The following is a 57392-nucleotide window of genomic DNA, read 5'->3' on the forward strand; positions in this document are numbered from 1 at the left end:
GCCCCTGGTTGTGGGGAGGGGCGGGGCGGGGAGAGAACCCACGGCCGTCACCACAGGCTGAGCAGCGCCTCCACCGTGTCCGGGCCCGAGGACTGGCCGTCCGGGAGGGCCAGTTCGAACCAGACGGTCTTGCCGAGCGGGGTCCTGCGGCTGCCCCAGCCCGCGCTGAGCAGCCCGACCAGCTGGAGTCCGCGCCCGCCCTCGTCGGTGTCCCGGGCGCGCCGCCGCCGGGGCTGCACCAGACCGCCGTCCCAGACCTCGCAGACCAGCGTGCGGTCCAGCAGCAGCCGCAGCCTGATCTCGCCCTCGCCGTACCGCAGGGCGTTGGTCACCAGCTCGCTGACCAGCAGCTCGGTGGTGTCCACCAGATCGTCAAGGCCCCAGGACTCCAGCTGCTCCCGGGCCAGTTCGCGGGCCCGGCCCACGGACTGCGGGGCGCTCGGGAGGTGCCAGTCGCCGACCGACTCGGCCGACAGGCCCTGGACCCGGGCCATCAGCAGGGCGATGTCATCCTCGCCGTGGTGGGTGTCGAGGGTGCTCAGGACGTGGTCGCAGACGTCCTCGAGGGATCCGGCGTTTCCGCCGTCGGCGCCGTCCGGGGTGTTGAGCGCCGCGCGCAGGGCGTGCAGCCCCTCGTCGAGGGTGTGGTCGCGGGACTCGACCAGACCGTCGGTGTAGAGGGCCAGCAGCGCGCCGTCGGGGAGTTCGACCTCGATCTCCTCGAACGGCTCGCCGCCCACGCCGAGCGGCATTCCGGGCGGAACCTCCATCAGCAGGGCGTCCTCGCCCGGCTCCACCAGGACGGGGGGCGGATGCCCGGCGTTGGCGAAGGTGCAGCGCCGGGTGACCGGGTCGTAGACCGCGTAGACGCAGGTGGCGAGGTAGACCTCGGTGAGGTCGGAGGTGTCGTCTGCGGCCTTGCCGCCGCGCGCGAGGGCACGCGAGCCGGGCCGCACGCCGGCGTGCGAGCCGCCCGGTGTGCCGAGTCCGCTGGCGATCTCGTCCAGCGCGGAAAGCACCTCGGCGGGCTCCAGGTCGAGCAGGGCGAGGGTGCGTACGGCGGTGCGCAGCTCGCCCATGGCCACGGCGGCGCGCAGGCCGCGCCCCATGACGTCGCCGACCACCAGCGCGGTGCGGTGCCCCGGCAGCTCGATCACGTCGAACCAGTCGCCGCCCACCTCGGTCGCCGCGTTCCCCGGCAGATAGCGGCAGGCGATATCGAGCCCGGCGGCCTCCGGGTCGCCGGGCGGGAGCAGACTGCGCTGGAGTATCAGCGCGCGTTCGTGTTCTCTGCGGTACAGCCGGGCGTTGTCGATGCTGACGGCCGCCCGCGCGGCCAGTTCGACGGCGAGCGCGCGGTCCCGTTCGCCGAAGGGTTCGCTGCCCTTGGTGCGGGAGAACTGGGCCAGCCCGACGACGGTGTCCCGCGCGACCATCGGCACCACGAGGGTGGACTGCAGCATGGCCCCCAGCTCCAGGGCCTCGCTGCCGTCCCGCCCGGGGACCACCCGGACCTGGGCGGTGCGCAGGGCGTGGGCGCACAGCGAGTTGAAGGGGTAGCGGTGGACCTCGCCGACCTGGATGGGCTTGGGGTCCTCCGCGGTGTTGACGCGGCAGATGTCGCCGAAGGCGACCGGGCCGTCGGAAACCGCGCTGGCGAAGGCGACACGGCGCAGCTCGGCGCTGCCGTCGGCGAGCCCGGGCGGGGTCTCGTCGCCGGACAGCAGCCCCTGGTAGAGGTCGACGGAGGCCAGGTCGCAGAACTGCGGTACGGCCACGTCCAGCAGCTCGCGGGCGGTGGTCTCCAGGTCGAGCGAGGTGCCTATTCGGGCCCCGGCCTCGTTCAGCAGCGCCAGATTGCGCCGTACGCCCGCGGCCTCCTGTTCGGCGCGGCGGCGGCCGGTGACGTCCGTGGCCAGCCCGGCGACGCCGATGGGGCGGCCGGAGCCGCTGTGCAGCCGGTAGAGCGAGACGGACCAGCGGCGGCGGTCGGGGCTGCTCGGCGCCTGGCCCACGATGGGCATATCGGTCAGCGACTGCCCGGAGTCCAGGACCTGGCGCAGCGCGGCGGCCAGCCGGTCGGCCTCGCCGCGCGGCAGCAGATCGTGCGGGGTGGTGCCGCGGTACTCCTCGGTGGGGCGGCCGAAAACCTTGGCGAAGCGCTCATTGACGCGGAGGATCCGCAGATCGGTCCCGAAGAGGAAGAAACCTAGCGGAGATTGACCGAAAACGGCCTGTGAAGAAGCAAGATCGGTTTCCAGTCCGCGCAATGCGCTGACGTCCACCGCGATGCAGAGCGCGGACCGCTTCCCGTGCTCGTCCTGGGCGGGCATCACATAGACCTCGGCGATGCCATGCCCGCTCGGCGTCTGGGGGTTACGGTAGGGAACCAGCCCGGTCCACTCCCGGCCGTCGAGGATGTCGGCCACCGTGCGCTGGCCGGTCTCCTGGAACTCCGGCGGTACGAACGCCTCCACCGGATCCCTGCCGATGGCCTCACCCGCCGTCAGCCCCAGCAATTCGACGGCCCGTTCGCTCCACTGCGCGATCCGGCCGTCGGGCCCGAGCGCGAAGGAGGCGACCCGGATGTAGTCATAGATCGAGCCGGGAGGACTGCTCTGCCACACCGCCGACATCGAGGACACGGGCGACATGTCCGACATCGAGGACTCCTGTGACGTCGGCGACACCTGCGAACCCACCGTTCCCTCGGGCATATCAGCCCCCGCTGGCTTCTCGCTCATGCGCCCGTCCCCTCCGGCTCAGGTGCTCCGACCGGCTTCAGATAGCCGAGTATCCAGCACTTCGGCCATCCCGAGTACGGTCTTCACGATCACAGCACTATCTCAGCCCGCCATCGGCGTCCGTCCCGGCTTTTGGCGAAGCGCTCATGATCGGCGCTCCCCCTCACTCCTAACCGGACGGAGGCGGCTCGAACCCCATGGATTTTCCCCGCGCGGGCCGTTGGACGTGCCCCGCCGGGGGACGGACTCAGGGGGTGCCCGGACGGTTCTCCCCGGCGGCCCCGGCGGCCCCGGCCGCGCGCAGTCGGCGGACCGCCTCGGCCACCGCGGGGCGGTCCTCGTCCAGCCAGTCGACCTCGTCCACCCGGTCCGGGGGGAGCCAGCGCAGCTCGTCGTGGTCCTGGAGCGGGCGCGGCTCACCGGAGCGCAGGGCCGCGGTCCACACCCGCAGCACAAGGCCGGGCTTCAGGGGCCACTCCCCCGGCAGCGGTTCAAGCGGCTCGACCTCGACCCCGAGCTCTTCGCGCAGTTCGCGGACGAGCGCCGCCTGCGGGGTCTCCCCGGGCTCGGCCTTACCGCCGGGCAGCTCCCAGCGGCCAGCGAGCTCGGGCGGGGCGCTGCGCCGCGCGGCCAGCAACCGCCCCCGGTCGAACACCGCTCCGCCCACCACCACGCGCACGCTCATGATCCGCACCCTAGCCCGCGCGGAAGCACACCGGAGCCCCGGGACGGAAGCGCCCCGGGGCTCTGGAAACTCTGGAAACTCTGGAAACTCTGGAAACTCTGGAAAAGGTATGTATTCCCGCGGACCGGAGGTACACAATGCCGCGCGCTAACCGGAATCGGGCCAACCGGACTCGGGCCGACGGCTAACCGGACTGACGGGACGCGGCGGTCCGCTCGACCACGTACAGCTGTTCCTGGCCCTCACCCTCCAGACGGTCGGCCACCTCCTGGGCCTCCGTCCTGGTGGCATAGCGCCCGACGCGGTAGCGGTTGCCGTTGGTGTCCTGGCGGATCACGAGCCAGGGCAGCACAGCGTTCCCATCACTCATCTCCCCGCCCCTCCGCCGTGGTGCGCCCGGGCGTACGACCCCCGCGACACCGTTAAGGAAATCCCGATCCGCATATGCCCGAGCCTACGCCCTACCTTCACGCAGCGGATACGTGTTCTTACAAGGAGGCACTCATCCGGCCAACTCAGACGCCGACTTCGGCCTTCACCCGGTCGCCGTCGCCGCCCTCGCCCCCTTCGCCGCCCCGGCCCGCCTCGCCCGTCGCATCGGCCGGGGTGGCGACCAGCTCGCGCTCGGCCTCCAGCAGCGTCGGATTGCGCCATGCGCTGCGTACGCCCCAGAAGTAGAAGGCCAGCCCGATCAGCGCGACGATCACGATGTCCCAGCCGCCCGGCAGATAGCCACGGCCGCCGAAGTCTTGCCACCGGCCCACGACACCGCGAGGTTCCAGCGCCGCCGGTTCTCCTCGGTCTTCGCGGGCATGAACCGCAGATAGTCGGCCTGCTCACCGATCTGCGCGATCAGCGAGAGCGCGACCCCCGTGCCCAGGCCGTAGCCGATCCAGTCGAAACCGGAGCCCGCGCCCTCGGTCCCGCCGAAGGAGGCGAACGCGCCCCAGGAGTCCGGCGCCTCGAAGGCCAGCACCACGAACGGCAGGGCGAGCCCGATCAGCCAGCTCGGCTGGGTCCACGCCTGCACCTTGGCGAGCGCGCCCATACCGCGGAAGACGATCGGGATCACGATGAGGGTGGTCAGCAAATAGCCGATGGGCAGCGGGATATGAAGTGCCTGATGCATGGCCTGCGCCATGATCGAGCCTTCGAGCGCGAAGAAGATGAAGGTGAAGCTGGCGTAGATCAGCGAGGTCAGCGTCGAGCCGAAGTAGCCGAATCCGGCGCCGCGGGTGATCAGGTCCATGTCCAGGCCGTAGGTCGCGCAGGCGCGGGCGATGGGGATGCCGGTCAGGAAGATGATCGTCGCCGCGGTGAGGATCGAGGCGATACCGCTGGTGAAGCCGTAGCTGAAGACGATGGACGCGCCGATGGCGAAGTCCGCGAGATGGGCGATCCCGCCGAGCGCGGTCGAGGCGACCATGGTGGGCGACCAGCGGCGGTCGGAGTGGGGTGCGTAGCGCAGCGAGTAGTCCTCTCGGCTCTCGTCCGCCGCCAGCCGGGTATAGCTGCGGCGAGGGGTGACTGTCGCCCCTCCCCGCCCGTGTTGACGCTCCCGCTGTTGGCGCTCCCGCCTCAGGTGTGCCCGTGTCGACCGCGTCCGTCATACCGGCTTCCCCTGTCGCTCGGGCCGTTCCATTACGCCCGAGGACGCTAGAAGTCGCAGGTGACACGCGGCCGCGGCGAGCCATTGCCCGGCCGTTACGGTGGCGGGACGGCGGTTAACTGGCGGTAAGGCGCACCGAGACGGGCCGCCCGACTATCGGTGAACCCCGAACCCCGAACGCGAGCGCCCCGTGGGGCGAACCGTCACTTCACCGGCAGCCGATAGGCGATCCGGTAACGCTCCGCCAGCACCACCACATCGGCGGTCTCCACCGGGCGGCCGCCCGCGAAGTACGTACGTGAGACGACCATCACCCAGTGGCCCGGCACCCCGCCCAGCGCCAGCACCTCCTCGGCCCGGCCGGGGCGCGCGCCGACCTCCTCCGCCACGTTGTCCACCACCAGGTCGAGGGCGGCCATCCGGTCGACGACCCCGCGCCCGGCCAGCGGGCCCTCCTCGGGCAGCATCACGGGCGTACGGCCGGTGAGCTCAAGCGGCTCCCAGGAGGTGGAGACCATCACCACCTCCCCCTGCGAGCGGAACGCATAGCGGGTGCGCATCACCCGCTCCCCCGCCTCCACCCCCAGCCGCCCGGCGACCTCGCCCCCGGCCTCCTCCTGCTCGCTCACGGCCTCCCAGGTGCCGGTGGTCCGGTCGTCGGCCTGCTCCTGCCGGAACGGCGTGACCTCACCGGCGGCGTGGAACCCGCCCCGGACCACCCGCCGCGGCACCGGCTGAGCCCGCACATACGTCCCCGACCCGGACCGCCCCTCGACCAGCCCCTCGGCCATCAGCACCTTGCGCGCCTCGAGCGCCACGGTGTCCGAAACCCCGTACTCCTCCCGGATTCTGGCCTGGGAGGGGAGACGCGCATGCGGCGGCAGCTCACCCGCGGCGATCTTCTTCCGCAGATCGTCGGCGACGCGGAGGTATGCGGGCTGGTCACCAAAGGCCACGTGCACTCCCTGGGTTGACAGTCGGCAACAGCTTGACAACCCAGCGTTGTCGATTGCAACCGAAGGCCATAGCTTCACCAGAAGTGGTGAACTGCAGCTCAGAGACGTTTAAGTCGCCAGGGGCCGGTGAACTGCCCACCACCGGACCACCCACCGCCCTTTGCGACCGTGACGCGATGTCATGCCCGCGGCGGTATCGCACGTTTCGGCCCGTCAGGCGCATTACGCTCCTGAGGACCAGCCCCGGAGCGTAGGGACGCGAGATGGACGACGAATCGCTGGCGGATCGGGCCGTGCACCCGCGGCCGGGGCGGGACGGGGATGACCGGATCAGGCGCGGCGCCCGCAGCGGGGCGAGGATGACCGGGTCAGGCGCGGCTCCCGGGGCGGGGTGGCGTCGCCGCTGTTCGCGGGCGCTGCCCGGGGTGCTGCTCCTCGCGCTGTGCGCCGGGTGCACCGGGGGTGCCGGGGCGCGGGGCGCGGACGGGGGGTCCGGCGCCGGGGCGGGCGGTGCGGGGGTCGGGGACGCACTGTTCCCCCGGCTCGGCAACGGCGGCTACGACGTGCGGGGCTACCGGCTCGCCCTCGACTACGCCCCCGGCTCGCGCCACCTCAGGGGCACGGCCCGGATCACCGCCCGCGCGGACCGCCCGCTGCGCTCCTTCCACCTCGACCTCGCCGGGCTGCGGGTGCGCAAGGCCAGCGTGAACGGCCGCCCCGCCGAGGTCACCCGCAGCGGCACCGAGCTGGTGCTCACCCCCGCATCGGCCCTCCCCGGGGGCCGTACCTTCACTGCCACCGTCGGCTACGACGGCACGCCGAAGACCCTCACCGGCGGGGACACCGGGAAGGAGGGCTGGATCCGCACCCACGACGGCGCGGTGGCGCTCGGCGAGCCGACCGGTTCCATGACGTGGTTCCCCGGCAATCACCACCCCTCCGACAAGGCCGCCTACGACATCGCCGTCACCGTTCCCCAGGGCTACACCGCCGTCTCCAACGGGGAGCTGAAGGGCCAGGAGACCCGGGGGCGCCGCACCACCTTCCGGTGGCACAGCGGCGAGCCCATGGCGAGCTATCTGGCCACGGTCGCCATCGGCCGCTTCGCCGTCCGTACCACGACCACCGGCGAGGGCCTGCCCGCGTACCTGGCCGTCGACCCCACCGAGGCCGCCGCCGCCAAGGGCCTCGCCGAGCGGGTCGACGACGTCATCGCCTGGGAGAGCCGCACCTTCGGCCCGTACCCCTTCTCCTCCACCGGCGCCATCGTCGGCCACGTCCCCGGCCTCGGCTACGCCCTGGAGACCCAGACCAAGCCGTTCTTCGACGCGGCCCCGGACCAGACGCTCATCGTGCACGAGCTCGCCCACCAGTGGTTCGGCGACTCGGTCACGCCCCGGCTCTGGAAGGACATCTGGCTCAACGAGGGCTTCGCGACCTACGCCGAGTGGCTGTGGGAGGAGGACCACGGCGGTCGCACCGCCCAGCGGATCTTCGACGACTTCCACGACGGCACCGACGAGGAGAGCGAGGGCATCTGGGACTTCCCGCCCGCCGACCCCCCGAGCGCCGCCAGCGTCTCCGACCCGCCCGTCTACGGCCGCGGCGCGATGGTGCTCCACCAGGTCCGGCGGGCCGTCGGCGACACGGCCTTCTTCACCGTCCTCCGCACCTGGCTCAAGGACCACCGGCACGGCAACGCCGACACCAAGCAGTTCATCGAGCTGTGCGAGCGGATATCGGGCAGGGACCTGACCCGGCTCTTCGACGTCTGGCTGTACGGCGAGGGCAAGCCGAAGCGGCCCTGACGGCGGCCAACCGGAGCAGCCCTGGGCTCAGGCGACGCTCAGCAGGGCGCTGGTCTCGGCGGAGGACATCTCGGTGGCGTAGACGCGGCTGCCCGGCTGGTGCTTGCGGCCGCCCTCGCCCAGGTGCCCCGCGTCCACGGGGTCGAAGCCGATGTCGCGGATCAGCCCGGCCACGGCGGCCTTGGCCTCCTCGTCGTTGCCGGACAGCGGGATGGCCACCCGGTCGGTGGCGCTCTTGGGGCGGGCGTGGTCGCGCAGGTTCTCCCAGTAGATCGCGTTGAACGCCTTGACCAGGTTGGCGCCGGTGTGCGCCTCGATCTTCTCGCTCGAGGTGGTGGCGTCGGCGTCGAGCTCCGGGTCGTGTCCGTCCCGCTCCGGGTAGTAGTTGCAGGTGTCGATGACGACCTTGCCGCGCAGCGACTCGGTCGGCAGTTCCCGGTAGCGGCCGTAGGGGATGGACACGACCACCACCTCACCGCTCCGGGCCGCCTCCTCGGCGGTCACCGCGCGGATCGGGCCGCCGATGTCCGTCACCAGGTCGGCCAGGGTGTCCGGGCCGCGGGAGTTGGCGATGGCCACCTCGTAGCCGATCGAGGCGAAGTGGCGGGCCAGCGTCGAGCCGATACGGCCCGCTCCGATGATTCCGATGCGCACGGCGTTGCTCCCCTCCTCGTCTGTGGTGGGCCCCCGTCGGGTTACCGGCGGCCCGCGGATCATGCACGCGCGGTGGGACGGGACGGCCGCCGGGCCGCGGTCAGCGGCGGCGGCCCCTGGACGCCTGGCGCCGCGCTACCGGGACTGCCACGCCCGTACGAGGTCATCCGGCCCCCAGTGCGCGGCCAGCGGCAGACCGTCGGCCACCCCGCAGCGGGAGACCGCGACCAGGGGAGTGTCCGGGGCGGTGCCGGGGACGGCGAGCATGTCGCGCACCAAGGCGTCGTACTCATGACGGCCGAAGGGCTGGGTCTCCAGCCACTTGACCGACCCGACGAAGTGAACCCGCCGGGCCACCGGCTCGCGGTCCGCGCCGATGAGGTCGATCTCGGGGTTGTTCTGACGGTTCCACCAACCGCCGACGGCCTCGGTCTCGGGCCACTCGGCGCTGGGCAGCAGACGGAGCAGGGACTCGCGGACCAGCGGCTCGACCGCTCGGCCGCGCCACGTGGTCCACGACCGCTCGATGCGTTCCAGCGCCACGTCACCGCGGCCCCGCTCGATGAGCGGGATCGCGCGTACCAGGAACGCCAGCCAGAACCGCAGATACGGGTCGGCGATCCGGTAGCGCTTGTTCTTGCTGTCCGGCTTGGCGGACAGCGGGAGGTCAGCGGCCAGGACCCGCTTTGCCTGCAACACCGCCAGCAGCGGGGAGAGGGTGCCGGACGGCAGAGCGCTGGCGCCGCCGGCCTTGGCCGCGATCGCGCTGAAGGTGCGCTCACCGCTGCCGACCGCTTCCAGTACGGCCCGTGAGTGCGAAGCCTCCGGGAATTCGCCCAGCAGGGACAGCTCACCGGCCACCAGCAGGGGCGAGAGCGGATTGGCGACCGAGGCCCGCAAGAACTCCGTACGGCGCATTCCCGGCCGCCAGGACTGGACGATCTCGGGGAATCCACCAGTGATCAACTGGGCGTCGACGGCCCCTGCGGCGTCCAGCTCGGTCATGGCCTGCACATCGGCCGGATTCAGCGGGTGAACGGTCATCTTCGCCGCCCGCCCGAAGAACGGGCGTCCGTACGACTGCAGGGCCTCCATCACCGACGTATCGCTGCCGACCAGCACCAGGAGCACGGGCTTGGACGACAGATGACGGTCCCAGACGGTCTGGAGCGCGCCCTCGAACTCCTGATCCTGCTCGACCAGCCAGGGCACCTCGTCGATCACCGCGATACTGGGCGCGTCATCGGGCACGGCGAGCGCCAGCGAGCGCAGCGCCTGGTTCCAGTCCTGCGCCTGGAGACCGCCGATCAGCTCCGCCCCCGGCAGCGGTGACTGCGCGAGGGTCGAGGCGAAGTCGGCGCGCTCCGTCACGGGGTTGCGCCCGCGGGTGGCCTGGAACACCACGTACGGCGCTCCCGAGCGGTCACAGAACTCCTGGACCAGCCGCGACTTCCCCACCCGGCGTCGGCCCGTCATGATCACCGCCCGCCCTCGGGTGGCCCCAAGGCCCTCTGCCACCGCCCGGTACTGCTCAGCCAGCAGCTCAAGGTCTCCGGCCCGGCCTTGGAACTCCACGACACACTCCAGGCAGCTAACGTAGACGCATCCTTGCGTAGATACGTAGATTGAATCTTACGTAGACCAAACCTTACTTCACCAGAACCGACACGAGCACTACGAGACGTCGTCGCGGAGCACCGGCCGCAGCGCCTCGATCACCGCGGGATCGTCGATGGTGGAGGGCAGCTCGGCGTCCCTGCCGTCGGCGATGTCGCGCATGGTGCGGCGCAGGATCTTTCCCGAACGGGTCTTGGGCAGCGCCGCGACCACGTCCACCCTGCGCAGCGCCGCCACGGGGCCGATCGCGTCCCGGACGGCGGCGACGAGTTCCGCGGCGATGTCCCGCGGATCTCGGTCGAGGCCCGCCTTGAGCACGACGAGGCCGCGCGGCACCTGTCCCTTGAGCGGGTCGGCGACACCGACGACGGCGCACTCGGCGACATCCGGGTGAGCGGCGAGCACCTCCTCCATCGCGCCGGTGGACAGCCGGTGCCCGGCCACGTTGATCACGTCGTCGACGCGGCCCATGACGTAGACGTAGCCATCGTCGTCCTTACGGCCGCCGTCGCCGGTGAGGTAGTAGCCGCTGTAGGCGGACAGGTACGAGCGCACATACCGTGCGTCGTCCCGCCACACGGTGAGCAGCGTGCCGGGCGGCAGCGGCAGCCGGATCGCCACCGCGCCGTCGGCACCGGGCGGCGCGTCGCGGCCGGTCGCGTCGAGGACGCGCACGTCGTAGCCGGGCATGGGCACGGTGGGCGAACCGGCCTTGAGCGGGTGCGGCTCCAGGCCCATGGGGTTGGCGACGATCGGCCAGCCGGTCTCGGTCTGCCACCAGTTGTCGACCACCGGGACGCCGAGCAGGTCGGTGGCCCAGCGGTAGGTCTCCGGGTCCAGCCGCTCGCCCGCCAGGAACAGATGGCGCAGCGATCCGGTGTCATGGGCGTCCAGAAGTGCCCCGCGCGGGTCCTCCTTCTTCACCGCGCGGATCGCCGTCGGCGCGGTGAACAGGGCCGTCACACGGTGTTCGGCGATCACCCGCCACAGCGCACCGGCGTCCGGAGTGCCGACCGGTTTCCCTTCGTAGAGCACGGTGGTGCAGCCGGTGAGCAGCGGTGCGTAGACGATGTAGGAGTGGCCGACCACCCAGCCGACGTCCGAGGCGGCCCAGAAGACCTCACCGGGGCGGGTGTCGTACACGTTCTCCAGCGACCAGCGCAGCGCGACCGCGTGACCGCCGTTGTCGCGCACCACGCCCTTGGGGCGGCCGGTCGTGCCGGAGGTGTAGAGGATGTACAGCGGGTCGGTGGCGGCCACGGAGACACAGCCGACCGGCTCGGCGGTCGCCATGGCCTGGTCCCAGTCGAGGTCACGGCCGGTCATATCCGCCGCGCACTGCGGCCGCTGGCGGATGACACAGTGCTCCGGCTGGTGTTCGGCCAGCGCGAGGGCATCGTCGAGCAGCGGCTTGTACGGCACCACACGGGCCGGCTCGATGCCGCACGAGGCGGCGATGACGACCTTGGGGCGGGCGTCGTCGATGCGCACGGCGAGCTCACGCGCGGCGAATCCACCGAAGACGACCGAGTGGACGGCGCCGATACGGGCGCAGGCCAGCATGGCGACGACGGCCTCGGGAATCATCGGCATGTAGATCACGACCCGGTCGCCCTGCGCCACCCCGAGCCCGGCCAGCACCCCGGCGAACCGCGCGACCTCGTCCCGCAACTCCCGGTAGGTGAACGCCGCCTTGCGGCCGGTGACCGGGCTGTCGTACACCAGCGCGAGCCGATCACCGCGCCCGGCGTCGACGTGCCGGTCCAGAGCGTTGTGGCAGGTGTTCAACCGCCCGTCCGGGAACCACCGGTACAGCGGGGCGTTGGACGCGTCGAGGGCCCGGGTCGGGGCGACGGTCCAGTCGACGGCACGGGACGCGTCCAGCCAGAAGCCTTCCGGATCCTCCAGGCTGCGCCGGTACTCGGCCGCATAGCCGCCCTGCTTCGGCGCCTGCGTCATATCGATGCCCCTCTTCTCGCTTACGTCTTCTTCGTTCGTGCCCGCCCTACCCGCTTGTGCCCACCGGGCGCCAGGGCCATTTCATCAGCCATCCGGCGATGGCTACCGCGCCTGTCTGCCGCCCACGGCGTCCGCACGACACAGCGAAGATCAACTGCCCGTCCCCGGGCGGGCACCGACCGTGTTCCGGCCGGGCCAATACCTGTGGTGGCGAAATGAGAAATCGACGCAGCGCGCGAAGAGGATTTCTGACATGATAGACGGAGCGAAATGATTTAACATGTGCAGCCACGAGTGCCGTGCTACTGTTGCGTCCAGTTGCAGTTGTGGTTCCCAAAATCTTCAAGCGCCCTCACTGGCTTTCCATGCCAATGACAGTTCTTCTGAATTTCCGGTCACATTCCGGGCTGGGCAATCATCGCGCGACACGGAGTCCGTATAGCGCGGGCTCCGGGACTGCCCCAAAGGATATGTGACACATGGCTACTGGCACCGTGAAGTGGTTCAACGCGGAAAAGGGTTTCGGCTTCATCGAGCAGGACGGTGGCGGCGCTGACGTGTTCGCCCACTACTCGAACATCGCCGCCCAAGGTTTCCGCGAACTCCTGGAAGGCCAGAAGGTGAGCTTCGACCTCGCACAGAGCCAGAAGGGCCCGATGGCCGAGAACATCGTTCCCTCTCGAAGCTGACGCACACAGGGAGCCGAACCGCGCCGCCCCCTTTAAGGGCGACCCGGGCCGCGCCGCCCGCTTAAGGGTCTCAGCCGGTGAGCATTTCCCTCCGGCCGAACCCGTTTCGTATTTTTCTGGCCCGTTCTTGCGATTCCCCGCGCTGCTGAGCGCCGCGGAATTCCTTGATGCGTGCCGCTTCGAGGAAGGTTCAGCATGAACCGCACACGTACGAACACCCGTTCCAAGCGCTCCGGTGGTCCGAGCCGTTCGCGCGGTTACGGGGGCCGGCCCGCCGCACCGCGGGCGGAGTTCGCCCCGCCAGTGACGAGCAGCCCCGCACTCCCCGCCGCCGAGACGTTCGCCGATCTCGAGATGCCCCGGCAGCTGCTGGCCGCGCTGGTCGCCGAAGGCGTGACCGTACCGTTTCCGATCCAGGCGGCGACCCTGCCGAACTCCCTCGCGGGCCGTGACGTACTCGGCCGCGGGCGCACCGGATCCGGCAAGACCCTGGCCTTCGGCCTGGCGCTGCTGGCCCGTACGGCCGGCCGGCGAGCCGAGCCCCGGCAGCCGCTTGCGCTGGTGCTGGTGCCCACCCGGGAGCTGGCACAGCAGGTAACCGACGCGCTCACTCCGTACGCCCGCTCCGTGCGGCTGCGGATGGCCACGGTGGTCGGCGGGATGCCGATCAGCAAGCAGGTCGGTGCGCTGCGCGGTGGGGCGGAGGTCGTCGTCGCGACGCCGGGCCGGCTGAAGGACCTCGTCGAGCGGGGCGACTGCCGCCTGAACCAGGTCGACATCACCGTCCTGGACGAGGCTGACCAGATGACCGACATGGGCTTCATGCCGCAGGTCACGGCGCTGCTGGAGCAGGTGCGCCCGGAGGGGCAACGGATGCTGTTCTCAGCCACGTTGGACCGCAACGTCGACCTTCTGGTCCGCAGGTACCTGATCGACCCCGTGGTCCACTCCGTCGACCCGTCCGCGGCCGCGGTCTCCACGATGGAGCACCATGTGCTGCATGTGCACGGCGCGGACAAGCATCAGGTGACAACAGAGATCGCGGCGCGAGAGGGCCGAGTGATCATGTTCCTGGACACCAAGCACGCCGTCGACCAGCTCACGAGCCACCTGCTGCAGAGCGGCGTACGGGCCGCCGCACTGCACGGTGGAAAGTCGCAACCGCAGCGCAACCGGACCCTGGCCCAGTTCAAGACCGGGCATGTGACGGTCTTGGTGGCGACCAATGTCGCGGCCCGCGGGATCCATGTCGACAACCTCGACCTGGTGGTCAACGTGGACCCGCCCAACGACCACAAGGACTACCTCCACCGGGGAGGCCGCACGGCCCGGGCCGGCGAGTCCGGTCTCGTCGTCACCCTGGTGACGCCCCGGCAGCGCCGCGACACCGTCCGTCTCATGTCGGACGCCGGGATCCGCCCTCGAACCACCCAGGTCCGCTCAGGTGAGGCCGAACTGAGCCACATCACCGGCGCGCGCACTCCGTCGGGCATTCCGGTCGTCATCACCACAGCGGGGGTGGACCGCCCCAAGCGCGGTGCCCCCCACCCTCGCCATCGGCGCGGCCGTGCCGCTGGGGACCACCGGACCGGCGAGGCGACACACCGCAGGGCTCGGCGGCAGCCCGCCCTCGACGCGGCAGCCTAGAACCTGCCGCGGGCAGGACTCTTGCCCATTCCCCAAGGAGGCACCCTTTGACGCTGGTCCAGATGACGCCGCGCCCGGCGGATCCCGCCACCAGGACCGTGGTCGACGCCATGGACGCGCCCGGCCCGCAGGTCTGGGACGACATGACCGTGGAGGTGGCCCTGTCCGTCATGGTCAGTGACCGTTCCGGGCACCTGCTCGTCTATGACGAGGACGGCCGGTGCACGGGCCTGATCGCTCAGGACCAGCTCACCGTCGTCCGCGACAGCTCCGCGTACACGGATCAGGTCCGCCTGCGGGACATCCTCGGCGACAACGGACCCTTCACCTCGCCCATGACCACGATCGCCGAAGCGGAGCGTACGATGCGGCACGGTCGGCTCGGAGCCCTGCCCGTCATCGACGAGCACGGCTGTGCCGTGGGCGTCCTCGCCCTCTCACACTGATCCGCCTCCCCCGCTCAGACCTTCTCCAGCTACCTGTGAGGCACCCATGCGTTGCGTCATCGCCCGCTTCCCGTTCGACCTGACCAAGAGTGGGGTGCTGGCGTCGATGAAGGGCGTCACGCCCGAGCTCGTCACGGGTGAGTCCGTGATCATCGGCCGCCGCCAGTACCCCGTGAAGCAGGTGGGCGCGGTCATCACCGGGCAGGACCGTCGTGACTTCACCGCCGGCGAAGTCACCAGGGCCATGACCCGTCTCGGCTTCACGTGCCGTGCCCTCCCCGACGCCTCACCCGCGCGCGACCTCACTCCGCTTGAGGAAGCGTCGGCTCAGCTCGGCACCCCCGCGTCCGGGTAACCGACGGGACAGGCGAAAGCCGAGACCAAGACAGCGTTGAGGGCTCGACCGGTGCGTGCCGGTCGAGCCTTCAGCGCGTTCAGTGTCCGGTCGGCACGACAGCGCCTCCAGCGCCGACCACGGGTCCGTGACTCATGAGTCGGAGTAGCTGAAGTCGCCCACGGTCCAGCCGGTGACATCCTTGATCGCGACGCGGTACATCCCGCCCGTCTCCGGAATCCCCATGCTGCCTTGCAGGATCCGGGCGACGTGAAAGTGCAGATGGGTGGGCGGGCCGCCGCGATCGGGCCGGTCCTGCGTCCCCCCGACGGTGAAGACGTCGGCGAAGGGGCCGAGGCGGTCCGAGTCCCTCAGGATCTCCGACACGCGTTGCCTCCACACGGCCTCGGGAGCCAACCGTCCGGTGATGACAGCGCCGCCGGTGACCACGGTCAGGGACATCTGGTAGCTCTGCTCGGACTCCACTACGGCGGCCACGTCAACGAGCAGTTCGTCAGCGTTCGACATGAGAGCCGATCTTATTCATCACTCCGGCCGGTTGTACCCCGCCGAGTGACCAACCGCACGCCGACTGGTACCGGCCGCAGACTATCGAGGACCGGGGTGCGACAAAATCTATGCTCGCCGGAGTAGACATTGGGCTATCGCGTGGCTAAGGTTTTTCCCGTAGCCAGAGTCGAGTGAGACCCGGCAGAGACGAACTGGCGGGTAGAAGTACATGAAGTACCCAGGTCGCGGTGCGGCTGCGGAGTGACGAAGCCACGTTGTTCGAGGAAGGCGACGGAACTGGCAGCCGCACCGGGCGGCCCGAAGTGGACAACTCAGCGAAGAACGGAGGAAGCGGACGCCATCAGGATCGCCCGGGCACGGGGAACCGGCCCGGGTACCGCAAGACCCCGGAATGGAAGGTGGTTCCCGGTCAAGCACTCGCGATCCCCGCGATCCTGCCCTCCTCGGGCGGCGTAGCGGAAGACAGAAGGTCGGCACGGCAATACGGCCGACAGATGGTGTTGAATTTCCTTCGGGGCCCTGGTGCTTACGGCACCAGGGCCCCTCGACGCGTGCTCAACGAGGTGAGAATGACAGCAGACAATCCGCTCGGTGGCCGTCTGGACGACGACGACTACCCCGCCTACACCATGGGTCGGGCAGCCGAGATGCTCGGCACCACCCCGGGCTTTCTCCGCGCCATCGGCGAGGCCCGCCTCATCACCCCGCTCCGCTCGGAGGGCGGGCACCGCCGGTACTCCCGCTACCAGCTACGGATCGCTGCCCGCGCCCGCGAGCTCGTCGACGAGGGCATGCCGGTCGAGGCCGCCTGCCGCATCGTCATCCTCGAGGACCAGCTCGAGGAGGCCCAGCGCATCAACGCGGAGTTCCGCCGCGCCGCGGCCGAACAGCACGACGACGCTCCATGAGCCCTTCCCCGCACGGCCGGCACCGCAGCACGGAAAGGGCGCCGGGCCACAACGGCCCGGCATCCCCAGCCGCCCTTACCGCGGAAGTCTCCTCAGGTCAGCAACGGGGCGGAGGTCATACGTTGAAGCGGAACTCCACCACGTCCCCGTCCTGCATCACATAGTCCTTGCCCTCCATGCGCGCCTTACCGGCCGCGCGGGCCTCGGGGACGGAGCCCGTCTCGATGAGGTCGTCGTAGGAGATGACCTCGGCCTTGATGAAGCCCTTCTGGAAGTCGGTGTGGATGACACCGGCCGCCTCCGGGGCCGTGGCGCCCTTCTTGATGGTCCAGGCGCGGGACTCCTTGGGGCCGGCGGTGAGGTAGGTCTGGAGGCCCAGGGTGGTGAAGCCGACGTGGGCGAGGGTGGCGAGGCCGGGCTCGTTCTGCCCCACGGACTGCAGGAGCTCCAGGGCCTCGTCCTCGTCGAGCTCGGCGAGGTCGGCCTCCAGCTTGGCGTTGAGGAAGATCGCCTCGGCGGGGGCGACGAGGGCGCGCTGCTCGGCCTTGAAGGAGTCGTCGGTGAGCTCGTCCTCGTCGACGTTGAAGACGTAGAGGAAGGGCTTGGTGGTGAGCAGGTGCAGCTCGTGGAGGAGGGCGGCGCGCTCGCTGCCCTGGACGATGCCGGCGGAGAAGAGGGTGCGGCCCTCGTCGAGGATGGCCTTGGCCTCCTCGACGGCCTTGACCTGGGGCTGCTTGTCCTTCTTGATCCGGGCCTCCTTGACCAGGCGCGGCAGCACCTTCTCGATGGTCTGGAGGTCGGCGAGGATCAGCTCGGTGTTGATGGTCTCGATGTCGCTCTTCGGCGAGATCTTGCCGTCGACGTGGACGACGTTCTCGTCCTTGAAGGCGCGGATGACCTGGCAGATGGCGTCCGACTCACGGATGTTCGCCAGGAACTTGTTGCCCAGGCCCTCGCCCTCCGAGGCGCCCTTGACGATGCCCGCGATGTCGACGAAGTCGACGGTGGCGGGCAGCTTGCGGGCCGAACCGAAGATCTCGGCGAGCTTGTCCAGGCGGGGGTCGGGGACGCCGACCACGCCGACGTTGGGCTCGATGGTGGCGAACGGGTAGTTGGCCGCCAGCACGTCGTTCTTGGTGAGGGCGTTGAACAGGGTCGACTTGCCGACATTCGGCAGACCGACGATTCCGATCGTGAGCGACACGTTGACGACTTCCCGTAGCTTCCCGTGGCGGGGATGTGAGGACCGATGACGGGCCCCGGTGGTGCCGGGGCCGGTCCACCAGTCTACGGGGCGGTCCTCGATCACCCGGCCGGGCTGACAATCGGTCGAACACACTGCCAAGGTCCTGCGAAGGGCGTGTCCAAGACCGGATTCCCGCCCTCCGGCGACCTACGTTGGTCGGGTGGAGCCTTACAGCACGCGTACGCCCCGACGCACGGCGGCACCGCCGCCCCGCCCGGCCGCGGACGACACATACCCGGGACGGGGCAGAAGCACGGGCCAGGGCCGGGGGCAGCCCGGCGGCACGGCCCGGGCGGCACGGCCCGCCGCACGCCGTACGGGGCCGTCCGGAGCGGCCGCGGCGCTGCCCGCCGTCCTGCCCGCCCTGCTGCGGCGGGCCAGGGGGCTGTCCCTCCCCGATCCCCGGCTGACCGGGCTGGGCGCGGGGCTGCTGACCACCCTCACCATGCTCGGCATCGGCTGCCTGGACGCGCTGCTGCTCTCCGGCTCGCCCACCGTCTACAGCGTGCTCTTCCTGCCCGCCTGTGCGGCCTGCGGGCTGTGGGTGCGGCCCGCCGATCTGCTGGCGGCGCCGGTGGCGGCGCCACTGGCGTATACGGTCGGGCTGCTGCCGATCAACGAGGGTTCGGCGGGCCTCAGCGGACAGGCGGTGGGGGTGTTCACCGCGCTGTCGCTGCAGGCCGGATGGCTCTACGCGGGGACGCTGCTGACCGTGGTGATCGCGCTCGTACGGCGGGCCGCGCTGGTCACCCGGCGTCGCCGGCAGCAGCGGCCGCGGCCATCCCGGCACCCACGATCCCCGCGTTATTCTGAAGCCGCGCCGGTACGATCTCGGCCCTGACGCCCTCGATCAGCGGCAGGAACTTGTCCGCCTTACGGCTCACCCCGCCGCCCAGCACGAAGAGCTCCGGAGAGAAGAGCATCTCCAGGTGATGGAGGTACTTCTGCACCCGGCGCGCCCAGTGCGACCAGCTGAGGTCGTGGTCGTCCTTGACCTTGGTCGAGGCCCGCTTCTCCGCCTCGTGGCCGTCCAGCTCCAGATGGCCCAGCTCGGTGTTGGTGAGCAGATGGCCGTCGGTGAAGACCGCGCTGCCGATGCCGGTACCGAGGGTGAGCACGATCACGGTGCCCTTGGCGCCGCGGGCGGCGCCGAACGTCACCTCCGCGACCCCGGCCGCGTCGGCGTCGTTCAGCACCGTGACCGGGCAGCCCAGCCGCTCGGCGAGGTGTGACGCCAGATCGGTGCCGATCCAGCTCTTGTCGACATTCGCGGCCGTAAGGGTGACACCGTCCTTCACCACGCCCGGGAAGGTCACCCCGACCGGCCGCCCGGACCAGTCGAAGTGCCGGACGACCTCCACCACACCGTCCAGGACCGCCTCGGGCGTGGACGGACGCGGGGTGAGCACCTTATGGCGCTCTTCGGCGAGCTCGCCCCGGTCCAGGTCCACCGGGGCGCCCTTGATGCCAGAACCGCCGATGTCGATGCCGAACACCTTCGCCGCGGGTGCCCCCGTGGCCCCCTGGCCGTGCGTCACCGCTGGGACCCCTCCGGGCGAACAGATGCCGCCGGCGCCGCCTCGCTCGAGACCGCCTCGCCGGAGGCCGCGGCGGCCTCGGCCCGCAGGTCCCGCCGCAGCTCCTTGGGCAGCGAGAAGGTCAGCGACTCCTGCATGGGCTGGACGACCTCGACATCGCCGAAGCCGCGCTCGGCCAGCCACTCCAGGACGCCCTCGACGAGCACGTCAGGAACGGAGGCGCCCGAGGTCACACCGACCGTGGTGACGTCCTCCAGCCATGCCTCGTCGATCTCGCTCGCGTAGTCGACCAGATGGCCCGCCTTGGCGCCCGCGCCGAGGGCGACCTCCACCAGCCGCACCGAGTTGGAGGAGTTCTTGGAGCCGACCACGATCACCAGGTCGGACTCGGCGGCCACCTGCTTGATGGCGGTCTGGCGGTTCTGCGTGGCGTAGCAGATGTCGTCGCTGGGCGGGCTGATGAGCTGCGGGAAGCGATCCTTGAGCGCGTCCACGGTCTCCATGGTCTCGTCGACCGAGAGGGTGGTCTGGGAGAGCCAGACGACCTTGGACTCGTCGCGCACCTCGACGTTCTTCACATCGTCGGGGCCGTCCACCAGGGTGATGTGCTCGGGGGCCTCACCGCTGGTGCCGATGACCTCTTCATGGCCCTCATGGCCGATCAGGAGGATGTCGTAGTCCTCCTTGGCGAACCGGACTGCTTCCTTGTGGACCTTGGTGACCAGGGGACAGGTGGCGTCGATGGTGGCCAGCTTGCGGGTGGCGGCCTCCTCGTGGACCACCGGCGCGACACCGTGCGCCGAGAAGATCACGATGGAGCCCTCGGGCACTTCCTCCGTCTCGTCGACGAAGATGGCGCCCTTCTTCTCGAGGGTCCGGACGACGTACTTGTTGTGGACGATCTCCTTGCGCACATAGATGGGCGCGCCGTACTGCTCCAGGGCCTTCTCGACGGCGATCACGGCACGGTCGACACCGGCACAGTAGCCACGGGGGGCCGCGAGCAGGACCCGGCGGGCGGAGGTTGCAGTCATGTCCCCCATGGTAGGGGCGATGACGGCGGGGTCTGTCGGTGGTGGCCGATACCCTCGCGGTCATGGCTGTCAACACGTCCGCGGAGGCGCCGATCCCGGTCGGCGAGGTGTCCCGGCTGATCGGGGGCTGGATCGACCGGCTCGGCGCGGTCTGGGTCGAGGGGCAGATCACCCAGCTGTCCCGGCGCCCGGGCGCCGGTGTGGTGTTCCTGACCCTGCGCGACCCGAGTTACGACATCTCGCTGACCGTCACCTGCTTCCGCGCCGTCTTCGACCAGATCGCGGACACGGTCACCGAGGGCGCGCGGGTCGTGGTGCACGCCAAGCCGGAGTGGTACGCGCCGCGGGGGCAGCTGTCCCTGCGGGCCGCCGAGATCCGCCCGGTGGGCGTGGGCGAACTGCTCGCGCGGCTGGAGCAGTTGAAGAAGGCGCTGGCGGCGGAGGGGCTGTTCGCCGCCAACCGTAAGAAGGCGCTGCCGTTTCTGCCCCAGCTGATAGGGCTGGTCTGCGGGCGCGCCTCGGCCGCCGAGCGCGACGTGCTGGAGAACGCGCGGCTGCGCTGGCCCGCCGTCCGCTTCGAGGTGCGCAATGTGGCCGTGCAGGGGGTGCACGCGGTGCCGCAGGTGATCGAGGCCGTCAAGGAGCTCGACGCGCTGCCGGAGGTGGATGTGATCGTGGTGGCGCGCGGCGGCGGCAGCGTGGAGGACCTGCTGCCGTTCTCGGACGAGCAGCTGATGCGGGCGGTGGCCGCGTGCCGTACGCCGGTGGTCTCCGCGATCGGCCACGAGCCGGATTCGCCGCTGCTGGACCTGGTCGCCGATCTGCGCGCCTCCACGCCCACGGACGCGGCGAAGAAGATCGTGCCGGATGTGGGCGAGGAGCTGATGCGCGTCCAGCAGCTGCGGGAGCGGGCGCTGCGCAGTGTGCACGGGCTGCTGGACCGGGAGGAGCGGGGGCTGGCCGCCGCGCTGGCCCGGCCGTGCATGCGGGAGCCGCACCGGATGGTGGACGAGCGCGAGGAGCGGATCACCGCGGTGCTGGAGCGGGCCCGCCGCTGCCTGGGCCATCTGCTGGACCGGGCCGAATCCGAGCTGACCCACACCCAGGCGCGGGTGGTCGCGCTCTCCCCCGCCGCGACGCTGCGCCGCGGCTATGCGGTGCTCCAGCACCCCGACGGCTCGGTGGTGCGGGCGGCCGAGGAGGTCGCGGAGGGTGAGGAGCTGCGGGCGCGGGTCTCCGAGGGCGAGTTCCGGGTGCGGGTCGCTGTCGGACCCGCTGAATAGGGTGAGGGGTATGGCGAAGACGGACGAGCAGACCGGGCAGACGGACGAGCGGTCCGGGGAGACCACGCTCGGCTATGAGCAGGCGCGGGACGAGCTGGTCGAGGTGGTCCGCCGCCTGGAGGCGGGCGGCACCAGCCTGGAGGAGTCGCTTGCGCTCTGGGAGCGCGGCGAGCAGCTGGCAAAGGTCTGCCGCCACTGGCTGGAGGGCGCGAGGGCCCGGCTGGACGCGGCGCTGGCGGAAGGCGAGGACGGCGCCGAAGGCGCCGAAGGCGCCGAAGAACCGGAAAGCACCGAGGAGAGCTGACCGCCCCCGCCCGGCGTCCGGCGTCGGCCAACCGCCGGCGGCGGATTCGCTGTGTGATTCAGAGCACCTTCCCCACCCCGCGCCATCTTTTTAGTTGAACATTAATCTAAGCGTCGTACAGTGGAGCCCGTCAGCGATATCCCCGCTTATGCAGAGGTTTCTTCCATGGCACTCGTTCTCGACCCCGCCGCCCAGGACCTGCTCTTCCGCGAGGCACGCACCGCCAACACGTTCACCGATGAGCCGGTGACCGAGGAGCAGGTGCAGGCGATCTACGACCTGATCAAGTACGCGCCGACCGCGTTCAACCAGTCGCCGCTGCGTATCGTGCTGGTCCGCTCGCCCGAGGCCCGTGAGCGGCTGGTTCAGCACATGGCCGAGGGCAATCAGCCCAAGACCTCCACCGCCCCGCTGGTCGCGATCCTCGCCGCGGACAACGAGTTCCACGAGGAGCTGCCCGCACTCTTCCCGCACTTCCCGCAGGCCAAGGACGTCTTCTTCACCGAGCGTGGCGCCCGTGAGCAGGCCGCGGCGCTCAATGCCTCGCTGCAGGCCGGTTACTTCATCCTGGGCATCCGCGCCGCCGGACTCGCCGCCGGTCCGATGTCCGGTTTCGACCCGTCCGGGGTCCAGAAGGAGTTCCTGGACGAGGACCACACCCCGCTGATGGTCATCAACATCGGCAAGCCGGGCGAGGACGCCTGGTTCCCCCGTGGCCCCCGACTGGACTACGACGACGTCATCACCACGGTCTGACCGGCTGATCGACCGCTTGGCCGCCGCCGTTCGGGGGCGTTTGAACTACCGCGGGCCCTTGGCCCGGACCGCCGGTCCGGGCCAAGGGCCCGCGCCCCGTTCAGCCCTTCTTCTCGGTGAGCGCCGCGGCCATCTTCGTCAGCTGCCCGTACGACGCCGTCCCGGTGACCACCGTGGTCACGCCCGGCTCCTTGCGCACCAGCGCGTCGTACTTGTCGCCGTCGTAGCGGATCCAGTCCTCGCCGTCGATCCGCTGCGTCCGCTTCGTCTCCCGCGCCTGCTGGGTGACCTCCTCCACGAACGGCACGGGCTTGCCGTCGCTCTGCTCGACCGCGATGTACTCCTCGTGCTGGTCGAGGAAGCCGAGGTGCCAGAGCGCGCCGTCCTCCGCGGCGGCCGGGCGGTAGGTCACCGATGTCGCGCGCCAGCCCTTGGGCAGGGTCCCGGGCTCGGGGGCGGCCACCGGGTACGGGGCGGCGCGGCGGGCCGTGGCCAGCTCCACGCGGTAGTTCACCGTCTTCACCCCGGCGCCCTTGGGACCCTCGTCATGGGGGATGCCGAAGAGGTAGATGGCCGCCGCGACGACGCCGATCGCCGCCAGCGACAGCACCATGTCCCGGACCGTCTCTTTGCCACGCATACCTGCCACGCCCCCATCGTCCCTCATCGGGTCGCCGCACCTCGCAACAGGGCCGCGCTCATGCGTGGGGCTATCTGCTCACTTAGCCCATCAGCGGATAAAGTCATGAACACCCTCATCCTCCTCTTCCCCTCGCGGGGAGGAGGGGCCCTCACGGTCCGTCGCCGTACAGAAAGGTGCGCTCCGATGACCGAGCATCATCTCCCGTCCCAGCTCGAGGTCAGCCCCGAGGCTCCCGATCGCAACCTCGCCCTGGAGCTCGTCCGGGTCACCGAGGCGGGTGCCATGGCCTCCGGACGCTGGGTGGGCCGCGGCGACAAGAACGGCGCCGACGGAGCGGCCGTCAAGGCCATGCGTTCCCTCGTGCACACCGTCTCGATGAACGGCGTCGTCGTCATCGGAGAGGGGGAGAAGGACGAGGCGCCGATGCTCTTCAACGGTGAGCGCGTGGGCGACGGCACCGGCCCGGAGTGCGACGTGGCCGTGGACCCGGTGGACGGCACCACGCTCACCGCGAAGGGCATGGCCAACGCCGTCTCCGTCCTCGCGGTCGCCGAGCGCGGCACCATGTTCGACCCGTCGGCCGTCTTCTACATGGACAAGCTGGTCACCGGCCCCGACGCCGCCGAGTTCGTCGACATCACCGCGCCGCCCGGCGTGAACATCCGCCGGATCGCCAAGGCGAAGAAGTCCAGCCCCGAGGACGTCACCGTGGTGGTCCTGGACCGCCCCCGCCACGAGGGCGTCGTCAAGGAGATCCGGGAGGCGGGCGCCCGGATCAAGTTCATCTCCGACGGCGATGTGGCCGGGGCGATCATGGCCGCGCGCGAGAGCACCGGTGTGGATCTGCTGCTGGGCATCGGCGGCACGCCGGAGGGCATCATCGCGGCCTGTGCGATCAAGTGCCTCGGCGGGACCATCCAGGCCAAGCTGTGGCCCAAGGACGACGAGGAGCGGCAGCGCGCCCTCGACGCGGGCCATGACCTCGACCAGGTCTTGGAGACGGACGACCTGGTCAGCGGCGACAACGTGTTCTTCGTCGCGACCGGCATCACGGACGGGGATCTGCTGCGCGGGGTGCGGTACCGCGCGGAGACCGCCACCACCCAGTCGCTGGTCATGCGGTCCAAGTCGGGGACGATCCGGCAGATCGACTCCACCCACCGGCTGGCCAAGCTGCGCGCCTACGCCTCGGTCGACTTCGAACGGCCGAGCTGAGCGACCCGACGGCGGCGTTCAGCCCACGGTCGGCGGCTTGGGCCGACACCGCATGACGAGGGCCGGGTCCCGCCTCCCGGCGGCACCCGGCCCAGGTCCCGAAGAGTTCAGCCGGCGGCGGCGACCCGCACCGCGCGCTGGAGCTCCGCCTCCCGGCGCCGACGGCGGGCCAGCACGACCCGGCGCTCGGCCGCCGTCAGCCCGCCCCACACTCCGTACGGCTCGGGTTGCAGCAGTGCGTGCTCCCGGCACTCGACCATGACCGGGCAGCGGGCGCAGACGCGCTTGGCGGCTTCCTCCCGCGACAGCCTGGCAGCCGTGGGCTCCTTGGAGGGAGCGAAGAACAGCCCGGCCTCGTCCCGTCGGCACACCGCCTCCGAGTGCCAGGGGCCGGCCTGATCCCGCGCGGGGACGCGCTGCGGGGGCACGGCGGCTTCCAGCAGGGGCTGATGCGGTTGCAGCACGGTCTACTCCTGACGACGGCTCCGGTGGTCACCCTTGCCCGCCTCGAGGTGTACGGCCCCGTTAGCACCCCCATCAGCCGTACGAGAGACGATGCACCAAGCCTTACCCGCTGTGCGCGCGCTTATGCACACCGTTGTCCCACCCGGAACTTCCCCGTGGACGCCCCTTCTTCAGGGGTTACGCCCGCAGGTTCTTCAGTCGCTTACCCCGCTTGGGCTTGGCCTCCACACCGCCGAAGACGGCGAATCCGGTGACGTGGATCACCGGTGCGTCGGGGTCCTGCGCCTCGTACGTCGTGACGTCGAAACCGCCGAGGATGCCCGCGCCGGAACCGCGCAGCGAGACGTTCTCCGGGACCTTGATCTCCACCCCGCCGAAGGCGGCCACGACATGGATGACGATCTCCCGCTGTTCGAAGACCGCCTCGGTCAGGTCGATCTCCACGCCGCCGAAGACCGCCAGGGCGTTGGTACGGCGCCTGACCCGCCAGCGGCCCTTGCGCACCGAACCGCCGAAGACCGCCACCAGGTTCTCCGACGCGGGGAGGGAGCGCGGCCACTCCGACTCCGCGTCGCGCCCGGAAGCGGAAGCGGCGGAGGACGCGGAGGCGGCGCCGCGGATGGGCGCGGCGGGCAGATCGCGCACCGGGGGCTCCAGCTCGCCGAGGGTCTTGGCGCGATAGACCGCGTCGATCCGCTCGGCGTGCTCCTCCGGCTGGAGCCGCCCCTCGGCAAGGGCCTCCCGCAGGATGTCCGCGACCCGGTCGCGGTCCGCGTCGGACGCGCGGAGCTCGGCCTCCGCGACGGGCGCGGTCGCCGGGGCCGCCGCGGCCTCGGGCGCCGGAGCGGGGGCGGAGGCGGGGGCGGATTTGGTCAAGGGCACGGGCTGCTGCTCATCCACGGGCTCAGCGTACCCAGTCGCGATAGATCGCGACTAGGGTACGATCCCTGATCCTTCCCCCATTACTGAGCCTTACCTCACCGGTCCCGTCCCCCGGCCCCGTTCTACGCTTGTGGACGCGCTGTCGACGAAGTCAGCCCAAGCCCTGTCGAGTGAGGAATGGCCGCGATGCCCCCCGTCTCCCGCCCCGCCCACCCCGGTTTCGCCTATTCGGACCTGCTGCCCCTGGGAGAGGACACCACGCCGTACCGTCTGGTGACCTCCGAGGGCGTGAGCACCTTCGAGGCCGATGGGCGCACCTTCCTGAAGGTCGAGCCGGAGGCGCTGCGCAAGCTCGCGGCCGAGGCGATGCACGACATCTCGCACTATCTGCGCCCCGCCCACCTCGCCCAGCTGCGCCGCATCCTCGACGACCCGGAGGCCAGCGCCAACGACCGCTTCGTCGCACTTGACCTGCTGAAGAACGCCAACATCGCGGCGGCCGGGGTGCTCCCGATGTGCCAGGACACCGGCACGGCGATCGTCATGGGCAAGCGCGGGCAGAACGTGCTCACGCAGGGGGGCGACGAGGAGGCCCTTTCGCGCGGCGTCTACGACGCGTACACCAAGCTCAACCTGCGGTACTCCCAGATGGCCCCGCTGACCATGTGGGAGGAGAAGAACACCGGCTCCAACCTGCCCGCGCAGATCGAGCTGTACGCGACCGACGGCGGCGCGTACAAGTTCCTCTTCATGGCCAAGGGCGGCGGCTCGGCCAACAAGTCCTTCCTCTACCAGGAGACGAAGGCGGTGCTGAACGAGGCGTCGATGATGACGTTCCTGGAGCAGAAGATCCGCTCGCTGGGCACGGCCGCCTGCCCGCCGTACCACCTGGCGATCGTGGTCGGCGGCACCAGCGCCGAGTACGCGCTGAAGACCGCGAAGTACGCGTCCGCGCACTACCTGGACGAGCTGCCGACCGAGGGCTCGCCGACCGGGCACGGCTTCCGCGACAAGGAGCTGGAGGAGAAGGTCTTCGAGCTGACGCAGAAGATCGGGATCGGCGCGCAGTTCGGCGGCAAGTACTTCTGCCATGACGTGCGGGTCGTACGGCTGCCGCGGCACGGTGCCTCCTGCCCGGTCGCGATCGCGGTCTCGTGCTCCGCCGACCGCCAGGCGCTCGCCAAGATCACGGCGGAGGGCGTCTTCCTGGAGCGGCTGGAGACCGACCCGGCGCGCTTCCTGCCGGAGACGACGGACGAGGAGCTGGTCGAGGGCGCGGGCCCGGACCTGGACGCGGTCGCCATCGACCTGGACCGGCCGATGGACGAGGTGCTGGCCGAGCTGACCAAGCACCCGGTCAAGACCCGGCTCTCGCTGACCGGCACGCTGGTGGTGGCCAGGGACATCGCCCACGCGAAGATCAAGGAGCGGCTGGACGCGGGCGAGGAGATGCCCGAGTACCTGAAGGACCACCCGGTCTACTACGCGGGCCCGGCCAAGACCCCCGAGGGCTATGCCTCGGGCTCCTTCGGGCCCACGACGGCGGGCCGGATGGACGCGTACGTCGAGCAGTTCCAGGCGGCGGGCGGCTCGAAGGTCATGCTGGCCAAGGGCAACCGCTCGAAGCAGGTCACCGACGCGTGTGCCGCGCACGGCGGCTTCTACCTGGGCTCGATCGGCGGTCCGGCGGCCCGGCTGGCCCAGGACTGCATCAAGAAGGTCGAGGTCCTCGAGTACGAGGAGCTGGGCATGGAGGCGGTCTGGAGGATCGAGGTCGAGGACTTCCCGGCGTTCATCGTGGTGGACGACAAGGGGAACGACTTCTTCCAGGACCCGGCGCCCCAGCCGACGTTCACCAGCATTCCGGTGCGGGGGCCGGGGCAGGAGTAACGCGTCCGTGGCGGCGGGGGTGAATGCGCCCCCGCCGCCCTTACCCGTCCCATCCCCAGGGGCTCCGCCCCTTGGACCCCACCGGGGGGACTCCCGGCTCCCGAGCCCCTGCCGGGGAGCTCCCAGCCCCGCCAGGGGGCGCCCGGCCGCGCCAAGGGGTGCCCGACCCCACCGGGGGGCTCCCGACCCTCACCAGGGAGGCACCCGACCCCAACAGGGACTCCCGGCACCGCCAGTAGCACCCAACCGCATTGGGAAGGCGCCCGACCCCGCCAGGGGACCTCGCCCCCAACAGGGACTCCCGACCCCACCAGTCAGGCGCCCGGCACCGCCAAGGGCGCCCGGGCCCTGGATCCCCGTCCCCAGAGCGGGACAGGGGGCGTCCGCACAGGCGTAGACGGTTGGGAGGGGCCGTTGGGCGGGCCGTGCGAGGGGTGCGTGCCGTTCCGTGGCCGTGCGTGCGGTCAGCCCCTCAGTGCCGCCTCGAAGGCGCCGGGGCGCTGGGTGATGCCGCTGCAGCGGGTGTTGGGGACGACGTTCGCGTTCGGCTCGGGGGCCGCGGCACCGGTCGCGGGGGCGTCCGGGGCAGCGGACTGGGTGGCGGACTGGGTCATCTCCGGGGTGCACGACTGGTCCCGTTCGGCGGACCACATCGACAGCCGCCCGATCCCCTTCTCCGCGGCGAACCGCGCCAGACCGGACGCGTCCTCCAGCGTGAAGGTCTCGCCCGTGACGTCGTTGACCCCGATCATCGGCGTCACGGTGAGGATCTTCCAGGCGGCGGCGTCGGACATGCCGAACACCTCGCGGATCCGGGCCTGGGCGGCGGTGGCCGCCTGGACGGCGTAGTCACCCATGTCACCGGTGTGGTCGCCGCTGTAGTTCATCGCCATGATGTTGACGCCCGAGAGGATGGCCCCCTCCTGCTTGGCGGCCCGCAACTGGGCGATGCCCTCCGGGGTCAGCCCGTCCGGCATGGCGGGCAGGGTGAAGGAGATGTTCAGCCCCTCGTGGGTGCGCTGGAGGAGCGCGAGCGCCTGGGCGCGGCGGGTGGCCGCCTCGGCGTCGGCGAGCGTCTCGCCCTCGAGGTCGAAGTCGATCCGCTTGGCCTGGTAACGCTCGATCACCTCGGCGTAGGCGGAGGCGAGTTCGGGGACGTCGGCGCAGACCGTCGCGAGCTCGGTGGCCTCGGCGCCGCCGAAGGAGATCCGTACGTCGCCGCCCGCCCGGCGGACGCCCTCGATCCGGGCCTCCGGCCCCTCGTCCTCCAGCGAGGTGCCGCCGTCCCACACCGGGGTGCAGCCGTCGCCCGCGACGACGAAGCCCAGCGAGAACTCCTTGACCCCGCGCGCCGCCGCGGCGGCCATGTCGTACCCCGGGTCCGACCAGGCGTTGACGTACGGCACGAACTCGGCGGGCGGGCGCGCCGCGGGGGGCTGGGACGCCCGGGGCTGTGAGGGCGCGGCGTGCGGCTCGGGCGACTGCTTCTGGTGTCCCGCCCATACGGCGATGGTGGCGCAGACCACCGCGCCGGCCACGGCGATTCCGCTCATGCGGGGGCTGGCCCTCATGGCTCTGGCTCCTCCTTGTGGTCCGGTACGAGGCGCCGGGGGCCGGTGCCGCCCGTGCCGCTCTCCCGCCAAACCTCGCATACCCGGTGAAGCCTATTGAACTATGACACACCGCCCGTTTGACTTATATATCGCATGTCGTATTTTCTGCATTAACCTCATCCGTATGGATCCTCAGTCAGATGTGGCCGAGCGCGCGCCTTCGCGTCCCCTCCGCGCTGACGTGGCCCCCAAGGGGCCCATGTCCGTGGCCCGCAAGGGGCCCGTGTTCGTGGACCTCTCCGGGCGCCGCGGCCGACTGGTACGACATGTGGGCGTCCTCGCGGGAACCGCCTGCCTCGGCTATTCGGCGGTCCTGGGGCTGGGCTACGCGGGCGGCACGCCGTTCGCGCCGCAGACGCTGATCCCGGGGCATCCCGTCTCCGCCGAGGCGTTCGGCCCGGCGACCAAGCGCACCCCCGAGGGGCGTTCGGGGCCCGCCGAGCCGCGGGAGCCGCGTCACGCCCACGCGTACGGCTACGACGACGAGGACGCCCCGACCCACCGTCAGCAGGGGCGCGAGCGGCGCGCCTCGGGGCGCCCGGAGCACCGGAACGCCCGTGGACCCATCGCCCTGCCCCCCGTCACCACCCGGCCACGGCCCGCGCCGCCGCGGGCCGACCCGCCCAAGGCCGCCCGTGTGGCCGCGCGGCACTCCCCCGCCCAGCACCGCGCCGACGGCCGTAAGCCCACCGCGGGGCACCGGCCCGCGGGGCACCACAAGACCGGCCACACGCCGTCACATCCGGCCGCCCGCCCGGCCGGAAAGCGGCCCGCGGACGCGGCACATCCCCCGTCGAAGCACCGCCCCGCCGGTGCCGAGCCGCCCGCCAAGGGCCCCGCCCGCCCGCAGGCTCCCGGCCACGCCGCGTCCCCCCAGAAGCCCCAGCCCCAGAAGCCCCCGCAGGCCGATCCGCCCGAACCCCCCGAGGGGCCCGCGGCCGGAGGCGGCGCCCCGGACGACGGGCCGGGCGACCCCGGGGACGCGGGCGAGGCGTCATGAGCGGCGGCAGACCGCCGAGGCTGCCGCGACCGCGCCGCCGACTCCCCGCGCCCCGTCACCGTCAGAACGGCGCGCCCCGTACGGTGTTCCGGCTGACCGGCAGCAAACCCAAAGCCACCGGCGAACCCAAGCCCACCGGCAGACTCAAGCTCACCCGCAGACTCCGTACCGTCAAGCCGCGCAAGCTCCGCACCCGCACCCGGATGGCGCTCGCCCTCGCCACCCTCCTCGCGCTGGTGTGCACCCTGCTGCTGGACGGCTATCTGCACTCCGAGGTCGGCAACGACGCCCGGGTGTACCGCTCACGGGCCTCGCACACCGTCCCCGACCGGCTGCGCAAGGGCGGCCCGGTGATCACCTTCGACCGCCGGGGAAGGGCCACCGAGCACGCCATCCCGTCCAAGACCATCGCGCTGACCTTCGACGACGGCCCTGACCCGCGCTGGACCCCGAAGATCCTCGAGGTGCTGCGCCGCCACAAGGTGCGCGGGACCTTCTTCGTGCTGGGCCAGATGGTGATCCGCCATCCGGAACTGGTCCGCCGGATGCGGGCCGCGGGCCATGAGATCGGGGTGCACACCTTCTCCCATGTCGACCTGTCGTACCAGGACAAGGGGCGCATGGACCGCGAACTCGCCCAGTCCCAGCTGGCCCTGGCCGGTGCGGCGTCCCTCACCAGCTCGCTCTTCCGGGCGCCGTACGCCTCCGAGGTCCGCGCGCTGGACGACCGCACCTGGCCGGTGCAGCAGCACATCGGCTCCAAGGGCTACATCAGCGCCTTCGTGGACACCGACAGCGAGGACTGGCAGCGGCCCCCGGTCAAGGAGATCGTCCAGAACGCCACCCCCGAGGGCGGGAAGGGCGCGTCGGTGCTCTTCCACGACGCGGGCGGCGACCGCGCCCGCACCGTGCAGGCCCTCTCGCTGTACATCGAGCGGATGCGGCAGAAGGGCTACTCCTTCACCACGATCACCGGTGCGCTCGGCGCCCGCAGCGCCAACCACCCGGCGCGCACCCTGCCGGTCTGGGAGGGCCGGGCGCTGATCTGGGCGGCCGCGGTCAGTCACCGCGCGCTGCCGTTCCTGATGGGGCTGCTGGGCCTGGTGGGTTTCTCGGTGATCGGGCGGCTGCTGCTGATGGTGGTCCTCGCCTGGTGGCACCGCCGCTCCCGGGAGCGGCACCGCTGGAGCCGGGTACAGGAGGTCACCGATCCGGTGACCGTGATCGTGCCCGCGTACAACGAGAAGGAGTGCATCGCGGGGACCCTGAGGTCGCTGTCCGCCTCCACCCACCCGATCGAGGTGCTGGTCGTGGACGACGGCTCCACCGACGGCACCGCCGACATCGCCGAGGCGCTGGGGCTGCCCAACGTACGGGTGCTGCGCCAGGCCAACGCGGGCAAGCCCGCGGCCCTCAACCGGGGCATCGCCCATGCCCGTCACGAGCTGATCGTGATGATGGACGGCGACACCGTCTTCGAGCCCACCACCATCCGCGAGCTGGTGCGCCCGTTCGCCGACTCGCGGGTGGGCGCGGTGGCGGGCAACGCCAAGGTCGGCAACCGGGGGAAGCTGATCGGCGCCTGGCAGCACATCGAGTATGTGATGGGCTTCAACCTCGACCGGCGGATGTACGACCTGCTGCGCTGCATGCCCACCATCCCCGGCGCGATCGGCGCTTTCCGCCGCCGGGCGCTGCTGGAGGCCGGGGGCATGAGCGCGGACACCCTGGCCGAGGACACCGACATCACCATCGCCCTGCACCGGGCCGGCTGGCGAGTGGTCTACCAGGAGCACGCCCGCGCCTGGACCGAGGCGCCCGGCTCCCTCGGCCAGCTGTGGAAGCAGCGCTACCGCTGGTCCTACGGCACCATGCAGGCGCTGTGGAAGCACCGCCGCTCGCTGGTCGACCGGGGGCCCTCGGGACGGTTCGGACGGGTGGGGATGCCGCTGGTGGTGCTCTTCCAGATCCTCACCCCGCTGTGCGCACCGCTGATCGACCTCTTCACCCTCTACGGGGTGATCTTCCTGGACCCGGTGCGCTCGCTGCTGGCGTGGGCGGCGCTGCTGCTGGTGCAGCTGCTGGGCGCGGCGTACGCGTTCCGGCTGGACCGGGAGAACTACCGGGCACTGGCCGTACTGCCGTTGCAGCAGATCGCCTACCGCCAGTTGATGTATCTGGTGCTGCTGCACGCCTGCGTCACCGCGGCCACCGGCGCCCTGCTGCCGTGGCAGAAGCTCAAGCGCACCGGTGAGGTGGACGCCCCGCGGGCGCCCGAGGCCGTACGGTGACCGGGCTCACCCGTTCGGCTCAGCGGGCGCGGGAACACGGCCCGGCGTGAAGACGCTGTGCTGGACGGAGGTGTCCCCATGACCGACGAGAGCCACCGCGACGACGGCCCCCGGGAGGGCTACCGCATCGAGCACGACTCGATGGGAGAGGTCAGGGTGCCCGCGCACGCCAAGTGGCGCGCCCAGACCCAGCGGGCGGTGGAGAACTTCCCCGTCAGCGGGCAGCGCCTGGAGCGGGCGCACATCGAGGCGCTGGCCCGGATCAAGGGCGCCGCCGCCCTGGTCAACGCCGAGTTGGGCGTGGTGGACGAGGAGGTCGCGGGGGCGATCTCGGAGGCGGCGGCCGAGGTCGCCGAGGGCCGCTGGGACGACCACTTCCCGGTGGATGTGTTCCAGACCGGCTCCGGCACCTCGTCCAACATGAACACCAATGAGGTGCTGGCCACGCTGGCGAGCGAGCGCCTGGGCCGCCCGGTGCACCCCAATGACCACGTCAACGCCAGCCAGTCCTCCAATGACGTCTTCCCCTCCTCCATCCACATCGCGGCCACCGCGGCCGTCACCGCCGATCTGATCCCGGCCCTGGCCCATCTGGCGGAGGCGCTGGAGCGCAAGTCCGCCGAGTTCGCCGAGGTGGTCAAGGCGGGGCGGACCCATCTGATGGACGCCACTCCGGTGACCCTCGGCCAGGAGTTCGGCGGCTACGCGGCCCAGGTGCGGTACGGGGCCGAGCGGCTGCGCGCCTCGCTCCCCCGGCTGGCCGAGCTGCCGCTGGGCGGTACGGCGGTGGGCACCGGGATCAACACCCCGCCCGGGTTCGCCGCCGCCGTCATCGCCGAGCTGGTCCGCACCACCGGGCTGCCGCTGGCCGAGGCCCGGAACCACTTCGAGGCGCAGGGCGCGCGGGACGGGCTGGTCGAGACGTCCGGGCAGTTGCGGACCATCGCGGTCGGCCTCACCAAGATCGCCAACGATCTGCGCTGGATGGCCTCGGGCCCGCGCACCGGGCTCGCCGAGATCGCGCTGCCCGACCTCCAGCCCGGCTCGTCGATCATGCCGGGGAAGGTGAACCCGGTGATCCCCGAGGCCGCGCTGATGGTCGCGGCGCAGGTCACCGGCAATGACACCACCGTCGCCACGGCCGGGGCCGCCGGGAACTTCGAGCTCAATGTGATGCTCCCGGTGATCGCCAAGAATCTGCTGGAGTCGATCCGGCTGCTGACCCAGGTCTCCCGGCTGCTCGCGGACCGCACCATCGACGGGATCACCGCCAACGCCGAGCGGGCCCGGGAGTACGCGGAGTCCTCGCCGTCCGTCGTCACCCCGCTGAACCGCTACCTCGGCTACGAGGAGGCGGCGAAGGTTGCCAAGCGGTCGCTGGCCGAGCGCAGGACCATCCGCGAGGTGGTGCTGGACTCCGGCTATGTGGAGCGCGGACTGCTGACCGTGGACCAGCTGGACGAGGCCCTGGACGTCCTGCGCATGACACATCCTTAGAGGGCTCGCGGCCTCAGACGGCGCGCCCTCTTAGGCGGGCGTTGGTCCCCAGTTGCGTCATAGGTCACGGCGCGGCGGCCCGCGCGCACCTAAGATCTGCTCATGACAGCGGACATCGTGGAGACGACGGGGACGGCGGACACCGCCCGGTGGGCACCGGGTGACCACATCCTGTGGCGCTATCGGGCCAACGCCTCGGACCTCATCCACATCTGCCGTCCCGTGACCGTCGTCGAGGACACCGCGGAACTGCTCGCGGTCTGGCTGGCCCCCGGCACCATCTGTGTCAAACCGCAGCTCACCGACGGCACCGCGGTGCACCACGAGCCGCTGCCCACCCGGTACACCAAGCCGCGCACCACCGCGCGGTCCCAGTGGTTCGGCACCGGGGTGCTGAAGCTGGCCCGGCCCGGCGAGCCGTGGTCGGTGTGGCTGTTCTGGGACCACGGCTGGCAGTTCCGTAACTGGTACGTGAACCTGGAGGAGCCACTGGTCCGCTGGGACCGGGGAGTGGACTCCGAGGACCACTTCCTGGACATCGCGGTCTACGCCGACCGCAGCTGGGAATGGAAGGACGAGGACGAGTTCGCGCAGGCGCAGCGGGCCGGGCTGATGGGTCCCGAGCAGGCGGAGCGGGTCCGGGCCGCGGGCCGGGCGGCCACGGCGGCCATCGAGTCCTGGGGAGCGCCCTTCCGGGACGGGTGGGAGAGCTGGCGGCCCGACCCCGCGTGGTCCGTGCCCGCCCTTCCGGCGGACTGGGGCCGTACGGACAAGAAGCACACCTCGGCACACTCGAGGTCATGAACCTCTTGTCGTGTCCCAGTGTTTCAAACGTAGGATCGTCGTCCGGAACACTGCCCATGCGGGACACCAGACGCCGGCGCAAGTCACGGGCGACGCGCAAGATCTGACGTAATGTCACAGGAGGGGGCGGAGTGGTGAGCGGTGAGGACGGGCACGAGGACGGTTACGAGGGCTACGAGGACTTCGACCGCCTCGCACTGGACCGCAGCGGTCAGGCGGAGGCCTTCGACCACATCGGCGACCGCTACGACGACGCCTTTCCGCACAAGGAGGGCCAGATCGGCGCCGGCCGCTGGCTGGCCGAGACGCTTCCGCCCGGCTCCCGGGTGCTCGACGTCGGCTGCGGTACGGGGCGGCCCACGGCCCGTCAGCTGGTCGACGCCGGGCACGAGGTGGTCGGGATCGATATCTCCCCGGGGATGCTCAAGCTGGCCCGGGACAACGTTCCGGAGGCCACCTTCCACCATGTGGACATCGTCGATCTGCGGGTGGGCGGCCGGTACGGCCCGGGTGGCCCCCGGGAGCTCGGCCCCTTCGACGGCATCACGGCGTACTTCACGCTGCTGCTGCTGCCCCGCCCGGAGATCCCGTACGCACTGCGGACCCTGCACGCGACGCTCAGACCCGGGGGGCTGCTGGGGCTCGGCATGGTGGAGTCGGACATCGACGACTTCCCCATTCCGTTCCTCGGCAACTCGGTCCGGGTATCCGGATATCTGCGGGACGAGCTGCGCCAGGTCGTCCGCGATGCGGGCTTCGAGATCGCCGGGGAGGACTCGCACGCGTACGCCCCGGCCAGCACGGACGTACCACCCGAGATCCAGCTCTATCTGAACTGCCGACGACGTGCCTGACACTCGGTGCGCCCACGACGGGCGGGCGCACGGCCCCGGACGGATGGAAACCCACGCGTGACGGAGCACCCCACCTCCCACAACAGGCGGCAGCCGACCACCTCTGCCGCCGCCCCGGGCGCGCCCGCGCCCGACGACGCGCACGGCGCGGTCCCGGACCCGCGGACCGCCGTGCGGCAGACGGCTGCCCCCGGCCAGGAGCCGGGCGACGGCCGCTCGCGTCCGGCCCGGCCCGCGGACGGCCCCGCGGGCCCTGCCGCCCACGACGGGCCCCCGGGTCCGGCCGGGGAGCCCGCGCCCCGCGCCAGAGGGCGCGGCGCCGCCCCCGAGCGCGGCGAGGGCGCCGAGCGTACGGGACCCGCGCGCCGTGGCCGCGGCAGGGGCGGCGCGGACCGGGCGGACGGACGGGGGAGCGCCGCCGCGGCGCGCGGTGGCGGAGCCAGGGAGCGCCGGACCACGGCGGAGAGCGAGCACCCGGCGCAGCCGGAGCACGGCACACCGGAGGGCGAGCCAGTGTGGGACGCGGATCGCAATGCCGCGAGAGGCGCGTCGCGCCGACCGGGTACGAACGGCGGCACCGGCGCGGGCGGGCAGCCCCCGGCCGCCCAGGCCGACGGCCGCGGCCGGAAAGCGAGGCCCCGGGGCCCCGGCGCGGGCGAACACCCGGAGCGCCCCGTCGGGGCCCCCGCGGCGGCCGACCCCGGCGAGACCCATGGGACGGCTGGGCCAGGCGACACCCACACGGCGGCAGGGTCCGGTGACACCCACGCGGCGGCAGGGTCCGGTGACACCCACGCGGCGGCAGGGTCCGGTGACACCCATAGGGCAGCCGGATCCGGTGACGCCCACACAGCAGCCGGGACGGGCGGGGCCCGCGGTGCGGGCGGGGCCGGGGAGGCCCGTACGGCTGCGGCCACGGCCGGTGAGGTCGGCTACGGTACGCCGGAGGGCGGGGTGCCCACGGTGCCGCCCGCGGGCGGCACCGCCGCCGCCGAGGCGGCCACGGCGCGGGACCGGGGCGGCGACCGGCTGCGCTTCGTGGGGGCCGCGACGCGCCGGATCGCCCGGGGCATCGACCTGGACGAGATCGTGCTTGGCCTGTGCCGGGCCACCGTGCCCACCTTCGCCGACGCGATCCTGGTCTATCTGCGCGATCCGCTGCCGGTCGGCGATGAGCGCCCGGTCGGCCCGGTGGTGCTGCGGCTGCGCCGCACCGACCGGATCCCGCTGGACCCGGACACCGACAGCGGGCGGCTGCCGCTGCTGCCCTCCCAGCCGGACCTCTCGCCCGCCGTGGGCGGCGGCCCGGCCGCCGAACTGTGCGAGGTGGAGGCGGGCGGCCCGCTGGCCGAGGTGTTGCGCGGGGTGCGGCCGGTGTTCGGCGACTCCCAGGCCGCCCGCGCCGCGCTGCCGGAACTGCTCGGCGAGGGGCCCTCGGTGGCGACCGGTCAGCGCACCGTACTGGCGCCGCTGCGCGGCCGCCGCCGGGTGATCGGCGCGGCCGTCTTCGTACGCCGCCCGGACCGGCCGCCGTTCGAACCGGACGATCTGCTGGTGGCGGCCCAGCTGGCCACCCACACCGCGCTCGGCGTCGACAAGGCGGTGCTGTACGGGCGCGAGGTGTACATCGCGGACGAGCTCCAGCGCACCATGCTGCCCGACTCGCTGCCCCAGCCCACCGGCGTCCGGCTGGCCAGCCGCTATCTGCCCGCGGCCGAGACCGCGCGGGTCGGCGGCGACTGGTACGACGCGATCCCGCTGCCGGGCAACCGGGTGGCGCTGGTGGTCGGCGATGTGATGGGCCATTCGATGACCTCCGCCGCGATCATGGGCCAGCTGCGCACCACCGCACAGACCCTCGCCGGGCTCGACCTGCCGCCTCAGGAGGTGCTGCACCACCTGGACGAGCAGGCCCAGCGGCTGGGCACCGACCGCATGGCCACCTGTCTGTACGCGGTCTACGACCCCGTCGCGCACCGCATCGTGGTGGCCAACGCGGGCCATCCGCCGCCCCTGCTGCTGCACCGGGGCGGCCGCGCCGAGGTGCTGCGGGTGCCGCCGGGGGCGCCGATCGGGGTCGGCGGTGTCGACTTCGAGGCGGTCGAGCTGGACGCGCCCGCCGGGGCCACCCTGATGCTCTACACCGACGGTCTCGTCGAGTCGCGGATGCGCGATGTGTGGACCGGGATCGAGCAGCTGCGGGAGCGGCTGACCGCCACCGCCCGGCTCACCGGCCCCAACCCGCCGCCGCTCGAGCCGCTGTGCGACGAGGTGCTGGACATGCTCGGCCCCGGCGACCGCGACGACGACGTGGCGCTGCTCGCGGCCCGCTTCGAGGGCATCGCGCCCAGCGATGTCGCGTACTGGTTCCTTGACCCCAAGGCGCAGACCGCCGGGCAGGCGCGCCGGCTGGCCCGCCGGGCGCTGGCCCGCTGGGATCTGGACGATCTGACGGACGCGGTGGAGCTGCTGGTCAGCGAGGTGGTGACCAATGCGGTGCGCTACGCGGAGCGGCCCATCACCCTGCGGCTGCTGCGCACGGACGTGCTGCGCTGCGAGGTCGGCGACGATGTCCCGCAGCTGCCCCGGCTGCGCCAGGCCCGGCCATCCGACGAGGGCGGGCGCGGGCTGTATCTGGTGAACCGGATGGCGCGGCGCTGGGGCGCGACCCGGCTGTCCACGGGCAAGGTCGTCTGGTTCGAGCTCGCGATGCCGTCCTGAGCCGCCCGGCCCCAGTCCGGTGCGGGCGCGCCCCCTGGCGCGCCCGCACCGGCCGTCACTCCTGGTCCCTGCGGAGGAAGCCGCCGCCGTCGTCCGACGCCGAACTCGACGGGCCGGGCGGGCTCGGGGTGTCGCCGCCGTCCGGGGGCGACGCCGACGACGAGGCGGACGGCGACTCGCTCGCGGACTCACTCGACGACGGGGACGACGAGGGCGACTCACTGGTGGACTCGGTCGCCGACGGGCTGGAGGACGGCGACTCCGAGGTGTCGCTCGAGCTCGGCGACGGGGGCGGCTTGACCGCCGCGCCCATGTCGGTGTCCAGGTCGAACTTCGAGGCTTTCTGGCCGTTCAGCGCGGCCTGGGTGTACGCGGCCCAGATCTTGGCCGGATAGTCACCGCCGTTGACGCGGCCGCCGCCCGCGGTGCCCTTGAGCGAGACCTGCTTGCCGACGCCCTTCTGCTCGCCGAACATGCCGACCGAGGTGACCAGATCGGGGGTGTAGCCGGAGAACCAGGCCGACTTGTTGTCGTCCGAGGTGCCGGTCTTGCCCGCGACCGCCTGGCCCTGCTGCCGTACCGCCTGGCCGGTGCCGTCGTCGACCACTCCGGTGAGCACGGAGGTGACGGAGTCGGCGGCGCCACGGCTGATCGCCTGGCCGTTGGTCGGATCGGGCAGCTGGGACCGCTCATCGCCCTTTTCGGCGGACTTCACGATCGCCGGGGTGACCTTCTTGCCGTGGTTGTCGAGGGTCGAGTAGACCCCGGCCATGTCACGCGGGCTGGCGCCCATCACGCCCAGCGACATCGCGGGGCGCACGTCGAAGCCGCCCGCGTCCTCGTTCATGCCGAGGTCGATGGCGGTGTTCTTCACCTTGTCCAGGCCCACGTCCACCGCCATCTGCGCGAAGACGGAGTTGACTGAGTTGTTCATGGCCTTCTGGACGGAGATGGGGCCGTAGGACTTGTTGTCCTCGTTCGGCGGAGCGAAGGCGGTGTCACTGCCCTTGACGGGGCGTCTGCTGGTGCCGTCGTAGATGGTGCTCGCCGTGATCGGGGTGCTGTCCTGGGCGGTGGAGCCGTTCTCCAGCCCCGCGGCCAGGATCAGCGGCTTGAAGGTGGAGGCGGGCTGGTAGTCAGAGCGGGTGGCGTTGTTGATGTAGTGCTTGGTCGCGCCGGCGCCGCCGTACATCGCCACGATGCCGCCGGACTTGGGGTTTACCGAGACCGCGCCCACCTGTGCGTTGCCGTCCACCTTGCGCTTCTTCGGGTCCAGCTTGTCGGTCAACTGGCTGCGGACCGCCGTCTCCAGCGCCTTCTGCTTCTTCTTGTCGATGTTCAGGGTGACTGTCCAGCCGCCGGCCTCGAACTCGTTCTCGTTCACCCCGGCCTTGTAGAGCTCCTTCTTCGCGGCCTCGATGAAATAGCCCGTCTGGCCGTCGAGGCCCGGGATGGGGCGGGGCTCGATGGGAATGGGGAACTTCAGGCCCTCGCGCTCGCCCTTGGGCAGCCAGCCCTTCTCGACCATGTTGTTGAGGACGTAGTTCCAGCGGGCCTTCACCAGCCGCTTGCCGTTGGGGCCCGCGGCCGACCAGTCGTACTGGCTGGGCGCCTGGAGCACCGAGGCGAGATAGGCGCCCTGTTCGACGCTGAGGTCCTCGACGTCCTTGTTGTAGTACGCGCGGGCGGCGGCCTGGATGCCGTAGGCGCCGCGGCCGTAGTAGCTGGTGTTGACGTAGCCCTGGAGGATGTAGTCCTTGGACTTCTGCTGGTCGACCTTGAGCGAGATCACCAGCTCCTTCAGCTTGCGGCTGACGGTCTGTTCCTGGTTCAGGTAGTAGTTCTTGACGTACTGCTGGGTGATGGTCGAACCACCCTGCTTGCCCCGGCCCAGTGCGGTGTTGACGAGACCGCGGGCGGTGCCGGTGAACGAGACGCCGGAGTCGCTGTAGAAGTCCTTGTTCTCGGCGGCGACGAAGGTGTGCTGCACCTCCTTGGGGATCTTGGACAGGGGCACCGACTCGCGGTTGACCTTGCCCTCCTTCGCCATGATCGTGCCGTCGCTGTACTTGTAGACATTGGCCTCGGCCTTGGCCGCGGCGTTGGCCGGAGGAACCTCCACCAGCAGATAGAGGATGAAGAACCCCCCGATGAACAGCGCACAGAGCCCCAGGAGATAGCCGAGCAGCCACTTCCAGGTGAAGAACCGGCGTATGCCCCCCGCCTTCGCCGCCCGCTTGGCCCTGCGAGCGCTCTTCTGCCGCGCGCGTCGCTCTTCCGCTCTACCCATCGCTCCCGCCGCTCCAGTCCGTAGGCCCCCCAGGCCAGCTCATGAAACTAACACCGCAACAACCCTCAAATGCCCATCGATCTAGCTTTTTCCGAAGGTGACAAAGAGCACCCGCCCCAAGGGAACTGACGGCTTACGGACGCCAAGGGTTGCCACCCACGCATAATGTGCTATCACTTTGCTAGAGTCTGCCGTACGCACCACCGAAGGAAACGGGGAGCCCGACATGTCCGACGCCACTTCAACCGACGGCATCACCGACCAGGCCGACATACCGCCCCTCCCGGAGCCGAGGGTCCGGGAGCGGCCCGCGCACAACGTCAGCGGCGGGCTGGCCCTGCTCGGGGGCCTGGCCGGGCTCGCGGGCGGCGTCGGGCTGATCCTCGCGGGCGCCGCCGTCGCCTCCGAGCACAAGGGCGCCTGGTCCACGCTGCTGATCGTCTCCGGCATCGTGGTGATCCTCGCCGCGATCCTCACCATGTGCGGCCTCAACACCATCGCGCCCGGTGAGGCCCGGGTGGTCCAGCTGTTCGGCCGCTACCGCGGCACCATCCGCACCGACGGGCTGCGCTGGGTGAACCCGCTCACCAGCCGGGAGAAGATCTCCACCCGGGTGCGCAACCACGAGACCGCGGTCCTCAAGGTCAACGACGCCTACGGCAACCCGATCGAGCTCGCCGCGGTCGTCGTCTGGAAGGTCGAGGACACCGCCCAGGCGATGTTCGAGGTGGATGACTTCCTGGAGTTCGTCGCCACCCAGACCGAGGCCGCCGTGCGGCACATCGCCATCGAGTACCCGTACGACGCCCATGATGAGGACGCCCTCTCGCTGCGCGGGAACGCCGAGGAGATCACCGAGAAGCTGGCGATCGAACTGCACGCCCGGGTCGAGGCGGCCGGGGTCCGCATCATCGAATCCCGCTTCACCCACCTCGCCTACGCCCCGGAGATCGCCTCCGCGATGCTCCAGCGCCAGCAGGCGGGCGCGGTGGTGGCCGCCCGTCGGCAGATCGTGGACGGCGCGGTCGGCATGGTGGAGGCGGCGCTGGCCCGGATCGCCGAGGAGGAGATCGTGGCGCTGGACGAGGAGCGCAAGGCCGCGATGGTCAGCAATCTGATGGTGGTGCTCTGCGGGGACCGCTCCCCGCAGCCCGTGGTGAACACCGGCTCGCTGTACCAGTGACGGACGAGAGCGGGCGCACGGCACGGCAGCCGCGGCAGCGCAAGCAGATGCTGCTGCGGCTGGACCCGGCCGTCCACGACGCCCTCGCGCGCTGGGCCAACGACGAACTGCGCAGCGCCAACGCGCAGATCGAGTTCCTGCTGCGCAGGGCGCTCGCGGACGCGGGCCGGCTGCCCGGCGCGGCGCGCCCGATCCCGCGCCGGGGCCGCCCGCCGCGGCGGCCCGCCGAGGGCACCGTGAGCACCGAGGGCGAGGACCCCATCGAGGACCCACAAGGCACCGGCCGCGAGCCGAACCGGCCCTGACCTCTTCCACACCTCTCTGACCTGGGCCAACACACACCTCAGCGGAGCTATAAACTCGGGGTATACGCATGGTGTAGAGTATAAGCATGTCAATTGGCCACACCCTGCTCGGACTCCTCGAGGGCGGCCCGCGCCACGGCTATGACCTCAAGCGAGCCTTCGACGAAAGATTTGGACACGACCGCCCGCTGCACTACGGGCAGGTCTACTCGACCATGTCCAGGCTCCTCAAGAACGGCCTGGTGGAAGTCGACGGCATCGAGCACGGCGGTGGCCCGGAGCGCAAGCGCTACGCCATCACCGACGCGGGCATCACCGATGTGGAGAGCTGGCTCACCGAGCCCGAGAAGCCCGAGCCGTACCTCCAGTCGGTGCTCTACACCAAGGTCGTCATCGCCCTGCTCACCGGGCGGGACGCGGCGGACCTCCTCGACGTCCAGCGCGCCGAGCATCTGCGGCTGATGCGCGAGCTGACCCAGCGCAAGCGCGACGGCGACCTCACCGACCAACTCATCTGCGATCACGCCCTCTTCCACCTCGAGGCCGATCTGCGCTGGCTGGAGCTGACCGCCGCCCGCCTCGGCCAACTCGCCAAGGCGGTGCGTTCATGACCCCGGCAGGCTCCTTGCTGATCGCCGCGTCCCTGCACAAGACGTACGGTCACACCCCCGCCCTGGACGGCGCGGAGTTCTCCATCCACCCCGGTGAGGTCGTCGCCGTCATGGGCCCCTCCGGCTCGGGCAAGTCGACCCTGCTCCACTGCCTGGCCGGGATCGTGAAGCCGGACTCCGGCTCCGTCCACTACAACGGGCGCGAGCTGACCGCCCTGTCGGACGCCGAGCGCAGCGGTCTGCGCCGCGGCGAGTTCGGCTTCGTCTTCCAGTTCGGCCAGCTCGTCCCCGAGTTGAGCTGTGCGGAGAACGTGGCGCTTCCGCTGCGGCTGAACGGCACCAGGCGCAAGGAGGCCGAGGCCCGGGCGTCGGCGTGGCTGGAGCGGCTTGAGGTGGCGGATGTGGCGCACAAGCGGCCCGGTGAGGTCTCCGGCGGTCAGGGGCAGCGGGTCGCCGTCGCCCGGTCGCTGGTCACCGGGCCGCGGGTGCTGTTCGCCGACGAGCCGACCGGCGCGCTGGACTCGCTCAACGGGGAACGGGTGATGGAGCTGCTGACCGAGGCCGCGCGGGAGGCCCGTACCGCCGTGGTGCTGGTCACCCACGAGGCCCGGGTCGCCGCCTACTCCGACCGCGAGGTCGTCGTACGCGACGGCAAGGCCCGCGATATGGCAGGGGCCCGATGAGCGGCCAGGGCGCCCCGGCGGAGGAGGCACGCCCTCACGTCTCCGTCGCCCGCTGGGCCGCCGATCTGGCCATGGGCGGCCGGTTCGCGGTCACCGGCGGCCGGGAGAGCTGGGCCAGGACGATCATGACGGCGGTGGGCGTCGGCCTGGGGGTGGCGCTGTTGCTGCTGGCCTCCTCCGTCCCCCACATGTACCAGCAGCGCAATGACCGGGGCGACGCCCGCTCCACGCTCAGCTTCGGGGACACCCAGGTGAAGCCCGGCCCCGATACGCTCCGGATCGCCGACGCGGACACCACCTATCACGACCGGGACATCGACGGCACGGTCATGGCCCCCGACGGCAAGGGCACCCCGCCCCTGCCCCCGGGCATCGACCGGATACCGGCCGCCGGTGAGATGTGGGTGTCCCCGGCGCTGAAGAAGCTGCTCGACTCCGGCGACGGGAAGCTGCTCAGGGACCGCTTCCCGTACCGCACCATCGGGGTGATCGGCGACGGCGGCCTGTCCGGCCCGACCGAACTCACCTACTACGCGGGGATCTCCCCGAAGGCGTTCGGCCACGTCAACTCCAGCCAGCACCTGGACCACTGGGGCCTGGAGAACAAGGGCAAGAACGAGCCCCTGGACCCCGCGCTGCTGCTGCTGATCATCGTGGGCTGTGTGGTGCTGCTGCTGCCGGTGCTCATCTTCATCGCCACCGCGGCCCGCTTCGGCGGTGAGCGAAGGGACCGGCGGCTGGCCGCGCTGCGGCTGGTCGGCGCGGACATCCATATGACCCGGCGGATCGCCGCCGGGGAGTCGCTGTTCGGCTCGCTCCTCGGGCTGGCGGTCGGCGCCGGGCTGTTCCTGCTGGGGCGGGGGCTGGCCAGCGGCGTCGACGTCTGGGGCATCAGCTTCTTCGCGTCCGACATCGTGCCGAGCGCCCCGCTCGCCCTGGTGATCGCGGCGGCCGTGCCCGCCTTGGCCGTCGTGGTCACGCTGATCGCCCTGCGCGGTATCGCCATCGAGCCGCTGGGCGTGGTCCGGAACGCCAAGCCCAAGCGGCGGCGTCTGTGGTGGCGGATGCTGCTGCCGCTGCTGGGCCTGGCCCTGCTGCTGCCGCTCGCGGGCGGCTTCGGGGCCGGCACCGGTGGCGGCGGCGATATGAAGGCGTACCAGGCCGCGGCCGGCGCCGTCCTGCTGCTCATCGGCACCACCGCGCTGCTGCCCTGGGTCGTCGAGGCCGTGGTGGAGCGGTTCGGCGGCAGGGGCTCGGTGCCCTGGCAGCTCGCCACCCGCCGGCTCCAGCTCAGCAGCGGCACCGCCTCGCGCGCGGTCAGCGGCATCACGGTCGCCGTCGCCGGGGCCCTCGCGCTCCAGATGCTCTTCGCCAGCGTGCAGGCCCAGGACAGCGAGGACACCGGCCAGGACCCGAACCGCGCCCAGCTGATGGCGAACGTCCCGGTGAGCGACGGCGACCAGGCCCGTGACGCCTTCGCGCGGTACCGCGCGACGAAGGGCGTAAGCGATCTGCTCGGGGTCACCGAGGACTACGTCTCCGATGTGCGCCCCAGCGAGGAGGACCCGTCATCGATCGGGGAAGAGGCCATCACCGTCGCCGACTGCCCCACGCTCCGCGAGGTGGTCCGCATCACCAGCTGTGCGAACGGCGATGTCTTCCTCGTTGATTCGCCCAGCTACTACGGGGAAGGGGAGGGCTTCGCCAAACCGGGCGCCCAGGTCAACCTCACCTACGACGAAGAGGGCATACCGAACCTCAAAGAGAAGAAGCTGTGGACGATCCCCGCCACGGCCACGAAGGTGAAGCCCCGGCAGGACCCGGCCGGAGGCGAACGCACCGGCATCTTCGCCACCCCCGCAGCCTTCGACGTCGCCAACCTCCCGGACCCCGATGCGTCGGCCATGATCCGGCTGGACCCGAAGGTCCCGGACGGCATCGAGTACGTGCGCAACGCCAGCGTGGCGCTCTCCCCGGCGATGGATGTCATGCGGCTCTCCAGTAGCTCCCAGTCGGATGAGTTCCAGGCCATCCGCAAGGCCCTGTTCATCGGCGCCACCGCGACCCTGCTGCTGATCGGGGCCAGCATGATCGTGACCACGCTGGAACAGCTCCGCGAGCGCAAGCGGCTGCTGTCCGTCCTGGTCGCCTTCGGCACCCGGCGCACCACCCTCAGCTGGTCCGTGCTGTGGCAGACCGCGGTCCCGGTGGTGCTCGGACTGGCGCTGTCGATCGCGGGCGGGCTGGCGCTGGGCGTGATGCTGCTGAAGATGGTCGGCCAGCCACTGGCCGTGGACTGGTCCGGGCTCTCCACCATGACCGGCATCGGCGGCGGGGTCATCCTGCTGGTGACCCTGGTCAGCCTGCCGCCGCTGTGGCGGATGATGCGGCCGGAGGGGCTGCGGACGGAGTAATGGTCCATCCCCACGGGGGCCGTTCCCATCCTCGGGAACGGCCCCCGTGGCCTGTTCAGGCGGCCCGGGCGACCCGTACCGGCAGCGGCCGCAGCGCCGCCCGCAGGGCCTCGGCAAGCGCCTCGAACTCCTCCGTGCGCGCCGCCCCAGCCCGCATCACCAGGGCGATCCGGCGGGCGGGCGCCGGGTCGGCGAAGTCGGCGGTGGCCAGCTGGTCATTGCGCGCGGTCTCCACCCGGAGCGCGGTGCGCGGCAGCAGCGTCACCCCGAGCCCGCCCGCGACCAGCTGCACCAGGGTGGAGAGCCCGGCGGCGGTGGTGGTCACCGGGGTGTCCGCGGTGCGGCCCGCCTCGCGGCAGATGTCCAGCGCCTGGTCGCGCAGGCAGTGGCCCTCGTCGAGCAGCAGCAGATCCAGCTCCCTCAGCGCCTCGCGAGGGATGTCATCGCGTCCGCCCAGCCAGTGGTCCCGCGGGGTGACCAGCACGAAGTCCTCGTCGAACAGCGGCATTTCGACCACTCCGGGCGCGCCGAGCGGCACCGCGAGCAGCAACAGATCCAGCCGCCCGTGGGCCAGCCCCTCCAGCAGCGAGGCGGTCTGTTCCTCGTGCACCTGGAGATCGAGCCGGGGGTAGCGCTGGTGCACCAGCCGCAGCACGGTCGGCAGCAGATACGGCGCCACGGTCGGGATCACCCCGAGCCGCAGCACTCCGGTGAACGGCGCCCGCGCCGCCTCGGCCTCCTCCAGCAGCTCCCCGACCGCTTCGAGCACGGTGCGTGCACGGACCGCCAGCCGCTCCCCCGCCGCACTGAGCAGCACCTTGCGCGTCGTACGCTCGAGCAGCTGGACACCCAGTGCCTCCTCAAGCGCGGCGACGGCGCCCGAGAGCGCGGGCTGGCTCATTCCGATCGCGGCGGCGGCATCCCGGAAGTGCAGCTGCTCCGCGACCGCGACAAAGGCCCTGAGCTGGGAAAGGCTCGGCTGGCGCGGTGTGCCCGGCGATGGCGGCGATGCGGCCACTGATAACCACCTCCAATCAACCCCACCGAGTGTAGCTATTTCACTGATCAATGCACTCTGTGCCAAGGTGGACCCGTCCAACCCAGGAAAACCCGGATGACCGGGTCTTTTCCTATGCGAAAGCTGCAAGGAGTACGCGTGCTCACCGTCGGTGACAAGTTCCCCGAGTACGACCTGACCGCCTGCGTGTCGCTGGAGAGCGGCAAGGAGTTCGAGCAGATCAACCACAAGACCTACGAGGGCAAGTGGAAGATCGTTTTTGCGTGGCCGAAAGACTTCACCTTCGTGTGCCCGACCGAGATCGCGGCCTTCGGCAAGCTGAACGACGAGTTCGCCGACCGTGACGCCCAGGTCCTGGGCTTCTCCGGCGACTCCGAGTTCGTCCACCACGCCTGGCGCAAGGACCACCCGGACCTGCGCGACCTGCCGTTCCCGATGCTGGCCGACTCCAAGCACGAGCTGATGCGCGACCTCGGCATCGAGGGCGAGGACGGCTTCGCACAGCGCGCCGTGTTCATCGTGGACCAGAACAACGAGATCCAGTTCACCATGGTGACGGCCGGTTCCGTGGGCCGTAACCCCAAGGAGGTCCTGCGGGTGCTGGACGCCCTGCAGACCGACGAGCTGTGCCCGTGCAACTGGAGCAAGGGCGAGGACACCCTGGACCCGGTGGCCCTCCTCGCCGGAGAGTGAGCTGATTCACCATGGCGCTCGATGAGCTGAAGTCCGCGCTGCCGGACTACGCCAAGGACCTCAAGCTGAACCTCGGTTCGGTGATCGGCAATTCGGAGCTTCCGCCGCAGCAGCTGTGGGGCACCGTGCTGGCCTGCGCGATCGCCTCGCGTTCCGCGCGGGTGCTGACCGAGCTGGAGCCGGAGGCCAAGGCCAGCCTCTCGCCGGAGGCGTACACCGCCGCCAAGTCGGCGGCCGCCGTCATGGCGATGAACAACGTCTACTACCGGACCCGGCATCTGCTGTCCGACCCGGAGTACGGCAACCTGCGCGCGGGCCTGCGGATGAACGTCATCGGCAACCCGGGCGTGGAGAAGGTCGACTTCGAGCTGTGGTCGCTGGCCGTATCCGCGATCAACGGCTGCGGAATGTGCCTCGACTCGCATGAGCAGGTGCTCCGCAAGGCGGGCGTGGACCGCGAGACGATCCAGGAAGCCTTCAAGATCGCCGCTGTGCTGCAGGCGGTCGGCGCCACTCTGGACGCCGAGGGCGTGCTGGCCGCGGGCGGCTGACCCCGGTCACGATGGCCGAAGGGCGCCCCACCGATCGGTGGGGCGCCCTTCGGCGTTCGTCCACCGGCCCCTATCGGGTCCCGCCCTCCCCGGGCGGCAGGCCCGGCTTCGCGGTGGGCGCCGTATCGGAGGCGGTGGCGCCGTGCGGGCCCGGGACGGCGCGCAGGGCGTTCTCCTGGCTGTAGCTGCGCAAGTAGACGACCACCGTATTGGCGACCGCCACCAGCGGAACGGCCACCACCGCGCCGCCGATGCCGCCGATCAGCGAACCGGCCGCGACCGAGAGCACCACGGCCAGCGGATGGACCCGCACCGCCCGGCCGAGGATGAACGGCTGGAGCACATGGCCCTCGATCTGCTGCACGGCGAGCACCACGATCAGCACCATCGCCCCCGTGAACACGCCCTGGGTGACCAGCGCCACGACCACCGCGAGCGCCCCGGAGACCACCGCACCCACCAGCGGGATGAAGGCGAAGAGGAAGATGAAGACGGCCAGTGGCACGGCCATCGGGACATCGAGGAAGAACAGGCCCACACCGATGAAGATCGCGTCGATCAGCGCCACCAGCACCGTGCCGCGCACATAGGCGGTCAGCGTCGTCCAGGCGCGCGGACCCGCGCCCGCCACGCCCTCACGGGCCTGGGCGGGGATCAGCTTGAGGGTCCAGTTCCAGATCTTCGGGCCGTCGTACAGCAGGAAGAGGGTGGAGAACATCGTCAGCAGGATGCCGGTCAGCACCTCGACGACGACCGTGACGCCCTCCAGCCCCGCCGAGGTGATCTGCTCGGTGTTGGCGCCGACCGCCTCGCGCAGGCTCTTGGCCACGTGGTTGATCTGCTTCTCGGTCACATGGAACGGGCTGTGCAGCAGCCAGCGCCGGAGATCGTCGATACCGGCCTGGACCTCGCCCGAGACCTCGTCGACGTTCTCCACGACCTGCCACACCACGAACCACACGACCAGGCCCATGATGACGAAACCGGCGATGAAGGTGAGCGCGGTGGCCAGCCCGCGCGGCACACCGCGTCGGCGCAGCCGGGTCACGGTGGGCTCCAGCAGCGCGGTGATGAGGATCGCGACGGTGAAGGACAGCACCACCAGCTCGACGGAGCTGATGATCCTCATGAGCGCGTATACCGTGCCGCCGAGCACCAACAGCCGCCAGGCCGCCTCGGCGGCCACGCGGACGCCCCAGGGCACGGCGGCCACCGGATCGGGTCTGGCGGAGACGGCGGGGGCGTAGGCGGGCGGGGCGGGCACGCTGGCCGGCTGCTCCGACCGCGCGGTCTCATCCTCCCCCGCGCCGCCCTCGGGGGCCCCGGGCCCCTCCGGGCTTCCGGAGCTCTGTGGGCTCCCGGGGCTCTCCGGACCCTCGGGACGGCCCTCAGCGCGCTCTGGGCTCCCGTGGCCCTCCGGGGCCGGGCCCATCCGGCCCTCGGCGCCTTCGGCGCCCTCCGCGCCCTCGCGCCCCCGCATCTCGGCCTGTTGGGTTTCGAGCCGGTGGGCGAGCCGGGTCAGTCCGGTTCCCAGCCTGCCGACCCACTGCGGCAATTTGGACATCTCTCGTTTCCTACCCCCAGTTTCCCCCTCGGCCGTCAAGGAGACGGTACCTGCTGAGGATGTGCGAAACCCCCGACCTGAGCCGGGGGTTTCGTGAAGCGTTCGTTCCTGGGCCGCAACCGGGCGGAACCCGGTGGAACCGGCTCAGTAGTGGCCGTTGGCCTGCCAGAACGACCAAGCGTCACACGGGCTGCCGTAGCGCTCGTTCATGTAGTTCAGGCCCCATTTGATCTGGGTGGCCGGATTGGTCTGCCAGTCGGCACCCGCCGAGGCCATCTTGCCGGCCGGCAGCGCCTGCACCAGACCGTAGGCACCCGACGAGGGGTTGCTGGCCCGGTAGTTCCAGGTGGACTCGTGGTCCACGATGTTGCTGAAGCACTGGAACTGACCGCTCGGCACGATCTGCCGCGCCATCGCCTGGACCTCGGCCACGGTGTACGAAGCCTGCTGGGGGAAGCTGGAGGGGTCACGCGTGGCCGAACGGCTCGCGAGCTCCTTCTTCTCCTTCGCCTCCCGCTCCTTGGCCAGCTTCTCGGCGGCTGCCTTGTCCGCGGCGGCCTTCTTGACCTTCGCGTCCTTGGCCGCCTGCTTGCGGGCTGCTTCCTCTGCGGACTTGCGCGCCTCCGCGTCGGCCGCGGTGGACTGGACGTCCGCCTGCTGCGTCAGGGATGCGGTCTGCGCGACGGCCTGCTGCCCAGCAGGTATGTCCGCAAGGAGCGTCGAGTCCGCGGCGGTCGCCTCGATCGGGTCGGACGAGCCCTGCTGCTGTCCGCCCGCGGCGACGCCAACGACGGCGCCCACAGTGGTGACCGCGGTGGCCGAAGCCACTGCGAATCCCCGGACCGAAATCCGGCTCACTCGGTTTCCTTCCAGCATCGCCCGCTTAGGTGACCTCGCCGGCGCAATCGTGCCCCTGACACAGACCTCCCCTTGTTCCGTCCCCGGTGGTGCGATGGGGTTGGCTGGTCACGGGAGGCACGGGCCCGGTGACGACCTCCCGCGGGAGGTCGTCGAGGTGCTCGGGCGGCATACGGCGAACGCTGTTCAATTCTGTTACTGCTACTGCTCGGTACCGCTGGGGGTACTGGTGTGCCGTATGCGGGGCCTGACAGAACCCACACACTGCCGGACGCCGGGCCCCGTAGGCAATTCCCCGCCAGGTGTGAAAGCTCACATCCTGTTTACGCCCTGGGATTTCTGGAAATCCCCGCGCACGAAGACGCCGCGCGGCTAAGCTCGTTGGCCTTTCCGCACGGCGCCCTCTGGTCGCAAACGGCTCAACCTGCTCAGATGTGGCCGTCCTCCAGCATTTCGGTCACCAGCGCCGCGATCGGCGAACGCTCGGACCGGGTCAGGGTGACATGCGCGAACAGCGGATGCCCCTTCAGCTTCTCGACGACCGCCACCACACCGTCGTACCGCCCGACGCGGAGGTTGTCCCGCTGCGCCACATCGTGGGTGAGCACCACCCGGGAGTTGGCGCCGATCCGGGACAACACGGTCAGCAGCACGTTCCGCTCCAGCGACTGGGCCTCGTCGACGATGACGAAGGCGTCATGCAGCGAGCGGCCGCGGATGTGCGTCAGCGGCAGCACCTCCAGCATCCCGCGCCCCACCACCTCCTCGATCACATCGGCGCTGGTCACCGCGGACAGGGTGTCGAAGACCGCCTGCGCCCACGGGCTCATCTTCTCGGCCTCGGTGCCGGGCAGATAGCCCAACTCCTGGCCGCCCACCGCGTACAGCGGGCGGAAGATCATCACCTTGCGGTGCTGACGCCGCTCCAGCACGGCCTCGAGCCCCGCGCACAGCGCCAGCGCCGACTTGCCCGTACCGGCCCGGCCGCCCATCGAGATGATGCCGACCTCCGGATCGAGCAGCAGGTCCAGCGCGATGCGCTGCTCCGCGCTGCGCCCGTGGATGCCGAACGCCTCCCGGTCGCCGCGCACCAGCCGCACCTGACCGTCCGGGGTGACCCGGCCCAGCGCGTTGCCCCGCTCGGACTGCAGCACCAGACCGGTGTGCACCGGCAGTCCTGCCGCCTCGGGGACGAACGCGGTCTCGGCGGCGAACAGATCGTCCACCTGCTCGGCCGGGACGGCGAGCTCCGCCATCCCGGTCCAGCCCGAGTCGGTGATCGCCAGCTCCGCGCGGTACTCCTCGGCGAGCAGCCCCACCGAGGACGCCTTGATGCGCAGTGGCAGGTCCTTCGATACGACGGTGACGTCATACCCCTCGGCCTGCAGGTTTCTGGCGACCGCGAGGATCCGCGAGTCGTTGTCCCCCACCCTGCCGCCGTGGTTCAGAAAGGCGGCGGGGAGGATGCCCGGGTCGGAGTGGTTGAGCTCGACGCGCAGCGTGCCGCCCAGATCGCCGATCGGGATCGGAGCGTCCAGACGGCCGTGACGGATGCGGTACTCGTCCAGCAGGCGCAGCGCCTGCCGGGCGAAGTACCCGAGCTCCGGGTGGTGCCGCTTGGCCTCCAGTTCCGTGACCACCACGACCGGCAGCACGACTTCGTGCTCGTCGAAGCGGGCCATGGCATTGGGGTCGGCCAGCAGGACGCTGGTGTCGAGGACATAGGTGCGCCGGTCGTGCTCGCGGCGCTTCTTGCTGGTCACCACGGGTGGACGAACCCCCTCGGGAGAGGTCGGGGTGCGACAGCGTCGCGGGAGTGAGGTATTCCCCGCCGCAGACGGGGAACGGACCGGGCTCAGGCCCTACCGGGAGGGCCGAGCGCCGGCCCTCCGCGTCATACGCACGATCCGCACAGTCGTCCGTGTGCAAAGGGCCTCCCGGGCGAACGGCCCGATGCCGTCCGCTGGCAGTTCGACACCCAACTGGACAGGTGGGACGGGGCGTCGACCTGGAAGGGATATTCCCTCGAACGTGCGGGGGCATGCAACGGCATATGACGGCGCGGATATGAACGTTGTGAAACCGGCGTGCTACACGGCCCGGGGCCGGACGCCGGCCGGCGTCCGGCCCCGGGCCGGTGAACTGCTGTGCTACGAACGGGAACTAGTTGCCGTACCTGCGGTGACGGGCGGCGTAGTCGCGCAGCGCGCGGAGGAAGTCGACCTTGCGGAAGGCGGGCCAGAAAACTTCGCAGAAGTAGTACTCCGAATGGGCACTCTGCCACAGCATGAAGCCCGAGAGCCGCTGCTCACCGCTGGTGCGGATCACCAGGTCCGGATCGGGCTGCCCACGGGTGTACAAGTGTTCGGAGATGAGGTCGATATCGACGACCTCGGCAAGCTCCTCGAAGGAGGTGCCCTTGGCGGAGTGGTCCAGCAACAGCGACCGCACCGCGTCGGCGATCTCCTGCCGTCCGCCGTAGCCGACGGCCACGTTGACCAGTATTCCGTCGTTGTGCTCGGTGTCCCGCTCGGCCTCCTTGAGGACCGTCTGGGTCCTGGCGGGCAGCAGATCGCGGTTGCCGACGTGGTGCACCCGCCAGCGGCCGTCGGCGGCCAGATCGCGGACGGCGCCCTCGATGATGCTCAGGAGCGGTACCAGCTCCCCCTCGGGGCGGTCCAGGTTGTCGGTGGAGAGCAGCCAGAGCGTGACGACCTCGACGTCCGTCTCGTTGCACCAGCCGAGCAGCTCCTGGATCTTGCTGGCGCCCGCCATATGGCCCTGTTCGGTGGTGCCGCCGGCCGCGCGGGCCCAGCGGCGGTTCCCGTCGAGGATGACACCGATGTGCTTGGGCACCTGGGCGTGATCGAGGCGGCCTTCCACCCGGCGTGCGTAGAGCCCGTACACCAGGTCGCGCAACTTCACGTCTTCCAGCCCCTCAGTGCTTCACATGGCTCGCCATGGCAGTCCGCCCCAAGGCCGACACCCTACTGCGGGGCGGGGGGACTGGCTAACCGGGACGACCGAACGATCGCATACGGTCACGCTTCGTAGTCGGTTGTGCGGGATGGGTGCCGTCCCTTTGAGCCCCAGAAGCCCGAAATAGAGCGGGCCGGTCCGTGGGGGGGAGTACGGACCGGCCCGAGGGGGGGCTTCCACCATAACGCTTCGTAAGGGGATGTCCATGCATCTCGACGGGACCGATCCTCCGCGCGCCGATATCAGCCGATGTCATCCGGCGCCGAGCGCCCCCAGCACCAGTCCGGCGCCCGCGCCGAGGATCATGAACGGGCCGAACGCCATCGCGGTCCGCCGCCCGGCCCGCCGGGCCAGCACCAGGACCACGGCGCAGCAGGAGCCGAGCAGCAGCCCGGCGAGGGCGCCCACGAAGAGCACGTCCCAGCCGTACCAGCCGAGCGCCACCCCGAGGGTCAGCGCCAGCTTGACGTCGCCGAACCCCATCCCGCTCGGGCTGATCAGGAACAGCACCAGATACGCCCCGCCCAGCACCGCGCCGCCCAGCAGCGCCCGCGGCCAGGACCCGGCGCTGTGCGGCAGCAGCGCCGCAGCGCCGAGCAGCGCCGCGGCCCCGCCCGCCATGGGCAGGGTGAGGACGTCCGGCAGCCGGTTGACCGCCAGGTCCACGGCCGTGAGCAGCACCCCCAGGGGCACAAGCAGCAGCCATACGGCCAGCTCCGGGCGCGCGCCGACGGCCGCCGCCAGGCCCGCGCACACCAGCGCGGAGAGCGCCGCGGCGAGCAGCGGGCCCGTCCCGTAGTCCCGCTCGCCGTCCTGGCAGCCCGCGCAGCGGGCGGGGCCCAGCCAGCCGTGCGCCGGGCCGGTGAGCGCGTGCCCGCGCGGACAGGCGCCGCGCCAGGGCTCCTCCGGCTCGACGGCCAGCCGGTAGAGCGGGCGCGGTACGAGCAGCCCGGCGGCCGCGCCGTACGCGGCGGCGAGCACGATCAGCAGCGGTTGCACGGGCCGAGCCTACGGAAGCGCCCGCCCGGTGGAACACTGCCGGGACGGGCGGACGGCGCGGAACGGGCGAAGTACGGGCGGAGCAACGGGCGAGGGGGTACGGGTCGTGGGCCGCTGGCGGGACGGTACGGGGACGCTGCGCGTGGTGGGCGGCGCGGGCGGGGGGTTGGGCGACGGCCCGAACGGCGCGAAGGAGGACCCGGGGGGCGCGGAGGGCAGAGCGGGGCGTGCGGGGGGTTGCGCGGAGAGGGGTGCGGGGCGTGCGGAGGACGGCGCGGGACGTGCGGCGGGCGGGGCGGGACGTGCGGAGGGGATTCCGCTCACCATCGCCGCCTCCTACCGCGCCCGCGCCCGCGGGCTGCTCGGCCGGGACGGGCTGACCGGTGCGCTCCTGCTCACCCCGGCGAGCGGGGTGCACACCTTCCGGATGCGGTTCGCCATCGACGTCGCCTATCTGGACCGGCGGCTCACCGTCCTGGACGTCCACACCCTGCGCCCCGGGCGGCTCGGGCGGCCCCGGCTGCGGTCCCGCCATGTGCTGGAGGCGGAGGCGGGCGCGTTGGAGCGCTGGGGCGTGCGGCGGGGCGTGCGCGTCGTGATCGCCCCCGGCCCTTCAGCGCCGCCGCCCTCTTCTGTACGCTGACTTCTCGGTGTCATGGTTGGGACACCCTCAAGCGCCACGATCGGGGCATCCTCGATCGCGGTCGAGATCATCGAGGTAGAGGTATAGGGGTAGGGGTAAGCACGGTGACAACCACGGGCAAGATTCTGCGTTTCGACGAGTTCCGCGGCTACGGCTTCATCGCTCCGGACGACGGTGGCGAGGACGTCTTCATGCACGCCAATGACCTGCTGGACGAGAAGCACCTGTTCCAGCCCGGTTCCAAGGTGCGGTTCGTTCCCGAGTACGGCGACAAGGGGCCCAAGGCCTCCGAGGTGCGGGTCGTCGAGCGTGCCGCGCCGCCCGTCGTACGGCCCTCCGCGGGTCCGGACGGCGACGACACCATGTGTGATGTGCTGTCGGTCGGCGAGTTCCGGCAGGAGCTCACCGAGGCGCTGGTCGAGGTGGGCGGCAGTCTGACCGCCGACCAGATCAAGCAGGTGCGCAGGCGGGTCATCGAGATCGCGCAGGCGCACAACTGGATCGAATCCTGACAGCGGGCCAAGGGGCCGCCGCCGCGACGGTTCGTCGCGACGGCGGCCCCTCGGCTTTCGATGACCGTCGGCTTTCAACGACCCTCAACTTCCGGTGACCCTCAGCATCGCCCACATCGCCGCCGTCGCGGCCACGATGGTCGCCGGTGCGGTCAGCAGCCCCAGGCGGGTGAACACCCCCAGGTCGGAGCCGGTCTCCGGCTCATGGTGATGGACTATGCGCCGCCACAGCAGAGTGGCCAGGGAGCCGACGTACGTGAGGTTGGGGCCCAGGTTGACGCCGATCAGTACGGCGAGCACGGGCCCGGGGCCGCCCCCGGAGGCGATCGGCAGCAGCGCCAGCACGGCGGGCAGGTTGTTGATCAGGTTGGCCAGCACCGCCGCGACCGCCGCGATCCCGAGCAGCGCGGGCAGGCTCGCCCCGGAGGGCAGCACCTGGCCCAGCGCCTCCTGGAGGCCGCCCTCCAGCACGGCCTGGACCACCACCCCGAGCGCCAGTACGAACAGGCAGAACAGCGGCCCGGTCGCGCCGATCGCCTCCCTTACGGTCGCCCTGCGCCGCCGCACCGCCCTTACGGTGAGCACGAGCGCACCCGCCCAGGCCGCCCACTGGGGGTCGAGGCCCGCCAGCGAGGTCCCGACGAACCCGGCGAGGGTCAGCAGCAGCACGGTCACCGCGAAGACCGGCACCCGGGGCCAGTCGGCGGGCGGGGGCTCGCTGGTCCCTGCGGCCAGATCGTCGGCGAAGAAGCGGCGGAAGACCAGGTACTCGATGCCGATGGTCACCAGCCAGGCGGGCCCCATCAGCACGGCGAACCGGGTGAAGGAGACCCCTCCGGCCTGCAGGGCGAGCAGATTGGTGAGGTTGGAGACCGGCAACAGCAGGGACGCCGAGTTCGACAGATGGGCGCAGGCGTACACATGCGGCCGGGAGCGCGCCCCGAGCCGGGCCGCGGTGGCGAACACCACGGGGGTGAGCAGCACCACGGTGGCGTCCAGGCTCAGCACTGCGGTGACGGTGGCCGCGACGGCGAACACCCCGCCCAGGAGCCGGTCCGTACGCCCCGCGCAGGCCCGCGCCACGGCCTGTCCCGCCGCCTCGAAAAGCCCCTCGTCCGCGCACATCCGTGCCAGCAGCAGCACGGCGGCCAGAAAGCCCACCACAGGCAGCAGCTCCCGGGCCTCCGCCCAGGCCCGGTCGGCCGAGACCGCCCCGATGACCACCACGATCCCGGCGGCGGGCACGGCGGCGACCGCTTCCGGCAGCCCCCGGGGCCGCACCACCGCGAAGGCCAGTACGCCGAGGAGCAGGACGACAGCAAGGGTCTCGGCGACGGCGGTACTCAGAACGGACTCCGGCGAAGGGGGCGATCAACACCCCCATAATGCGGCATCGCACACCACGACCCGTTCTTGCCGCCTGCGGCGGGCTGTCCCCCTCCCCGCCCCTCCCCGAAACCGGGGCT

General features: G+C 71.2%; 51 protein-coding genes and 1 pseudogene. 27 read left to right on the plus strand and 25 right to left on the minus strand.

Features of this window, described 5'->3' with window-relative positions; all coding sequences use genetic code 11:
• Positions 1-47: 47 nt before the first annotated feature.
• The 6 genes and pseudogenes from VT50_RS23895 to VT50_RS23915 form a co-directional block, all read right to left on the minus strand.
• Positions 48-2744 (minus strand): SpoIIE family protein phosphatase, encoded by a 2697-nt coding sequence (locus VT50_RS23895; RefSeq protein WP_107424873.1) that lies wholly within the window; start codon positions 2742-2744, stop codon positions 48-50.
• A 247-nt stretch (positions 2745-2991) separates the two neighbouring features.
• On the minus strand, positions 2992-3429 hold the full coding sequence (locus tag VT50_RS23900; protein ID WP_046090309.1) for a (deoxy)nucleoside triphosphate pyrophosphohydrolase: 438 nt from the start codon (positions 3427-3429) through the stop codon (positions 2992-2994).
• A gap of 184 nt (positions 3430-3613) precedes the next feature.
• Positions 3614-3799, minus strand: a complete 186-nt coding sequence (locus tag VT50_RS23905; RefSeq protein WP_046090308.1) for an SPOR domain-containing protein — start codon at positions 3797-3799, stop codon at positions 3614-3616.
• Positions 3800-3944: 145 nt separating this feature from the next.
• On the minus strand, positions 3945-4193 hold the full coding sequence (locus VT50_RS39705) for a hypothetical protein (protein WP_046090307.1): 249 nt from the start codon (positions 4191-4193) through the stop codon (positions 3945-3947).
• Positions 4184-5039, minus strand: a pseudogene (locus tag VT50_RS23910) (purine-cytosine permease family protein); the annotation flags it as partial. The pseudogene VT50_RS23910 and the gene VT50_RS39705, both read right to left, overlap by 10 nt.
• Positions 5040-5241: 202 nt before the next feature.
• On the minus strand, positions 5242-5994 hold the full coding sequence (locus VT50_RS23915; protein ID WP_046090306.1) for a GntR family transcriptional regulator: 753 nt from the start codon (positions 5992-5994) through the stop codon (positions 5242-5244).
• Positions 5995-6353: 359 nt separating this feature from the next.
• On the opposite strand from VT50_RS23915, the gene VT50_RS23920 reads away from it, so the two are divergent.
• Positions 6354-7802, plus strand: a complete 1449-nt coding sequence (locus tag VT50_RS23920; protein ID WP_079343879.1) for a M1 family metallopeptidase — start codon at positions 6354-6356, stop codon at positions 7800-7802.
• Between the two features lie 27 nt (positions 7803-7829).
• On the opposite strand, the gene VT50_RS23925 is transcribed toward VT50_RS23920, so the two are convergent.
• The 3 genes from VT50_RS23925 to VT50_RS23935 all read right to left on the minus strand — a co-directional run bounded on the left by VT50_RS23925 (position 7830) and on the right by VT50_RS23935 (position 12032).
• A complete protein-coding gene (locus tag VT50_RS23925) occupies positions 7830-8456 on the minus strand; it encodes an NADPH-dependent F420 reductase (protein WP_046090592.1) in 627 nt (208 codons plus the stop codon).
• 135 nt (positions 8457-8591) lie between these two features.
• Positions 8592-10031 (minus strand): ATP-binding protein, encoded by a 1440-nt coding sequence (locus tag VT50_RS23930; protein ID WP_046090593.1) that lies wholly within the window; start codon positions 10029-10031, stop codon positions 8592-8594.
• 99 nt (positions 10032-10130) lie between these two features.
• On the minus strand, positions 10131-12032 hold the full coding sequence (locus tag VT50_RS23935) for a propionyl-CoA synthetase (protein ID WP_046090594.1): 1902 nt from the start codon (positions 12030-12032) through the stop codon (positions 10131-10133).
• A 479-nt stretch (positions 12033-12511) separates the two neighbouring features.
• Between VT50_RS23935 and VT50_RS23940 the strand changes: the two genes are divergently transcribed.
• The 4 genes from VT50_RS23940 to VT50_RS23955 all read left to right on the plus strand — a co-directional run bounded on the left by VT50_RS23940 (position 12512) and on the right by VT50_RS23955 (position 15169).
• On the plus strand, positions 12512-12721 hold the full coding sequence (locus VT50_RS23940; RefSeq protein WP_046090595.1) for a cold-shock protein: 210 nt from the start codon (positions 12512-12514) through the stop codon (positions 12719-12721).
• A 195-nt stretch (positions 12722-12916) separates the two neighbouring features.
• Positions 12917-14368 (plus strand): DEAD/DEAH box helicase, encoded by a 1452-nt coding sequence (locus tag VT50_RS23945; RefSeq protein ID WP_078841019.1) that lies wholly within the window; start codon positions 12917-12919, stop codon positions 14366-14368.
• A 47-nt stretch (positions 14369-14415) separates the two neighbouring features.
• Positions 14416-14814, plus strand: a complete 399-nt coding sequence (locus VT50_RS23950; RefSeq protein ID WP_046090597.1) for a CBS domain-containing protein — start codon at positions 14416-14418, stop codon at positions 14812-14814.
• 46 nt (positions 14815-14860) lie between these two features.
• A complete protein-coding gene (locus tag VT50_RS23955; RefSeq protein ID WP_046090598.1) occupies positions 14861-15169 on the plus strand; it encodes an SCO5918 family protein in 309 nt (102 codons plus the stop codon).
• Positions 15170-15301: 132 nt separating this feature from the next.
• Here VT50_RS23955 and VT50_RS23960 read toward each other — a convergent pair whose 3' ends face one another.
• Positions 15302-15676: a hypothetical protein gene (locus VT50_RS23960; protein ID WP_046090599.1), complete on the minus strand. Its 375-nt coding sequence runs from the start codon at positions 15674-15676 to the stop codon at positions 15302-15304.
• 572 nt (positions 15677-16248) lie between these two features.
• On the opposite strand from VT50_RS23960, the gene VT50_RS23965 reads away from it, so the two are divergent.
• Positions 16249-16587 (plus strand): helix-turn-helix domain-containing protein, encoded by a 339-nt coding sequence (locus VT50_RS23965; RefSeq protein ID WP_046090600.1) that lies wholly within the window; start codon positions 16249-16251, stop codon positions 16585-16587.
• Positions 16588-16702: 115 nt separating this feature from the next.
• On the opposite strand, the gene ychF is transcribed toward VT50_RS23965, so the two are convergent.
• Positions 16703-17791 (minus strand): redox-regulated ATPase YchF, encoded by a 1089-nt coding sequence (gene ychF, locus VT50_RS23970; protein ID WP_046090601.1) that lies wholly within the window; start codon positions 17789-17791, stop codon positions 16703-16705.
• A gap of 202 nt (positions 17792-17993) precedes the next feature.
• Between ychF and VT50_RS23975 the strand changes: the two genes are divergently transcribed.
• Entirely contained in the window at positions 17994-18674 is a 681-nt protein-coding gene (locus VT50_RS23975; protein WP_046090602.1) for a DUF6542 domain-containing protein, read from the plus strand.
• On the opposite strand, the gene ppgK is transcribed toward VT50_RS23975, so the two are convergent.
• Both ppgK and VT50_RS23985 read right to left on the minus strand, forming a co-directional pair.
• Positions 18580-19371, minus strand: a complete 792-nt coding sequence (ppgK, locus tag VT50_RS23980; protein WP_046090603.1) for a polyphosphate--glucose phosphotransferase — start codon at positions 19369-19371, stop codon at positions 18580-18582. The two genes, VT50_RS23975 and ppgK, sit on opposite strands and share 95 nt — an antisense overlap.
• Positions 19368-20414, minus strand: a complete 1047-nt coding sequence (locus VT50_RS23985; RefSeq protein ID WP_046090604.1) for a 4-hydroxy-3-methylbut-2-enyl diphosphate reductase — start codon at positions 20412-20414, stop codon at positions 19368-19370. The genes ppgK and VT50_RS23985 overlap by 4 nt, the downstream gene beginning before the upstream one ends.
• Positions 20415-20467: 53 nt before the next feature.
• Between VT50_RS23985 and xseA the strand changes: the two genes are divergently transcribed.
• The 3 genes from xseA (at position 20468) to VT50_RS24000 (ending at position 22748) form a co-directional block, all read left to right on the plus strand.
• Positions 20468-21688 carry an exodeoxyribonuclease VII large subunit gene (xseA, locus tag VT50_RS23990; protein ID WP_046090607.1) on the plus strand — a complete coding sequence of 407 codons (1221 nt, stop codon included), beginning with the start codon at positions 20468-20470 and terminating at the stop codon, positions 21686-21688.
• 10 nt (positions 21689-21698) lie between these two features.
• Positions 21699-21992 (plus strand): exodeoxyribonuclease VII small subunit, encoded by a 294-nt coding sequence (locus tag VT50_RS23995; RefSeq protein ID WP_046090605.1) that lies wholly within the window; start codon positions 21699-21701, stop codon positions 21990-21992.
• 165 nt (positions 21993-22157) lie between these two features.
• Positions 22158-22748 carry a malonic semialdehyde reductase gene (locus VT50_RS24000; RefSeq protein WP_046090606.1) on the plus strand — a complete coding sequence of 197 codons (591 nt, stop codon included), beginning with the start codon at positions 22158-22160 and terminating at the stop codon, positions 22746-22748.
• A gap of 100 nt (positions 22749-22848) precedes the next feature.
• On the opposite strand, the gene VT50_RS24005 is transcribed toward VT50_RS24000, so the two are convergent.
• Positions 22849-23388 carry a DUF4245 domain-containing protein gene (locus VT50_RS24005; protein WP_078840653.1) on the minus strand — a complete coding sequence of 180 codons (540 nt, stop codon included), beginning with the start codon at positions 23386-23388 and terminating at the stop codon, positions 22849-22851.
• Positions 23389-23574: 186 nt separating this feature from the next.
• On the opposite strand from VT50_RS24005, the gene glpX reads away from it, so the two are divergent.
• Positions 23575-24606: a class II fructose-bisphosphatase gene (glpX, locus tag VT50_RS24010; protein ID WP_046085529.1), complete on the plus strand. Its 1032-nt coding sequence runs from the start codon at positions 23575-23577 to the stop codon at positions 24604-24606.
• A gap of 107 nt (positions 24607-24713) precedes the next feature.
• On the opposite strand, the gene VT50_RS24015 is transcribed toward glpX, so the two are convergent.
• Together VT50_RS24015 and VT50_RS24020 are read right to left on the minus strand one after the other, a co-directional pair.
• Positions 24714-25070, minus strand: coding sequence for a WhiB family transcriptional regulator (locus VT50_RS24015; RefSeq protein WP_020868722.1), 357 nt, complete (start codon positions 25068-25070; stop codon positions 24714-24716).
• 178 nt (positions 25071-25248) lie between these two features.
• Entirely contained in the window at positions 25249-25971 is a 723-nt protein-coding gene (locus VT50_RS24020; RefSeq protein ID WP_107424874.1) for a DUF1707 SHOCT-like domain-containing protein, read from the minus strand.
• 168 nt (positions 25972-26139) lie between these two features.
• Here VT50_RS24020 and VT50_RS24025 point away from each other — a divergent pair, with 168 nt between their 5' ends.
• Positions 26140-27843 carry a fumarate hydratase gene (locus VT50_RS24025; RefSeq protein WP_046085527.1) on the plus strand — a complete coding sequence of 568 codons (1704 nt, stop codon included), beginning with the start codon at positions 26140-26142 and terminating at the stop codon, positions 27841-27843.
• Between the two features lie 464 nt (positions 27844-28307).
• Here VT50_RS24025 and VT50_RS24030 read toward each other — a convergent pair whose 3' ends face one another.
• Complete coding sequence (locus VT50_RS24030; protein ID WP_046085526.1) at positions 28308-29414, minus strand: chitinase; 1107 nt, start codon at positions 29412-29414, stop codon at positions 28308-28310.
• Between the two features lie 166 nt (positions 29415-29580).
• On the opposite strand from VT50_RS24030, the gene VT50_RS39105 reads away from it, so the two are divergent.
• The 6 genes from VT50_RS39105 to VT50_RS24060 all read left to right on the plus strand — a co-directional run bounded on the left by VT50_RS39105 (position 29581) and on the right by VT50_RS24060 (position 38623).
• Complete coding sequence (locus VT50_RS39105) at positions 29581-30456, plus strand: hypothetical protein (RefSeq protein ID WP_143645260.1); 876 nt, start codon at positions 29581-29583, stop codon at positions 30454-30456.
• Entirely contained in the window at positions 30453-32747 is a 2295-nt protein-coding gene (locus VT50_RS24040) for a bifunctional polysaccharide deacetylase/glycosyltransferase family 2 protein (RefSeq protein ID WP_046085525.1), read from the plus strand. Before VT50_RS39105 ends, VT50_RS24040 begins: the two co-directional genes overlap by 4 nt.
• A gap of 78 nt (positions 32748-32825) precedes the next feature.
• Positions 32826-34244: a class II fumarate hydratase gene (locus VT50_RS24045; RefSeq protein ID WP_046085524.1), complete on the plus strand. Its 1419-nt coding sequence runs from the start codon at positions 32826-32828 to the stop codon at positions 34242-34244.
• Positions 34245-34346: 102 nt separating this feature from the next.
• Positions 34347-35048: a cytidylyl-2-hydroxypropylphosphonate hydrolase gene (fomD, locus tag VT50_RS24050; RefSeq protein ID WP_046085523.1), complete on the plus strand. Its 702-nt coding sequence runs from the start codon at positions 34347-34349 to the stop codon at positions 35046-35048.
• A gap of 134 nt (positions 35049-35182) precedes the next feature.
• Positions 35183-35902 carry a class I SAM-dependent methyltransferase gene (locus VT50_RS24055; RefSeq protein WP_046085531.1) on the plus strand — a complete coding sequence of 240 codons (720 nt, stop codon included), beginning with the start codon at positions 35183-35185 and terminating at the stop codon, positions 35900-35902.
• Positions 35903-36415: 513 nt separating this feature from the next.
• On the plus strand, positions 36416-38623 hold the full coding sequence (locus VT50_RS24060; RefSeq protein ID WP_420822219.1) for a SpoIIE family protein phosphatase: 2208 nt from the start codon (positions 36416-36418) through the stop codon (positions 38621-38623).
• A 55-nt stretch (positions 38624-38678) separates the two neighbouring features.
• Here VT50_RS24060 and VT50_RS24065 read toward each other — a convergent pair whose 3' ends face one another.
• Positions 38679-40913 (minus strand): transglycosylase domain-containing protein, encoded by a 2235-nt coding sequence (locus VT50_RS24065; protein WP_046085521.1) that lies wholly within the window; start codon positions 40911-40913, stop codon positions 38679-38681.
• 226 nt (positions 40914-41139) lie between these two features.
• On the opposite strand from VT50_RS24065, the gene VT50_RS24070 reads away from it, so the two are divergent.
• From VT50_RS24070 to VT50_RS24090, 5 genes are all read left to right on the plus strand, one after another.
• Positions 41140-42096 carry an SPFH domain-containing protein gene (locus VT50_RS24070; RefSeq protein ID WP_046085520.1) on the plus strand — a complete coding sequence of 319 codons (957 nt, stop codon included), beginning with the start codon at positions 41140-41142 and terminating at the stop codon, positions 42094-42096.
• Between the two features lie 47 nt (positions 42097-42143).
• Complete coding sequence (locus VT50_RS24075; RefSeq protein WP_420822220.1) at positions 42144-42401, plus strand: type II toxin-antitoxin system antitoxin; 258 nt, start codon at positions 42144-42146, stop codon at positions 42399-42401.
• A gap of 86 nt (positions 42402-42487) precedes the next feature.
• Complete coding sequence (locus tag VT50_RS24080; RefSeq protein WP_046085518.1) at positions 42488-43012, plus strand: PadR family transcriptional regulator; 525 nt, start codon at positions 42488-42490, stop codon at positions 43010-43012.
• The gene (locus VT50_RS24085) at positions 43009-43695 is read left to right on the plus strand and encodes an ABC transporter ATP-binding protein (protein WP_046085517.1); all 687 of its coding nucleotides are present in this window, start codon (positions 43009-43011) and stop codon (positions 43693-43695) included. The genes VT50_RS24080 and VT50_RS24085 overlap by 4 nt, the downstream gene beginning before the upstream one ends.
• Positions 43692-46109, plus strand: coding sequence for an ABC transporter permease (locus VT50_RS24090; protein WP_046085516.1), 2418 nt, complete (start codon positions 43692-43694; stop codon positions 46107-46109). The genes VT50_RS24085 and VT50_RS24090 overlap by 4 nt, the downstream gene beginning before the upstream one ends.
• Positions 46110-46164: 55 nt before the next feature.
• On the opposite strand, the gene VT50_RS24095 is transcribed toward VT50_RS24090, so the two are convergent.
• Positions 46165-47127, minus strand: coding sequence for a hydrogen peroxide-inducible genes activator (locus VT50_RS24095; protein ID WP_046085515.1), 963 nt, complete (start codon positions 47125-47127; stop codon positions 46165-46167).
• Positions 47128-47265: 138 nt separating this feature from the next.
• Here VT50_RS24095 and VT50_RS24100 point away from each other — a divergent pair, with 138 nt between their 5' ends.
• Positions 47266-47820, plus strand: a complete 555-nt coding sequence (locus VT50_RS24100; RefSeq protein ID WP_046085514.1) for a peroxiredoxin — start codon at positions 47266-47268, stop codon at positions 47818-47820.
• Between the two features lie 11 nt (positions 47821-47831).
• A complete protein-coding gene (locus VT50_RS24105) occupies positions 47832-48371 on the plus strand; it encodes an alkyl hydroperoxide reductase (RefSeq protein ID WP_046085513.1) in 540 nt (179 codons plus the stop codon).
• Between the two features lie 70 nt (positions 48372-48441).
• On the opposite strand, the gene VT50_RS24110 is transcribed toward VT50_RS24105, so the two are convergent.
• The 5 genes from VT50_RS24110 to VT50_RS24130 all read right to left on the minus strand — a co-directional run bounded on the left by VT50_RS24110 (position 48442) and on the right by VT50_RS24130 (position 54771).
• The gene (locus VT50_RS24110) at positions 48442-49935 is read right to left on the minus strand and encodes an AI-2E family transporter (protein WP_046085512.1); all 1494 of its coding nucleotides are present in this window, start codon (positions 49933-49935) and stop codon (positions 48442-48444) included.
• 144 nt (positions 49936-50079) lie between these two features.
• The gene (locus tag VT50_RS24115; RefSeq protein WP_046085511.1) at positions 50080-50793 is read right to left on the minus strand and encodes a lytic transglycosylase domain-containing protein; all 714 of its coding nucleotides are present in this window, start codon (positions 50791-50793) and stop codon (positions 50080-50082) included.
• Between the two features lie 428 nt (positions 50794-51221).
• Positions 51222-52559: a PhoH family protein gene (locus tag VT50_RS24120; protein WP_046085510.1), complete on the minus strand. Its 1338-nt coding sequence runs from the start codon at positions 52557-52559 to the stop codon at positions 51222-51224.
• 397 nt (positions 52560-52956) lie between these two features.
• Positions 52957-53718, minus strand: a complete 762-nt coding sequence (locus tag VT50_RS24125; RefSeq protein WP_046085509.1) for an isoprenyl transferase — start codon at positions 53716-53718, stop codon at positions 52957-52959.
• Positions 53719-54024: 306 nt separating this feature from the next.
• On the minus strand, positions 54025-54771 hold the full coding sequence (locus tag VT50_RS24130) for a prepilin peptidase (RefSeq protein WP_046085508.1): 747 nt from the start codon (positions 54769-54771) through the stop codon (positions 54025-54027).
• A gap of 106 nt (positions 54772-54877) precedes the next feature.
• Between VT50_RS24130 and VT50_RS41440 the strand changes: the two genes are divergently transcribed.
• Together VT50_RS41440 and VT50_RS24140 are read left to right on the plus strand one after the other, a co-directional pair.
• Entirely contained in the window at positions 54878-55414 is a 537-nt protein-coding gene (locus tag VT50_RS41440) for a DUF192 domain-containing protein (RefSeq protein ID WP_420822218.1), read from the plus strand.
• A 104-nt stretch (positions 55415-55518) separates the two neighbouring features.
• Positions 55519-55926, plus strand: coding sequence for a cold-shock protein (locus VT50_RS24140; RefSeq protein WP_046085507.1), 408 nt, complete (start codon positions 55519-55521; stop codon positions 55924-55926).
• Between the two features lie 84 nt (positions 55927-56010).
• Here VT50_RS24140 and VT50_RS24145 read toward each other — a convergent pair whose 3' ends face one another.
• Positions 56011-57273, minus strand: a complete 1263-nt coding sequence (locus tag VT50_RS24145; RefSeq protein WP_046085506.1) for an SLC13 family permease — start codon at positions 57271-57273, stop codon at positions 56011-56013.
• Between the last annotated feature and the right edge of the window lie 119 nt (positions 57274-57392).

Origin of the sequence: Streptomyces antioxidans (assembly GCF_000968685.2) — a bacterium.
In the GTDB taxonomy this organism is placed as follows: Bacteria; Actinomycetota; Actinomycetes; order Streptomycetales; family Streptomycetaceae; genus Streptomyces; species Streptomyces antioxidans.

Coding starts and splice junctions, on each gene's coding strand:
- VT50_RS23895 (WP_107424873.1), bottom strand. CDS start 2,744: ATGAGCGAGAAGCCAGCGGGGGCTGATATGCCCGAGGGAACGGTGGGT.
- VT50_RS23900 (WP_046090309.1), bottom strand. CDS start 3,429: ATGAGCGTGCGCGTGGTGGTGGGCGGAGCGGTGTTCGACCGGGGGCGG.
- VT50_RS23905 (WP_046090308.1), bottom strand. CDS start 3,799: ATGAGTGATGGGAACGCTGTGCTGCCCTGGCTCGTGATCCGCCAGGAC.
- VT50_RS23920 (WP_079343879.1), top strand. CDS start 6,354: ATGACCGGGTCAGGCGCGGCTCCCGGGGCGGGGTGGCGTCGCCGCTGT.
- VT50_RS23935 (WP_046090594.1), bottom strand. CDS start 12,032: ATGACGCAGGCGCCGAAGCAGGGCGGCTATGCGGCCGAGTACCGGCGC.
- VT50_RS23940 (WP_046090595.1), top strand. CDS start 12,512: ATGGCTACTGGCACCGTGAAGTGGTTCAACGCGGAAAAGGGTTTCGGC.
- VT50_RS23945 (WP_078841019.1), top strand. CDS start 12,917: ATGAACCGCACACGTACGAACACCCGTTCCAAGCGCTCCGGTGGTCCG.
- VT50_RS23955 (WP_046090598.1), top strand. CDS start 14,861: ATGCGTTGCGTCATCGCCCGCTTCCCGTTCGACCTGACCAAGAGTGGG.
- VT50_RS23960 (WP_046090599.1), bottom strand. CDS start 15,676: ATGTCGAACGCTGACGAACTGCTCGTTGACGTGGCCGCCGTAGTGGAG.
- VT50_RS23965 (WP_046090600.1), top strand. CDS start 16,249: ATGACAGCAGACAATCCGCTCGGTGGCCGTCTGGACGACGACGACTAC.
- VT50_RS23985 (WP_046090604.1), bottom strand. CDS start 20,414: ATGGGGGACATGACTGCAACCTCCGCCCGCCGGGTCCTGCTCGCGGCC.
- xseA (WP_046090607.1), top strand. CDS start 20,468: ATGGCTGTCAACACGTCCGCGGAGGCGCCGATCCCGGTCGGCGAGGTG.
- VT50_RS23995 (WP_046090605.1), top strand. CDS start 21,699: ATGGCGAAGACGGACGAGCAGACCGGGCAGACGGACGAGCGGTCCGGG.
- VT50_RS24000 (WP_046090606.1), top strand. CDS start 22,158: ATGGCACTCGTTCTCGACCCCGCCGCCCAGGACCTGCTCTTCCGCGAG.
- VT50_RS24005 (WP_078840653.1), bottom strand. CDS start 23,388: ATGCGTGGCAAAGAGACGGTCCGGGACATGGTGCTGTCGCTGGCGGCG.
- glpX (WP_046085529.1), top strand. CDS start 23,575: ATGACCGAGCATCATCTCCCGTCCCAGCTCGAGGTCAGCCCCGAGGCT.
- VT50_RS24025 (WP_046085527.1), top strand. CDS start 26,140: ATGCCCCCCGTCTCCCGCCCCGCCCACCCCGGTTTCGCCTATTCGGAC.
- VT50_RS24030 (WP_046085526.1), bottom strand. CDS start 29,414: ATGAGGGCCAGCCCCCGCATGAGCGGAATCGCCGTGGCCGGCGCGGTG.
- VT50_RS39105 (WP_143645260.1), top strand. CDS start 29,581: ATGGATCCTCAGTCAGATGTGGCCGAGCGCGCGCCTTCGCGTCCCCTC.
- VT50_RS24040 (WP_046085525.1), top strand. CDS start 30,453: ATGAGCGGCGGCAGACCGCCGAGGCTGCCGCGACCGCGCCGCCGACTC.
- VT50_RS24045 (WP_046085524.1), top strand. CDS start 32,826: ATGACCGACGAGAGCCACCGCGACGACGGCCCCCGGGAGGGCTACCGC.
- fomD (WP_046085523.1), top strand. CDS start 34,347: ATGACAGCGGACATCGTGGAGACGACGGGGACGGCGGACACCGCCCGG.
- VT50_RS24065 (WP_046085521.1), bottom strand. CDS start 40,913: ATGGGTAGAGCGGAAGAGCGACGCGCGCGGCAGAAGAGCGCTCGCAGG.
- VT50_RS24070 (WP_046085520.1), top strand. CDS start 41,140: ATGTCCGACGCCACTTCAACCGACGGCATCACCGACCAGGCCGACATA.
- VT50_RS24075 (WP_420822220.1), top strand. CDS start 42,144: ATGCTGCTGCGGCTGGACCCGGCCGTCCACGACGCCCTCGCGCGCTGG.
- VT50_RS24080 (WP_046085518.1), top strand. CDS start 42,488: ATGTCAATTGGCCACACCCTGCTCGGACTCCTCGAGGGCGGCCCGCGC.
- VT50_RS24085 (WP_046085517.1), top strand. CDS start 43,009: ATGACCCCGGCAGGCTCCTTGCTGATCGCCGCGTCCCTGCACAAGACG.
- VT50_RS24090 (WP_046085516.1), top strand. CDS start 43,692: ATGAGCGGCCAGGGCGCCCCGGCGGAGGAGGCACGCCCTCACGTCTCC.
- VT50_RS24105 (WP_046085513.1), top strand. CDS start 47,832: ATGGCGCTCGATGAGCTGAAGTCCGCGCTGCCGGACTACGCCAAGGAC.
- VT50_RS24110 (WP_046085512.1), bottom strand. CDS start 49,935: ATGTCCAAATTGCCGCAGTGGGTCGGCAGGCTGGGAACCGGACTGACC.